Annotated in this window: 56 protein-coding genes and 1 pseudogene (1 of these 57 running past the window's edge); 34 read left to right on the top strand and 23 right to left on the bottom strand. The window is 68.6% G+C overall.

Annotated elements, in window-relative coordinates; genetic code table 11:
* The 3 genes and pseudogenes from sod to IEV64_RS00015 all read right to left on the bottom strand — a co-directional run.
* Positions 1-221, bottom strand: a pseudogene (gene sod, locus IEV64_RS00005) (superoxide dismutase [Mn]); the annotation flags it as partial.
* Positions 222-358: 137 nt separating this feature from the next.
* Entirely contained in the window at positions 359-964 is a 606-nt protein-coding gene (locus IEV64_RS00010; protein ID WP_007273333.1) for a DJ-1/PfpI family protein, read from the bottom strand.
* 102 nt (positions 965-1066) lie between these two features.
* The gene (locus IEV64_RS00015) at positions 1067-2521 is read right to left on the bottom strand and encodes a cryptochrome/photolyase family protein (protein WP_188422847.1); all 1455 of its coding nucleotides are present in this window, start codon (positions 2519-2521) and stop codon (positions 1067-1069) included.
* 387 nt (positions 2522-2908) lie between these two features.
* Here IEV64_RS00015 and IEV64_RS00020 point away from each other — a divergent pair, with 387 nt between their 5' ends.
* A complete protein-coding gene (locus IEV64_RS00020) occupies positions 2909-3676 on the top strand; it encodes a DUF8054 domain-containing protein (RefSeq protein ID WP_083874826.1) in 768 nt (255 codons plus the stop codon).
* Positions 3677-3729: 53 nt separating this feature from the next.
* Here IEV64_RS00020 and IEV64_RS00025 read toward each other — a convergent pair whose 3' ends face one another.
* Both IEV64_RS00025 and IEV64_RS00030 read right to left on the bottom strand, forming a co-directional pair.
* Positions 3730-4413 (bottom strand): 6-hydroxymethylpterin diphosphokinase MptE-like protein, encoded by a 684-nt coding sequence (locus IEV64_RS00025; protein WP_007273330.1) that lies wholly within the window; start codon positions 4411-4413, stop codon positions 3730-3732.
* Positions 4414-4601: 188 nt separating this feature from the next.
* Positions 4602-5741: a dihydropteroate synthase gene (locus IEV64_RS00030; RefSeq protein WP_007273329.1), complete on the bottom strand. Its 1140-nt coding sequence runs from the start codon at positions 5739-5741 to the stop codon at positions 4602-4604.
* Between the two features lie 180 nt (positions 5742-5921).
* On the opposite strand from IEV64_RS00030, the gene IEV64_RS00035 reads away from it, so the two are divergent.
* The 5 genes from IEV64_RS00035 to IEV64_RS00055 are packed head-to-tail and all read left to right on the top strand — an operon-like array spanning position 5922 to position 11039.
* Positions 5922-6491, top strand: coding sequence for a response regulator (locus IEV64_RS00035; RefSeq protein WP_007273328.1), 570 nt, complete (start codon positions 5922-5924; stop codon positions 6489-6491).
* 22 nt (positions 6492-6513) lie between these two features.
* Positions 6514-8523: a HAMP domain-containing sensor histidine kinase gene (locus IEV64_RS00040; RefSeq protein WP_188422848.1), complete on the top strand. Its 2010-nt coding sequence runs from the start codon at positions 6514-6516 to the stop codon at positions 8521-8523.
* A 52-nt stretch (positions 8524-8575) separates the two neighbouring features.
* Complete coding sequence (locus IEV64_RS00045) at positions 8576-9583, top strand: PstS family phosphate ABC transporter substrate-binding protein (RefSeq protein WP_229722439.1); 1008 nt, start codon at positions 8576-8578, stop codon at positions 9581-9583.
* A 44-nt stretch (positions 9584-9627) separates the two neighbouring features.
* Entirely contained in the window at positions 9628-10218 is a 591-nt protein-coding gene (locus IEV64_RS00050; RefSeq protein WP_007273325.1) for a DUF8114 family protein, read from the top strand.
* Complete coding sequence (locus IEV64_RS00055; RefSeq protein WP_188422849.1) at positions 10215-11039, top strand: RNA methyltransferase; 825 nt, start codon at positions 10215-10217, stop codon at positions 11037-11039. Before IEV64_RS00050 ends, IEV64_RS00055 begins: the two co-directional genes overlap by 4 nt.
* Positions 11040-11043: 4 nt before the next feature.
* On the opposite strand, the gene IEV64_RS00060 is transcribed toward IEV64_RS00055, so the two are convergent.
* Positions 11044-11511: a MaoC family dehydratase gene (locus IEV64_RS00060; RefSeq protein WP_188422850.1), complete on the bottom strand. Its 468-nt coding sequence runs from the start codon at positions 11509-11511 to the stop codon at positions 11044-11046.
* A 171-nt stretch (positions 11512-11682) separates the two neighbouring features.
* On the opposite strand from IEV64_RS00060, the gene IEV64_RS00065 reads away from it, so the two are divergent.
* Positions 11683-12603, top strand: coding sequence for a M48 family metallopeptidase (locus tag IEV64_RS00065; protein WP_188423247.1), 921 nt, complete (start codon positions 11683-11685; stop codon positions 12601-12603).
* 1 nt (position 12604) lies between these two features.
* Positions 12605-13132: a hypothetical protein gene (locus tag IEV64_RS00070; RefSeq protein WP_188422851.1), complete on the top strand. Its 528-nt coding sequence runs from the start codon at positions 12605-12607 to the stop codon at positions 13130-13132.
* A 39-nt stretch (positions 13133-13171) separates the two neighbouring features.
* Here IEV64_RS00070 and gatE read toward each other — a convergent pair whose 3' ends face one another.
* The 6 genes from gatE to IEV64_RS00095 form a co-directional block, all read right to left on the bottom strand.
* Positions 13172-15046 carry a Glu-tRNA(Gln) amidotransferase subunit GatE gene (gene gatE / locus IEV64_RS00075; protein ID WP_188422852.1) on the bottom strand — a complete coding sequence of 625 codons (1875 nt, stop codon included), beginning with the start codon at positions 15044-15046 and terminating at the stop codon, positions 13172-13174.
* A 47-nt stretch (positions 15047-15093) separates the two neighbouring features.
* Positions 15094-15258 (bottom strand): HVO_2901 family zinc finger protein, encoded by a 165-nt coding sequence (locus tag IEV64_RS20030; protein WP_013035362.1) that lies wholly within the window; start codon positions 15256-15258, stop codon positions 15094-15096.
* A 235-nt stretch (positions 15259-15493) separates the two neighbouring features.
* Entirely contained in the window at positions 15494-16903 is a 1410-nt protein-coding gene (locus IEV64_RS00080) for a class II fumarate hydratase (protein ID WP_188422853.1), read from the bottom strand.
* A gap of 151 nt (positions 16904-17054) precedes the next feature.
* Positions 17055-17318: a BolA family protein gene (locus IEV64_RS00085; RefSeq protein WP_089777582.1), complete on the bottom strand. Its 264-nt coding sequence runs from the start codon at positions 17316-17318 to the stop codon at positions 17055-17057.
* Positions 17319-17396: 78 nt separating this feature from the next.
* A complete protein-coding gene (locus IEV64_RS00090; RefSeq protein ID WP_188422854.1) occupies positions 17397-18452 on the bottom strand; it encodes a dipeptide epimerase in 1056 nt (351 codons plus the stop codon).
* Positions 18449-19489 carry an N-acetyltransferase DgcN family protein gene (locus IEV64_RS00095; protein WP_188422855.1) on the bottom strand — a complete coding sequence of 347 codons (1041 nt, stop codon included), beginning with the start codon at positions 19487-19489 and terminating at the stop codon, positions 18449-18451. The genes IEV64_RS00090 and IEV64_RS00095 overlap by 4 nt, the downstream gene beginning before the upstream one ends.
* Before the next feature lie 106 nt (positions 19490-19595).
* On the opposite strand from IEV64_RS00095, the gene IEV64_RS00100 reads away from it, so the two are divergent.
* From IEV64_RS00100 to IEV64_RS00115, 4 genes are all read left to right on the top strand, one after another.
* Complete coding sequence (locus IEV64_RS00100) at positions 19596-19760, top strand: hypothetical protein (protein WP_161618808.1); 165 nt, start codon at positions 19596-19598, stop codon at positions 19758-19760.
* Positions 19757-20560 (top strand): IclR family transcriptional regulator, encoded by an 804-nt coding sequence (locus IEV64_RS00105; RefSeq protein ID WP_188422856.1) that lies wholly within the window; start codon positions 19757-19759, stop codon positions 20558-20560. Before IEV64_RS00100 ends, IEV64_RS00105 begins: the two co-directional genes overlap by 4 nt.
* A 274-nt stretch (positions 20561-20834) precedes the next feature.
* Entirely contained in the window at positions 20835-22154 is a 1320-nt protein-coding gene (locus IEV64_RS00110) for a class-III pyridoxal-phosphate-dependent aminotransferase (RefSeq protein WP_007273316.1), read from the top strand.
* A 68-nt stretch (positions 22155-22222) separates the two neighbouring features.
* Positions 22223-22660, top strand: a complete 438-nt coding sequence (locus IEV64_RS00115) for a DUF7988 family protein (protein ID WP_007273315.1) — start codon at positions 22223-22225, stop codon at positions 22658-22660.
* A gap of 26 nt (positions 22661-22686) precedes the next feature.
* Here the strand turns inward: IEV64_RS00115 and IEV64_RS00120 are convergent, their stop codons facing one another.
* Positions 22687-23010, bottom strand: coding sequence for a ribbon-helix-helix protein (locus tag IEV64_RS00120; RefSeq protein WP_004969267.1), 324 nt, complete (start codon positions 23008-23010; stop codon positions 22687-22689).
* A gap of 126 nt (positions 23011-23136) precedes the next feature.
* On the opposite strand from IEV64_RS00120, the gene IEV64_RS00125 reads away from it, so the two are divergent.
* The 4 genes from IEV64_RS00125 to IEV64_RS00140 all read left to right on the top strand — a co-directional run bounded on the left by IEV64_RS00125 (position 23137) and on the right by IEV64_RS00140 (position 26824).
* On the top strand, positions 23137-24063 hold the full coding sequence (locus IEV64_RS00125) for a DUF7979 domain-containing protein (RefSeq protein WP_188422857.1): 927 nt from the start codon (positions 23137-23139) through the stop codon (positions 24061-24063).
* A gap of 51 nt (positions 24064-24114) precedes the next feature.
* Positions 24115-25032: an A/G-specific adenine glycosylase gene (locus IEV64_RS00130; protein WP_188422858.1), complete on the top strand. Its 918-nt coding sequence runs from the start codon at positions 24115-24117 to the stop codon at positions 25030-25032.
* A 108-nt stretch (positions 25033-25140) separates the two neighbouring features.
* Positions 25141-26145, top strand: coding sequence for an alpha/beta fold hydrolase (locus IEV64_RS00135; protein WP_188422859.1), 1005 nt, complete (start codon positions 25141-25143; stop codon positions 26143-26145).
* A 34-nt stretch (positions 26146-26179) separates the two neighbouring features.
* Positions 26180-26824, top strand: coding sequence for a helix-turn-helix domain-containing protein (locus tag IEV64_RS00140; protein ID WP_004969270.1), 645 nt, complete (start codon positions 26180-26182; stop codon positions 26822-26824).
* 13 nt (positions 26825-26837) lie between these two features.
* Here IEV64_RS00140 and IEV64_RS00145 read toward each other — a convergent pair whose 3' ends face one another.
* Positions 26838-27179 (bottom strand): DsrE family protein, encoded by a 342-nt coding sequence (locus IEV64_RS00145; RefSeq protein WP_188422860.1) that lies wholly within the window; start codon positions 27177-27179, stop codon positions 26838-26840.
* Between the two features lie 97 nt (positions 27180-27276).
* Between IEV64_RS00145 and IEV64_RS00150 the strand changes: the two genes are divergently transcribed.
* The 6 genes from IEV64_RS00150 to IEV64_RS00175 all read left to right on the top strand — a co-directional run bounded on the left by IEV64_RS00150 (position 27277) and on the right by IEV64_RS00175 (position 34876).
* Positions 27277-27855: an NADPH-dependent FMN reductase gene (locus tag IEV64_RS00150; RefSeq protein WP_089777571.1), complete on the top strand. Its 579-nt coding sequence runs from the start codon at positions 27277-27279 to the stop codon at positions 27853-27855.
* Between the two features lie 118 nt (positions 27856-27973).
* On the top strand, positions 27974-28561 hold the full coding sequence (locus IEV64_RS00155) for a thymidine kinase (RefSeq protein WP_007273309.1): 588 nt from the start codon (positions 27974-27976) through the stop codon (positions 28559-28561).
* A gap of 83 nt (positions 28562-28644) precedes the next feature.
* The gene (locus IEV64_RS00160; RefSeq protein WP_188423248.1) at positions 28645-29172 is read left to right on the top strand and encodes a YIP1 family protein; all 528 of its coding nucleotides are present in this window, start codon (positions 28645-28647) and stop codon (positions 29170-29172) included.
* Between the two features lie 125 nt (positions 29173-29297).
* Positions 29298-31550 carry an exonuclease RecJ4 gene (recJ4, locus tag IEV64_RS00165; protein ID WP_188422861.1) on the top strand — a complete coding sequence of 751 codons (2253 nt, stop codon included), beginning with the start codon at positions 29298-29300 and terminating at the stop codon, positions 31548-31550.
* 129 nt (positions 31551-31679) lie between these two features.
* The gene (locus IEV64_RS00170; RefSeq protein WP_188422862.1) at positions 31680-33338 is read left to right on the top strand and encodes a tRNA uridine(34) 5-carboxymethylaminomethyl modification radical SAM/GNAT enzyme Elp3; all 1659 of its coding nucleotides are present in this window, start codon (positions 31680-31682) and stop codon (positions 33336-33338) included.
* Positions 33339-33652: 314 nt separating this feature from the next.
* Positions 33653-34876: a mechanosensitive ion channel family protein gene (locus tag IEV64_RS00175; RefSeq protein ID WP_188422863.1), complete on the top strand. Its 1224-nt coding sequence runs from the start codon at positions 33653-33655 to the stop codon at positions 34874-34876.
* Positions 34877-34889: 13 nt separating this feature from the next.
* Here the strand turns inward: IEV64_RS00175 and IEV64_RS00180 are convergent, their stop codons facing one another.
* Positions 34890-35333, bottom strand: coding sequence for a GNAT family N-acetyltransferase (locus tag IEV64_RS00180; RefSeq protein ID WP_004969277.1), 444 nt, complete (start codon positions 35331-35333; stop codon positions 34890-34892).
* Positions 35334-35430: 97 nt separating this feature from the next.
* Positions 35431-36780, bottom strand: coding sequence for a DUF2339 domain-containing protein (locus tag IEV64_RS00185; RefSeq protein WP_188422864.1), 1350 nt, complete (start codon positions 36778-36780; stop codon positions 35431-35433).
* 108 nt (positions 36781-36888) lie between these two features.
* On the opposite strand from IEV64_RS00185, the gene rqcH reads away from it, so the two are divergent.
* The 6 genes from rqcH to IEV64_RS00215 all read left to right on the top strand — a co-directional run bounded on the left by rqcH (position 36889) and on the right by IEV64_RS00215 (position 43028).
* Positions 36889-38997, top strand: a complete 2109-nt coding sequence (gene rqcH, locus IEV64_RS00190) for a ribosome rescue protein RqcH (RefSeq protein WP_188422865.1) — start codon at positions 36889-36891, stop codon at positions 38995-38997.
* 180 nt (positions 38998-39177) lie between these two features.
* On the top strand, positions 39178-39885 hold the full coding sequence (locus IEV64_RS00195; protein ID WP_188422866.1) for a DUF4013 domain-containing protein: 708 nt from the start codon (positions 39178-39180) through the stop codon (positions 39883-39885).
* Between the two features lie 64 nt (positions 39886-39949).
* A complete protein-coding gene (locus tag IEV64_RS00200; RefSeq protein ID WP_007273301.1) occupies positions 39950-40645 on the top strand; it encodes a DUF4013 domain-containing protein in 696 nt (231 codons plus the stop codon).
* 107 nt (positions 40646-40752) lie between these two features.
* Entirely contained in the window at positions 40753-41823 is a 1071-nt protein-coding gene (locus tag IEV64_RS00205; protein WP_004969282.1) for an mRNA surveillance protein pelota, read from the top strand.
* A gap of 51 nt (positions 41824-41874) precedes the next feature.
* Entirely contained in the window at positions 41875-42309 is a 435-nt protein-coding gene (locus IEV64_RS00210) for a DUF8215 family protein (protein WP_188422867.1), read from the top strand.
* Positions 42310-42476: 167 nt separating this feature from the next.
* Entirely contained in the window at positions 42477-43028 is a 552-nt protein-coding gene (locus tag IEV64_RS00215) for a hypothetical protein (RefSeq protein ID WP_188422868.1), read from the top strand.
* Positions 43029-43130: 102 nt separating this feature from the next.
* Here IEV64_RS00215 and IEV64_RS00220 read toward each other — a convergent pair whose 3' ends face one another.
* Both IEV64_RS00220 and IEV64_RS00225 read right to left on the bottom strand, forming a co-directional pair.
* Complete coding sequence (locus tag IEV64_RS00220) at positions 43131-44129, bottom strand: ornithine cyclodeaminase family protein (protein ID WP_188422869.1); 999 nt, start codon at positions 44127-44129, stop codon at positions 43131-43133.
* A gap of 72 nt (positions 44130-44201) precedes the next feature.
* Complete coding sequence (locus IEV64_RS00225; protein ID WP_188422870.1) at positions 44202-44450, bottom strand: DUF8015 family protein; 249 nt, start codon at positions 44448-44450, stop codon at positions 44202-44204.
* 228 nt (positions 44451-44678) lie between these two features.
* Between IEV64_RS00225 and IEV64_RS00230 the strand changes: the two genes are divergently transcribed.
* Positions 44679-46049: an MFS transporter gene (locus tag IEV64_RS00230; protein ID WP_188422871.1), complete on the top strand. Its 1371-nt coding sequence runs from the start codon at positions 44679-44681 to the stop codon at positions 46047-46049.
* Between the two features lie 96 nt (positions 46050-46145).
* Here IEV64_RS00230 and IEV64_RS00235 read toward each other — a convergent pair whose 3' ends face one another.
* Complete coding sequence (locus tag IEV64_RS00235) at positions 46146-46562, bottom strand: DUF3054 domain-containing protein (protein ID WP_007273296.1); 417 nt, start codon at positions 46560-46562, stop codon at positions 46146-46148.
* A 21-nt stretch (positions 46563-46583) separates the two neighbouring features.
* Entirely contained in the window at positions 46584-47165 is a 582-nt protein-coding gene (locus IEV64_RS00240; protein ID WP_188422872.1) for a class I SAM-dependent methyltransferase, read from the bottom strand.
* A 58-nt stretch (positions 47166-47223) separates the two neighbouring features.
* Here IEV64_RS00240 and IEV64_RS00245 point away from each other — a divergent pair, with 58 nt between their 5' ends.
* The 3 genes from IEV64_RS00245 to IEV64_RS00255 all read left to right on the top strand — a co-directional run bounded on the left by IEV64_RS00245 (position 47224) and on the right by IEV64_RS00255 (position 50331).
* Entirely contained in the window at positions 47224-47844 is a 621-nt protein-coding gene (locus IEV64_RS00245) for a GNAT family N-acetyltransferase (protein WP_188423249.1), read from the top strand.
* A gap of 27 nt (positions 47845-47871) precedes the next feature.
* A complete protein-coding gene (gene fen / locus IEV64_RS00250) occupies positions 47872-48852 on the top strand; it encodes a flap endonuclease-1 (protein WP_188422873.1) in 981 nt (326 codons plus the stop codon).
* Between the two features lie 66 nt (positions 48853-48918).
* Positions 48919-50331, top strand: a complete 1413-nt coding sequence (locus IEV64_RS00255; RefSeq protein WP_188422874.1) for a transcriptional initiation protein Tat — start codon at positions 48919-48921, stop codon at positions 50329-50331.
* 60 nt (positions 50332-50391) lie between these two features.
* On the opposite strand, the gene IEV64_RS00260 is transcribed toward IEV64_RS00255, so the two are convergent.
* Positions 50392-51744 (bottom strand): class-III pyridoxal-phosphate-dependent aminotransferase, encoded by a 1353-nt coding sequence (locus tag IEV64_RS00260; RefSeq protein WP_188422875.1) that lies wholly within the window; start codon positions 51742-51744, stop codon positions 50392-50394.
* A gap of 221 nt (positions 51745-51965) precedes the next feature.
* Between IEV64_RS00260 and IEV64_RS00265 the strand changes: the two genes are divergently transcribed.
* Entirely contained in the window at positions 51966-53234 is a 1269-nt protein-coding gene (locus IEV64_RS00265) for an AI-2E family transporter (protein WP_188423250.1), read from the top strand.
* 15 nt (positions 53235-53249) lie between these two features.
* Here the strand turns inward: IEV64_RS00265 and IEV64_RS00270 are convergent, their stop codons facing one another.
* Both IEV64_RS00270 and IEV64_RS00275 read right to left on the bottom strand, forming a co-directional pair.
* Positions 53250-53537 carry a PadR family transcriptional regulator gene (locus IEV64_RS00270; RefSeq protein ID WP_004044685.1) on the bottom strand — a complete coding sequence of 96 codons (288 nt, stop codon included), beginning with the start codon at positions 53535-53537 and terminating at the stop codon, positions 53250-53252.
* Positions 53538-54148: 611 nt separating this feature from the next.
* Entirely contained in the window at positions 54149-54295 is a 147-nt protein-coding gene (locus IEV64_RS00275; RefSeq protein ID WP_004969297.1) for a hypothetical protein, read from the bottom strand.
* Between the two features lie 125 nt (positions 54296-54420).
* Between IEV64_RS00275 and IEV64_RS00280 the strand changes: the two genes are divergently transcribed.
* Positions 54421-54656 carry the 5' end (the start) of a DUF7117 family protein gene (locus IEV64_RS00280; protein ID WP_007273289.1) on the top strand. Its footprint extends 475 nt past the window's final position, so only the first 236 of its 711 coding nucleotides appear in the window; the start codon lies at positions 54421-54423; the stop codon falls past the right edge of the window.

Raw genomic sequence — 54656 nt, forward strand, 5'->3', positions numbered from 1 at the left:
AGAATGTGACCGGAGCCGTTGTGCGTGACGTTGCGGAGCGCGCCGGCGGACGAGCCGAACTCGCCTGCTTCGCGGTTGTCGGCGAGGGTCTCCTCGGCCGCGTTCCAGCCGTTGACGTAGCCCTGGTGGTGGGTGTCGTGATGCCACGTCAGCACCTGCTCGGAGATGTGCGGTTCGAGGGCGTCGTACTCGTACGGAAGCGGGTCGAGTTCGTAGCTCATAATGTGTAACCTCCGTATCACGGGTGGGGCGGAATCCTGTTAAAACTTGAGGAGAGGTATGCTAGCACAAACCACAGTCTGCGGGTCGCTATCGGTCGATTTCTCCGCTTCGAGAAACTCCGGTTCGCGCGAGCGTATCAGCCGTCGAACGGGTCGGTCCGGCGCTCGTACTCGATTTCCGTCGAGACGGCGTCGGCGACTTCGGCTCCGAACTCGCGTTCGACGACGTGCAACGAGAGGTCGAGACCGGAGGTGACGCCGCCCGCGGTGAGCACGTCGCCGTCGTCGACGACGCGCGCTTCGACGACTTCGGCGGCCGTCTGTCGGAGGTCGGAAAGCGCGCCGCCGTGGGTGACCGCGGGGCGGCCGTCGAGGATGCCGGCGCGGGCGAGGAGCATCCCGCCGGTACAGACGCCGGCGACGGTCGTTCCGGCCTCGTGGAGTACCGCGATTGCATCCGGAATCTCGCCTTTCTCGGCCTCCGCCCACGCGCTCTGTTCGGCGCGGGAGTTCCAGCCGCCGCCGGGGACGACGAGGAGGTCCGGGCGGTCGGTTTCCGGGTCGAGGACGCCGTCGACGCCGACGCGCATGCCGTGGCTCGCGGTCACGAACTCGCGGTCGTCGAGCGCGACGAGTTCGGCCTCGCAGTCGGCCCCGGCCGCGCCGGCGTTCTGGAACACCTCGAACGGGGCGACGGCGTCGAGTTCGTCGAAGCCGTCGTAGAGGATGATAGCGACGTGCATGGATTCGGAGTCGGGTTCCGAGGAGAAAGTCGTTCGTGCCGCGGCGACCGGGGGTGGAGGGCGGGCGCGGCGGCTCGCGACCCCCGTCTGCGCGCCCGTCGCTCAGTCGTCGCCGCGGGCGGCCTCGAACATCGAAATCGCCCGCTCGCGGCGCTCGGAGTGGTCCACGATTGGTTCCGGGTAGTCCGGCGCGAGGCGCTCGCGTTCGAGGTCGGTCAGGTCGTGCCACTCGTGGATGGTGTTTGCCGTCACGTCCGAGAGTTCGGGGATGTATCGCTTGATGTACTCCCCGTCTGGGTCGTAGCGCTCGCCCTGCGTCATCGGGTTGAAGATGCGGAAGTACGGCTGGGCGTCGGTCCCGGTCGAGGCGGCCCACTGCCAGCCGCCGTTGTCGTTCGCGGTGTCGTGGTCCGCGAGGTGCTCCCGGAAGTGCGCGTAGCCGTGTCGCCAGTCGCACAGGAGGTCCTTCGTGAGGAACGACGCGACTATCATCCGGACGCGGTTGTGCATGTACGTCTCCTCGCGGAGCTGTCGCATCCCGGCGTCGACGATTGGATAGCCGGTTTTGCCCTCTTTCCACGCCGCGAGTTCCTCGGAATCGTCGCGCCACGCGATGTCATTTTCGTACTCCTTGTAGTTCTCCGTGACGACGTTCGGGTGTTCTCGAAGGACGTGCGCGTAGAACTCCCGCCACGCCAACTGCGACTGGAACTCCTCGACCGACTCGTCTCGCTCGCCGCCGACGCCCTCGCGGGCCGCCGCGGTCGCCGCGTACACCTCGCGGATGCCAATGGTCCCGAACTTGAGGTCCGTCGAGAGCCGGGACGTGGCGTCCCGCGTCGGGTAGTCGCGGTCGTCGGCGTAGCGGTAGATGGCGTCCGCGCAGAACGCCGACAGGCGCTCGCGGGCCGCCTCGGTCCCCGCCGACTGGACCGCCGCCGTCGGCTCCTCGAACCCGAGGTCCGAGATGGTCGGGAGGTCGCCGACGGCGATGTCGAAGTCGGCGTCGGCGTCGGAGAGGCACTCTGCGGCGGTTTCGAGTGCCGCGGCGTCGGCGAGGTCGTCGGCGTCCGGTTCCGGGTACGGGTCGGGTTTGTCGCGATCGCGCCACTTCTTCCAGAAGTAGGTGTAGACCGAGTACGTGTCGCCCGCGTTGGTCGTGATGCTCCCCGGCGGGTGGAAGATGGCGTCGTGGACCGGCTCGCGGGCGACGTCGGCGTCGTCGAGGGCGAGTCGCACGTCGGCGTCGCGCTCGCGGGCCAGCCCGGAGTAGTCGATGCCCCACACGGCCCGTTCCGCGTCGAGCGCCGCCGCGACCGCCGGCACGACCGTCCGCGGGTCGCCGCGGGCGACGAGCAGGTCGCTCCCGCGCTCGCGGTACGCCTCGCGGAGTTCGGCGAGCGCGTCGAGCAGGTACCTGACGCGGGGCGCGCCGGCGTGGTCGAGCACGTCCCGGTCGAAGACGAAAAGCGGGGCGACGGGGCCCGCCTCCGCGGCCGCCGCGAGCCCGCGGTTGTCCGCGACGCGCAGGTCCCGGCGGTGCCAGTGCAGTTGCATAGCCGCGCCTCAGGACGGCGTCCATGTCAATGTAGCGGCAGACGACACCGAAACGCGGGAAAACCCGGCCGACCAGTCTGTTCGACTGAACTTAATCTGCTCGCGGCGCGGGAAACGATGTCCTACCACGTCTCGCGGCGGCAGTCGCTCGTTTTCGGACACCAGTTGGCATGAATGTGGTACGGTAGTCGACACTCGCGGCGGCGCGACTGTCGCGGGTAATGTGATGTTATCGACCGAATTCCGGGACGGGAGCACGTTTACGTTCTTGCTATCTGGTGTACCCAGTCCATACCTATACGGCGTCGTGCCCACGGTTCTGGTATGTCCGGGCATCGCTTCCTTCCCGATTCCGCGGTCCGACAGCCGCCTCTCCGGTCCCCGCTCGTGTTTCCGCTCCTCCTCTTGACGTTCGTCTGCGGAACGCTCGGGTGGCTCGTCTGGGTGCCGTACGGCGCGTTCCTCGGCGCTCTGCCGCCGGTCGTCGTCTTCGGTTTCGCGCTCGTCGAACTCTCGTCGGTCTCGCCGCCGCCCCCGCAACTCCCGTCGGCGCGCCCGTCGCCGCCGCTCTCGCTCGACGGCCGGGTCGACCTCGCGGCCGCGCTACACGCCGCGGGCGTCCTTTCGGCCGGCGCGGACGGCACGCTCTCTCTGTCGCCGCAGTTCGCCGAGGAGTGGCGCGCCCGCGTGCTCGACACCGAGGGGCGGGACCGCGACCGCGAGGCGCTCGCGGCGCTCCTCGGCGTCGCCCCGGATAGAATCGAACTGGGCTGGGACGAACGGGGGCTGTTCGCGCGCCTCGACCGCGGGACGGTGGGCCGGTGGGCCTCTCGCGCCGCGTTCGTCGCCGACCTCACGGCGGTGGCGACGTTCCGGCGGTACTACCCCGAGTGGTGGCGGCTCTCGACCGCGGACCGGAACCGCGTCCTCGGTGCCCTCCGGCTGTGTCTCCGGACCTGCCCGACCTGCGACGGCGCGGTCACGGTCGAGACGAAGCGGGTGGCGGCTCCCGAAGGCGACGGGACGAAGCGGCGCGTCTCGGCGACCTGCCGCGGCTGTGACGCGTCCCTGTTCGACGGCGTGGTCGAGCAGTCGGCGGCCGAACCGACCGGGACCGAGGAGGGAGCCGACGTGCACCCGCAGAACACGCGGTAACCGGGGCGCGAGCGCGAGGGACGCCGCGCCAACGAATCGGTGTGAGCGGGCCCTCAGGGGAGCGGGTCGATGCCGTCGCGTCGCCCATCGAGTACCGAAAACCGCTCTCCGCGGCGTCGTTCGAGCCACCGGAGCAGGCGCTCGGCCCACCTGAGTTTCTGCGCTTTCATCGCGTCCACGGTCGGGTCGTCGAAGTCCCAGCCGGCGAAGACGAGCCGGTCCGCCCCGAGTTCGTCGGCGATGAAGGCCGCCCGGTCGCCGTCGGTGAAACCGCCCCAGTTGACGACGGGACCGACCGGGGCCGCCTGCGTCGTCCCGAGGACGTGATCGGTATCGAACCGCGGCACCCACTCGCGGACCGCGGGGCGGTTGTCACCGTGGGCGTGGGCCGCGACCGGCACGCCCGATTCGGTCAGTTCGACCGCCGTCTCGGGGTTTTTATCGAGGTCAGTCACCATTAAATCGAGGTCGAAGCCGGCGTCTCGAACCGCATCGGCGGCGGTGGAGGCGGCGACGACGACGTCAACGTCCGGGGCGTCGAGCCGGTCGAGTTCGTCGTCGAGCGTCGGGGCCGCCCCGCAGACGGCGACGGTCGCGCCATCCCAGTCCAGCCGGTCCCGGTCGAACGGCGTGACGAGGTCCGCGAGCGCGTCTCTGGCCCGCTCGTCGCCGGTTCGGTCGAAGCCGAAGTCGTCGAGAATCCGCCCGTAGACGGGTTCCCACGTGGTGAAATCCATGGTGTAGCTGTCGCTCAGAATGTAACTGTATGGGCCGGAACGGCACTCGTGTACCCCTACCCGCGTGCCCTTCCGGCGTCCACAGGACCGTTTTAGAGTCGGATGGTATAAGTTTTCTCTTAGTAGAACGGTCAACGTCTGCCGAACGTCAGACGGCGAGACGGGTTCGTGAGGGGTTCTCGGGCCGGCTAGCGCGTCGCCCGCTCGACCGTTTCGAGGGCGGCTTCGAGGGCGTCGGACGCGTCCGTGACGAGCGCCGAAAGCCGGGCGAGCGCGGCGGGCGTCCCGACCAGAAGCGCGCCGGTGTCGCCGCCGGCCAAGACGGCTCCCGCGTCGCCGGCGGCGGCGGCGAGGGCCTCCCGGTCGTCGGCCCCGAGCCCCTCCAGTTCGAAGACGCGCGTGACGCTCTCGGCGGCGACCTCGCGGTTCGCGCCGACGCGGTCGAGGTGTCTCGCGGCCTCGCCGGGCGTCGTCACGTCGAGTTCCTCGACCGACACGTCGCCGGGTTCGCGGACGCGGCGGCGCTTGAACTCGTGGCCGATGAGGGCGGCGTCGCGGGTCTCTTTCACGTCGTGGGTCCGGACGACGTGTGCGCCGCGCTCGACCGCCATCGACGTGGCGGCGAGGCTGACGGGCAGGGCCTCCTCGGTCGGGCGGCCGGCCACGTCGCGGAGGAAGTTCTTGCGGTTGATGGAGACCAAGATGGGGTGGCCGTAGCCGCGGAACTCCCGCAGGCGGTCGAACGTCTCGCGGTCGTGTTCGAGCGTCTTCGCCTCCGACCAGCCGCCGAAGGCGGGGTCGACGATGGTCTTGTCGGTGAAGCCGTTCAGTTCGAGGGCGTCGTAGATGTCGTCGACCTCCTCTATCGCACCGGGGCGAGTGAGGTCCGGGGGGCTGGCCATCTTGGCGACCGCGGCGTCGAACTCCTCGCAGACGCGGGGCATCTCCGGGTCGGCGAAGCCGCAGATGTCGTTGACCATGTCGAAGCCGCCGTCGAGCGCCGCCTCGGCGACCTCGTGGTAGCGCGTCTCGATGGAGAAGACGGCGTCGCCGGAGACGCTGTCGAGGACCGAAAGCGCCGTGTCGAGGCGGTCGAGTTCGTCTTCGGCCGACAGCACGTCGAGGCGCTTGTTCGCCGATTCGAGGCCGACGTCGACGATGTCGGCCCCCTCGTCGATGAGCTCGCGGTCGACGTATTCGGCGGCCTCGCTCGGGTCGTTGAACACGCTCGGCTTGTACGGGGACTCCTTGGAGACGTTCAGCACACCCATGATTCGGGGCGGGTGGTCGTCGCCGATTTCGAGTCCTGCCGCATCGACGGTTCGCATACCCGTCGGTTGGACCACACGATTATATGCCGACCGGTCGCGGAAGGCGGGCGAGTTCGTCGAGTACGAAGCCGCATGCGACGGAATTGAGGGCTATTGAGTCCTCATAGCAACCGCTTAATAGCGCTCTCTGGACTACACAGCCAACCGGGTGCCTTCCGGGCGCACCCACACAGGATTATGACTGGCGACGGACCACCGACGATACTCGCCGTTGACGACGAACCGTCCCTGACGACGCTGTACGAGGCGTGGCTCGCGGACGACTACCGCGTCGAGACGGCTTCGAGCGCGGAGGAGGCGCTCGGACTCGTCGCCGACGAGTCGTTCGACGCCGCGATGCTCGACAGGCAGATGCCCGGCGGCACCGGGGACGAGGTGCTGTCCGAACTCCGGGCGCGCGACCACGACTTCCCGGTCGTGATGGTGACCGGCGTCGACCCCGACACCGACATCGTCGAGATGCCGTTCGACGACTACCTCGTCAAGCCGGTCGGAAAACTGGAGGTCCGCCGCGCCGTCCGCTCGCTCGTGGTCCGCGGGTCGTACAACGACCTGCTCCGCGAGTACTTCGCGCTCGCCCGCAAGCGGGCCGTGTTGGAGTCCACCTACGACCGCGAGACGCTCGAAGAGTCGGCGTCGTACCGCGAACTCACCGCCTCGGTCGATGACGCGGCGGCCCGCGCCGACGACGCCCGCGCGGAACTGCTCGACGACGCGTTCGAGGAGGCGGCGCTCGACTTCGGATGACTGACCGGAGGCTCGACCGGCCGTGACGCGACGCCTCCTGCCGCGGTTCGTCAGGAAGCGGTACGCGGTGCAGTTCGCGCTCGCGGTCGGCCTCGTCACGCTCGCCATCGCGGCCGTCGGCGGCTACTCGTATCTCCACGCCAACGAGGTCATCGGCGACGAGACGCGCGACGACCTCGTGACGAACGCCGAGATTCAGGCGCAGAACCTCGACGAGTGGCTCACGCGGATGGAGGTGCAGATGCGGTCGATATCTGAGTCCGCGGCGTTCCAGTCCGGCGACGACCGCGACATCAACCTCTATCTGTGGTCGGTGGTCGAACGCGACCGCGACATCGACGCCGCGTACTACATCGACACGAGAAACGAGACGGTTCTCACGAGCACGGGGAGCGCCAGCGTCGCCTCGGCCGAGTCGGTGACGACGTACTACGGCCGCCGGGAGTTCACCGCGCTCGCCCAGCAGTCCCACGGCGACGTGGTCGTCTCGGACCCGTTCCGCCCCTCCGAGGGGGCCGCGCCCGTCGTCCTCTTCGCGACGACGATTCCCGACCGCCCGAACCGGGCCGTCATCGCCGTGGCGAACCTCCGAGACATCTCCGAGACGCATCTCCACGACATCGACGCCGGCCGGTTCGTCGTCGTCGACGGGGCGGGGACGGTCGTCCTCGCGGAGGACGAGTCGCGGCTGTTGGAGACCGACGCGCTCGACACGACCCGATACGACGCCGCGTCGGGGTTCGTCCCCGGGCAGTCGCTCGCCGGCTCGTCGACCGAGGTCGGGTTCGCCCGGATGGAGACCCACGACTGGGTCGTCACCTCCCGCGTCCCCACGGGCGAGGCGTACGCCCTGCGGACGGACATCCTCACGCAGATACTCGCGACCCTGTTCGTCGTCGGCGCGGGCGCGGCCCTGCTGGCGGTCACCATCGGTCGGGACACCGTGGACGCGGTTCGGACCCTCGGGTCGAACGCGCGGGAACTCACCGACGGCAACCTCGACGTCTCAATCGACCGCGACCGCGAGGACGAGTTCGGCGACCTCTACGAGGCGTTCGACGTGATGCGGGTTTCCCTGCGCGACCAGATTCTCGAAGCCGAGCGCGCCCGCGAGGAGGCCGAGGCGGCGAGAGGGGTGGCGTGGGCCGAAAAGGAGGCCTCCGAGCGCCGCCGCCGCCACCTCGAACGGACCGCGGAGGCCTACGGCGAGGTGATGCGGGCCTGCGCCGACGGCGACCTCGCGGAGCGAATCGAGCCCGACGAGGAGAGCGAGGCGATGGCCGAGGTCGCCCGCTCGTTCAACGAGATGATGGCCGACGTACAGGAGCGAAACGAACAGCTCCGAACCGTCTCGAACGTGCTCTCGCACGACCTGCGAAACCCACTCAACGTCGCGGTCGGCCGGGCCGAACTCCTCGCCGACGAGACCGAAAGCGACCACGTCGAACCGCTCGTCGAGTCGCTCGACCGCATCGACGCCATCATCGACGACGCGCTCGTGTTGGCGCTCCAGCGGCGGGTCGAAGACACGCTCCCGGTCGCGCTGTCGGACGCGGCCCGGCGGGCGTGGGGGCACGTGGAGACGGGGGACGCGACGCTCGTCGTCGAGGAGAACGCCCGGTTCGCCGCCGACCCCGACCTCGCGGCCCACGTCTTCGAGAACCTGTTTCGGAACGCCGTGGAACACGGTTCCACGGGCAACCAGACTGCGTCTGGTGACGCCGTCGAGCACGGCGACCCCGACGGGGTGACCGTCACCGTCGGCGCGCTCTGCGACGCCCCCGGCTTCTACGTCGAAGACGACGGCCCCGGCATCCCGGAGGCCGACCGGGCGAGCGTGCTCGAACCGGGCTACACGACGAACCGCGCCGGCGGCGGGACCGGCTTCGGCCTCCCAATCGTCCTGCAGGTCGCCGACGCCCACGGCTGGGACCTCGCGCTCTGCGAGTCGTCGACCGGCGGCGCGCGGTTCGAACTCAGCGGCGTCGAGCATGTCGGCGGCGGTGCCGACGACGCCGTCTCCCTCGTGTGACTATATACCCCACTTAGCAACCACCATGACCGGACGCGAGAAACGACCGACCGTGAAGCCACCTTGTCGGGGCGGAGACGGAGCGAGTCGGCGCGGGTTCCTCGGCGCGCTCGGGGCGGCCGGGGCAGTCGGGCTCGCGGGCTGTCTCGGGAGCGTCGGGTCGGTGCCGGGGCCGACCGCGAGTCGGACCGCGACCGCGACGACCGACGACGCGCTCTCGGGGCGTATCGCTATCGCCGGAAGTAGTACGGTCTACCCGCTGACGCTCTCGCTCGGCAAGTCGTTCTCGGAGGCGCACCCGGACGTGACGGTGTCCGTCGCCTCGACCGGGACCGGCGGGGGGTTCGCCGACTTCTTCTGTGCGGGCCGGACCGTCGTGAACGACGCGAGCAGGGCCATCGAGGCGGACGAGCGCGACGCGTGTGCGGCCGCCGGCATCGGCCCCGTGGAGTTCCGCATCGCCACCGACGCCGTCTCGGTCGTCGTCAACCCCGACGCCGACTGGGTGGACTGCCTCACGCTCTCCGAACTCGCCGCGATATGGCGCGTCGGCGGGGCCTCGTCGTGGAGCGACGTCCGACCCGAGTGGCCCGACGAGCCGATTCGCCTCGCCGGCCCGACGACCGCCTCGGGCACGTTCGACTACTTCTCCGACGCCGTCCTCCCGAGCGCGGTCCAGCGGACCGACCACCTCACGACCGAACAGGACACGGTCATCGCCAAGACCGTCGGCGACTCCCCGCACGCGATGGGCTACTTCGGCCTCGCGTACTACCTCCAGAACCGCGACACCGTCCGCGCGGTCCCGATTTCCGAGCCCGACGGATGCGCCCTCCCGTCGCCCGCGAACGCGAAGAACGGGACCTACGACACGCTCTCGCGACCCCTGTACGTCTACGTCGCCCGCGAGGCGCTGTCGCGTCCGGAGGTCGCCGCGTTCGTCCGCTACTACCTCGAACGGTCCACGTCGGAGCCGGCGGTCGTCGGCTACGTGCCCGTCACGGAGGAGGCGGCCGCCGACAACCTCGACCGGCTGGACGCGCTCCTCGCGGACGGCTGACCGGCATCACGCCATTTTTATCCGCCGCTCGGCTATCTCGGCCCATGGCGAAGGTCAGCGTCGGACTCCGCGGATGGCGGTTCGAGGAGGCCGAGATATTCACCGACGAGGGCGAGTTCAAACCGCTCGACGAGATTCCCGAGGACCCGCGGGAGCGACTCGTGCGCCTCGTCTCGCTCGTCGAGGAGCCGTGCGACGCCTGCTATCTGATTCACGGCGACGAGGAGATACAGCAGTGCCGACAGGCGTCCATCGTCTACGGCGAGCCCCGCGAGGAGGTGCTCCTCTGCGAACACCACGAGCCGGACTTCCTCTACTGGTTCCGCGAGGAGGACGGCCGCGACCTCGTCGGCGACGCGGTGTTCGCCGACGCCTTCCACGAGTGGTTCGCCGACGGCGGCCGCGCTCCCGAGGGGTACGGCGGACTGGAGTACGTCGACACCGAACCCGACGAACTGCCGTCGCCGCCGGACGCAAACGAGATACAGCGCCGGCTGGAGGAGAACTTCGTCGAGGGCGAGCGCATCGACCTCCGCGATTACGGTCCCGACGCGGACGACGACGAGGACGCGACGCCCCTGACCGAAGACGACCTCGACGGCGTCGACCTCGACACGGACTACCCGACGAGATGAGCGGCGACCGAGACGCCGGTGCCGACGGGGGCCGCGAGTTCGTCGTCGTCGTCGTCGAACCCGAGACGCCCGGCAACGTCGGGACCATCGCGCGGGCGATGAAGAACTTCGGCATCTACGACCTCCGCCTCGTCAACCCGCCGCCGCTCGACCCCGACGGCGAGGCGTACGGCTTCGCCGGCCACGCCCGCGAGGACGTGCTCCCGAACGCCACCGAGACGACCTTAGAGGAGGTCGTCGAGGAGTTCCACACCATCGGGACGACCGCGGTCTCCCACGAGGACTCCACCCGGCACGTCCGCTATCCGTTCAAGACGCCGGTCGAAATCGCCGACTCGCTGGAGTCGGTGGAGACGAAGACCGCGCTCGTGTTCGGCCGCGAGGGCACCGGCCTCGACAACGAGGAGCTGGCGATGCTCGACGAGGTCTGTTGCATCCCCGCCGACGACCGATACCCCGTGCTCAACCTCGGGCAGGCGGCGACGATTCTCATGTACGAGCTTCGCCGCTTCACGGTCGAGGAGACGCAACTGCCGGACGTGGAGCGCGAGCGCGCCTCCGAAGACGAAATCGAGGTCGTCTACCGCTTTTTCGACGAACTGCTCGACGCCGTGGACTACCGCGAGCACAAGCGCACCAAGACCTCGCGGATGATGCGCCGACTGCTCGGCCGCGCCCACCCGACCGAGCGCGAGGCCGCGACGCTGACGGGCGTGTTCCGCCGCGCCGCCGAGGCCGTCCGCGACCCCGACCGCTTCCGCGACGCCGGCGACGGACTGGGCGACCGCGGCGACGACACCGACGGCGACGCCGAACCCTGACGCCCTACGGGCTTCCCCACGTACCGTTCCGCCGGGCGACCATCACGTCGCTCACGAACGAACAGACCAGTTCGACCTCGCCCGACTCGCGCTCCGCGAAGGTCCGCGTCCGAATCTCGACGAGCCCGCGGTCGTCGGTCTCGACGGTCGTCTCCAGCACTTCGCTTTCGACGACGAGCGTGTCGCCCGGGTACACCGGCTTCCACCACCGAAGCTCCTCGACGCCCTTCGCGCCGAGCGAGGCGGCGTCGCTGAGGACGCCGTCGACGAAAAGGCGCATCGTCATCGACGCGGTGTGCCAGCCGCTGGCGATGACGCCGCCGTACATCGACTCGGCTTCCGCCCGCTCCGGGTCGGTGTGGAACCACTGGGGGTCGTACCGCTCGGCGAATTCGAGAACCTCCGACAGCGTCACGTCGTACTCGCCGAACTCGTGGGTGTCGCCGACCGCGAAATCCTCGAAAAACTGCATATCCCCTTTTTGCCCACCCCCGTTGAGAATGTAGCGATGCCGGCGGTCCGGGCGGGCGCTCACGGCCGCGTGCCCGCGCGGTCGTTCCCCCGGCGCGCCAGACAGCTTTTGCGGTCCGACGCCCTATCGGCACGCGAGATGGCATCGCCCCCGCGCCGCTCTCGCCTCCCGATGGTCGCCGTCGGCGTCGTCGTCCTCGCCTTTTACCTCTCGCTCAGCGCGCTCAGCGCGTTCGCGGTGGTGACGCTCTGGCGGCTCCGCCCCGACCCCCTGACCGCCGCCGTCGTCGGCGTCGGCGTCGCCGTCGTCCTCGGCTATCTGAGCTTCCGCTTCGGCACGGTGCGCCTGCTCAGCCGACTCGACGCGCGGGACATGTCGCCCGCGGAGTCGCCGTCGGTTCACCGCCTGCGCGACCGCCTCGCCGAGCGGATGGACCTCGACCCGCCGACGCTGAAGCTCGCGCGCTTTTCGGCGCCGAACGCGCTGGCGCTCGACCCGATGGGCCGCGACGTGGTCGTCCTCGACGCCGCGCTGTTCCGCCTCCTCGACGCCGACGAGTTCGAGGCCCTGCTGGCGCACGAACTCGCCCACCTCGAACGGAAAGACGGGCTGGTCCAGTCGCTCGTGGCGAGCGTCCTCCAGACGGTCGTCGGCGTCGGCTACCTGTTCGTCTCGCCGGTGACGTTCCTGACGACGGGCGTCGCCCTCGGCTCGGCGTGGATGCGCGGCCGGCCGGGGTCGTGGCCCGAGACGCTCGCCGGGCGGGTTCGCCTCCGACTGGACGAGTTCGTCGGCCTGTTCGGCTTCGGCCTCACCGTGTTCGTCCGGTCGCAGTCGCGAAAGCGGGAGTTCGCCGCCGACGCGCGGGCCGCCGAGGTGACGGGCAAGCCGATGGCGCTCGCGTCGGCCCTGCGGAAGTTAGAGCGGGCCGCTCGGCCGGAGTTCGGCCTGTCGCCGCTGTGGGTGTACGGCGAGGTCGAGGTCGAAGACCCGGTGTCGGACCTGCTTTCGACCCACCCCTCGACCGACGAGCGCGTCGAGCGACTGGCCGCGATGGCCGACGAGTCGATGACGCGAATCGAGGTGCGGTGAGATGCCCGGCTCGCCCGACCCGGTGCTCGGTGATTGGCTTCTCACCCACGTCGTCGCCGTCGCCGCCGCGCTCGGCACCGTCGGCGCCGTCTACGCGACCCGCACGCGGGGCGACCGCGAGTCTCTGACGCCCGCGCTCCTCGGCGGCGGCTACGCCCTCGCCACGCTCGCCGTCTGGGCCGCGGCGCGACTCGTCACCGACGCCTTTCCCTCGGGCTTCGTCGAGGACCCGCTGACTTCGGCGGGTTTCCTCGGGTTCTCGTTCCTCTTGCTCGCCGGGTTCGTCGCCGTCTCGGCCCTGCTTTTCGCCCGTCGGGGGCTGGTCGCGCCGCTCGTCGGCCTGTTCGGCGTCACGGAACTCGTCTGGTGGGCGTTCCTCCACGTCCGCGGCGAGACGGACGCGCTCGGGATGTTCCTCATCTTCGGACCGGCGCTGTTGGTGCTTCTCCTCGTCGCGGCCGGCGTCGAGTTCGCGGGTCGGTGGGGCTGGCGGCGGTTCGTCCGCGGTGGCGGGCGCTCGCCGACGTGAGAACGAAAAAGACGGTCGGAGAGAGCAGTTAGAGTTGGCTCAGGCGCGCTTTTGAATCTCCTCGCGGAGCACGTCGCTGACGACGCCGCCGTCGGCCTTGCCGCGGAGCGCGCCCATCGCCTCGCCCATGAGCGCCGAGAACGCGCCCATGCCCTGCTGTTCGACCTGGTCGGCGTTGCGCTCGACGACCTCGGCGATGGCCTCGCGGACCTCGTCTTCGGAGACGCCGGAGAGGCCGGCCTCCTCGACGGCCTCCTCGGCCGTGAGGCTCGGGTCCTCGGCGATAGTCGAGAGCACGTCGTTGACGCCCTCCTTGGCGAGGTCGCCGTCCTCGACGAGATGCATGACCGCGAGCAGGTGGTCGTCGGTGAGTTCGGAGACGGCCACGTCGTCGCGGCGGAGTTCGGTCAGCGTCGATTCGAGCAGGCCCGCCGCGAACGTCGCGTCGATGCCGGCGTCCACGGCCTCCTCGAACAGCGGCATCGTCCGCCCGTAGGCGACCTGTTCCGCGAGGCCGGCGTCGAGGCCGAACTCGGCCTGATAGCGGTCGACCTTCTCGGTCAGGAGTTCGGGGGTCTCCACGTCGCTCGGGTCGAGGTCGACGGGGAGCACGTCCGTCTCGGGGTACATCCGGGCCGCGCCGGGGAGCGGGCGGAGGTAGCGGGTCGTGCCGTCGTCGTTGGCACCGCGGGTCTCCTCGGGGACTTCCTCGATGGCGACCGCGGCGCGTTCTGCGACCGCGTCGATGGCGAGGTCGGCCGTCTCGGGGTCGTCGGCGACGATGGCGACCGCGTCCTCGGGACCGGCGTCGACGGCGTCGCGGAGCGCCTCCACTTCGGCCTCGGTGACGCCGTAGGCCGGGAGTTCGTCGGTGTGGAAGATGCCGCCCGCGCCGTGGCGCTTGGCGTGGTCGGACAGTTCCGTGCCGAGGCGGCGGTCGGGCTGGAGTTCGCGGCCGACGAGGCCGTCGAAGCCGTACAGGGGAACGGCCGTGACCTTCCCGCCGGCGTCGAGCGCGCCGCGGATGACGCCGGAGTCCGAGTCTTCGAACACGCTGGTCACGTCGGCCACGTCGCCGACGGAGGCGTCACGCGACTGGAGTTCGTCGCGAATCTCGACGAGTTCCGCCTGTCGGCCGACTTCGAAGCGGACGATTTCGTCGATTTGGTCGAGCGCCTGCACGCCCTTGATTTCGACGCGCGCGCCGTCGGCGATGGAGACGTTCACGTCCTGTCGGATGGTGCCGAGGCCGCGTTTGACCTTACCCGTCGAACGCAGGAGCATGCCGATGGTCTGGGCCGCCTCGCGCGCCTGCTCGGGCGAGGAGATGTCCGGGCCGGTGCCGATTTCGACCAGCGGGATGCCGAGGCGGTCGAGGCTGTAGAGGACGCCGTCGTCGCGCTCTTCGACGCGCTGGGCGGACTCCTCTTCGAGCATGAGGTCGACGACGGAGACGGGCCCGTCGCTGGTCCCAATCTCGCCTTCCTGCGCGATGAGCGACGAGCGCTGGAACCCCGAGGTGTTCGACCCGTCGATGACGAGCTTGCGCATGACGTGCGCCTCGTCGACGACGTTCATGTCGAGCAGTTCGGCGATCTGCATGGCGACCGTGCGCGCCTCGTGGTCGAGGCGGTGCGGCGGCTCGTCGTCCTCTTCGACCAGACAGGTCGAGTCGTAGGCGAGGTACTCGAACTCGCGTTCGACGCGGCTCTCTTCGAGCGCGGCGTCGTCGAGTTCGCCCAGTTCGCTCTTTGTCGGATGGAGGAACCGCGAGAACGTGCGCGCCGCCTCGTCTGGTTCGCGGAGGTCGGTCGGACACCCGCAGAACAGCTTCGTCTCGGTGTCGAGTTGCTGGTGAATCTCCAGCCCAGCCACGAGGCCGAGGTCCTCGTAGTCGTAGTCGTACTCGGTCATTGGTACTCCCTGCGTTCGGGGGGAGTAAAAAAGGATTCAGTCTGCCGTCAGAGGCGACGAAGCCCCTCGCCGATGCCTTCGACCTGTTCACACTCGGGACAGACGTACGTCCACCCGTCGTTCGTCGCTCGTCCCTCCGGGAATACGGCCCCACAACCTCGACACTCCAACATGTCTCGCCCGCGGGCCCGCTGCTGTTGCAGTCCGGCCATACTGGTATAATCGTCAAAATCAAGCTTCAAAATACCGATTTTCGAGATTTCGTGACAGTTCTTCACTCGGGAGAGACTGTCACGGCGACGCGGGGATGCGATTGCTACCGCGAGCCGAGTAAATATAACCGTCTCCGCGGCTGAACGGACCGAAACCGACGCGAACGCGACTCGGACCGAGCGGTTCGCCCGCTCGCCCCGACGTATCAAAAAGCGGACTGCTTTTCCGGCCTGCTCAGTCGTCGCCGAGGATGCCGCGATGGGTCATCTTCTCGGGGTCGAGCACCTCGTCGGCTTCCGCCTCGGTGAGGTAGCCCTCGTCGACGGCGACCTGCCGGACGCTTTTGTCCTCAGCGAGCGCCTGCTTTGCGACCTTCGAGGCCTTGTCGTAGCCGATTGCGGGGTTGAGCGCCGTCGCCAGCGCCATCGACTGTTCGACCCGCGTCTCGCAGTGTTCCTCGTTGGCTTCGAGCTTGGCGACGAACCGCTCGGCGAACACCTCGGAGGAGTTCGCCAGCAGTTTCGCCGATTCGAGGAAGTTGTGCGCGAGGACGGGCTTGTAGAGGTTGAGGTCGATTTGGCCCTCCGCCGCGCCGGCGGAGACGGCGGCGTCGTTGCCGACGACCTGCTTGTGGACCTGATTGACCGCCTCGGCGACGACCGGGTTGATTTTCCCGGGCATGATGGACGAGCCGGGCTGGTTCTCGGGCTGTTCGAGTTCGCCGAGGCCGTTGCGCGGGCCGGACGCGAGCAGGCGGAGGTCGTTGGCGATTTTGTTGAGGGAGCCGGCGACCGTGCGGAGCGCGCCGTGGGCCTCGCTCATCGCGTCGTGGGCCGCCTGCGCCTCGAAGTGATTGTCGGCCTCGCGGAACTCGACGCCGGTCTCCTCGGACATGTACTCGGCGGCCTTCGCCGGGAACTCGGGGTGGGTGTTGAGTCCCGTGCCGACCGCGGTGCCGCCGAGCGCGAGCTCGCCGAGGTGCTCGCGGACGTTCTCGACGCGGCGGATGCCCTTTTCGACCTGCGTGCGGTAGCCGCCGAACTCCTGTCCGAGACGGACGGGCGTGGCGTCCTGCAGGTGGGTGCGGCCGGTCTTGACGACGCCGTCGAACTCGTCTTCCTTGTCGCCGAGCGCCTCGGCGAGCGTCTCCAGCGCGGGAAGCAGGTCCTTCTCGACGGCTTCGAGGGAGGCGACGTGCATAGCGGTCGGAATCACGTCGTTCGAGGACTGGCCGAAGTTGACGTGGTCGTTCGGGTGGACGACGCGGTCGCCGATGCCCTCGCCCATGATCTCCGCGGCGCGGTTGGCGATGACCTCGTTGGCGTTCATGTTCGAGGAGGTGCCCGAGCCGGTCTGGAACACGTCGACGGGGAACTGGTCGTCGAGCTCGCCGGCGATGACCTCGTCGGCGGCCTCGACGATGGCGGCCGCGACGTCCTCGTCAATCATGCCGAGGTCGCGGTTGGCCTGCGCGGCGGCCTTCTTCACCACGCCGAGCGCGCGGACGAACCGCCGCCCGAAGGTGATACCGGAGATGGGGAAGTTCTCGACCGCCCGCTGGGTCTGTGCGCCCCAGTAGGCGTCGACAGGCACTTCCATCTCGCCGAGACTGTCCCGCTCGATTCGATAATCATCGTCGCCCATGATTCGGGGGTCGTTTTGGCAGGAGGTAAAATCCATTGGTCCGTGCGCCTCACTGACAGCCGCGACCGTCGGCGCTCGTCGGAATCAGTCGGAATCCGTCGGCGGCCGTTAGTGCGGCGACCGCCGCGGTGCGTCGGCCGCGACGGCTCGCTCACTCCTCTCGCGCCGCGTACTCCTCGGGCGTGTACGTCTTCAGCTCCATCGCGTGGATGTCGGTCGTCATGTGGTCGCCGAGGGCGTCGTAGACGAGTTGGTGCTGTTGGACGAGCGACTTCCCCTCGAAGGCGGGCGAGACGACGACGGCGGCGTAGTGGTCGTCCTCGTGGTCTTGGTCGACCGTCCGCGGGCGCGAGACCGTCGCGTCGGCGTCCTCGATGTGCGATTCGATGAGGTCCTCGATTGCGGAGAGTTCCATGTCCCAACTGGCGGCCCGCGCCGGCAAAAAGCGTCCGGGAAGCGGTCGGTGCATCGGTCGCGGGCGAACGAGCGGTTCTCAGACGTTCGGCGTGATGCCGTGGCCGGGGCCGTCGAGCGCGTGGACGGGGCCGGTCTCCTTCGGGACCACGTCCTCGGCGAGGAGCCGCGTCGCGTCCAAATCGACGTGCGAGAAGCCGCCGACGCCGGAGACGAGGTGGGCGCTGGTGTGGATGCCGATAGAGCTCTCCAGCATACAGCCGACCATCAGGTCGCGGCCCGCCGCGCGGGCGATGGCGGCGATGTCAGCCGCCCCGAGGAGCCCAGATTTCCCGAGTTTGACGTTGATGACGTCGGCGGCGTCCTCGCGGACCACGCGCACGGCGTCTTCGGGCGTGAACACGGTTTCGTCGGCCGCGACGGGCGTCTTCGTCCGGTCGCGGACGCTCGCGAGTCCGGCGACGTCCGTCTTGGCGACGGGCTGTTCGAGCAGGGAAAGCGGGATGCCGGCGTCGTGGACGGCGTCGTCGAATCGGACGGCCTCCGAGACGGACCAGCCCTGATTCGCGTCGACGGTGAGCGTCGCGTCCGGCGCGGCCTCGGCGACGGCGCGGAGCCGTTCGAGGTCGGTCTCGACGCGCTGTCCGACTTTCACCTTGATGGTCTCGAAGCCCGCGTTGGCGGCGGCCGCCGCGCGGTCGGCGGCGACTTCCGGCGGGTGAATCGGTATCGACATGTCGGTCCGCACCGGTTCGGGCGTCCCGCCGAAGAACTCCGACATCGGTAGCTCGCGCTCCCGACAGTAGGCGTCGATAATCGCGGTTTCGAGGGCGAACAGCGCCGACACCGCGCCGGGGTACGTCGCGTGCAACGACTCGATGACGGCGCGGTAGTCCGCCACGTCGCGGCCGACCAGGAGGTCGCGGGCGTGCCTCGCCGTGTCGAGCGTCGCGCCCTGCGTCTCGCCGGTGACGTAGTGGTCGGGCGACCCCTCGCCGTAGCCGACGACGCCGGACTCGGTCTCGACGGTCACGAGGACGTTCGGCGCTTCGTACTGGGTTCCGAGGGCGATTTCGAACGGTTCGACGAGCGGCAGGTCGAGCGCCTCGACGCCGACCGAGACGATGTCGCTCACAGCGCCTCCAACACGGCGTCGAGGAGCGCCTCCGTCCCGCCGTCCGCGTACACGTTGCCTGCGGGGAGGCCGGTTTCGGCGGTCACCGCCTCGGCGTCGCCCCACGTCGAAACCGCGGCCACCGTCGCCGGAGACAGGTGTTCGATGAGCGAGATTTCGTCCGCGAGCGGTTCGACCTCGAAGCGGTCGAAGTCGTCGCGGGAGTCCCGGCCCGGTTCGTCGGAGACGACGACCGCGTCGGGGTTCGACCCGTGGAGGAGTCCGAGCGTCACCGCCGAGTAGGCGCGGTGGGAGAGCGCGGCCTGCCCCTCGACGAAGACGAGGTCTCGGTCCTCAGCTACTGTGCAGACGAGGTCTTCGACCACGCCCGCGACGAAGTCGGCGGGGACGCGGTCGATGACGACGCCGGCGTCGGCACCGATCATCACGCCGGTCTGGCCGGTGGCGACCCAGCCGGCGTCGAGGCCCGCCTCGCGGGCGGCGCGATACAGTTCGAACGTGGTCGTCCGCTTGCCGACGGCGCAGTCGGTTCCCATGGTCAACACCACGTCGGCGTCGCAGTCGTCGACGCGCCCGTCGGCCACGCGGAGGGCGTCTTCGGGGGGCTTCCGAACGTCGACGAGGGAGACCCCGGCGTTCTCGGCGCGGTCGCGCCACTCGGGGTCGTCGCTGAGAAACTCGTGGAGGCCGGAGACCACGTCACAGCCGGCGTTCATGGCGGCCTCGATGCCCGGAACCCAGTCTCGCGGGAGGCTCCCGCCGACGGGCGCGACGCCGAGCACGAGCGCCTCGGCGTCGGGGGCCTCCTCCAACGCGGCCGCGACGGAGGGGACGACCGCGGGCGGCTCAGCGAGGTCGGTTCCGAGCACGTCGGCGGCGTCGCGGCCGGCCTTCTCGGAGTCGACGACGGCGCGAACGTCGAACAGCGTGCCGTGGGCGACGACGCCGTTTGCGGTCTTCCCCGCCGTCTCACCGAAGGCCCCCTCCGCGAAGACAATCGCCTCGACGGGGCCCTCGTAGCGTTCGGTCAGATGCATACTGTAGCTGGGTCAGCTTTCGGGCAAAAGTCAGCCCCCTCGTATGAGAGGGTCCGGCGTCGGGGTTCGGACAGCTATAACTCGGCGCGCCTCGACGGGTCGTCTCATGAGTCCGGACGACACAGCGAGTCGGGGCGGGGCGGCCGCGGAGGGGTCCGAGGCCACGGACCTCGTCGCACCGTACCTCTCCGGCGCGAACGCCCGGTTGGTCGCCGACGCGGAACCGAAGGGGCTGACAGACAGCGTGACGTTCCACGTCGAAGGGCGATGAGCGAGGGAGACGCCGGAGACGAGCCGCGGCGAATCAAGTCGGTCCAGACCGCGAGCCGAATCGTCTCCGTGGTCCAGCGGCTTTCGAACCCGACGCTCGGCGAGGTCTGCGCGGAACTCGACGCGTCGAAGGGGACGGTACACACCTACCTCGCCACGCTCGAAGACGAGGGGTTCCTCACGCGAACGGGGCGAACCTACCGGCTCGGCCTCCGCTTTGTCACCCTCGGCGAGAGCGTCAGAAACGAGACGCCGCTGTACCGCGCGGGCAAAGAGGAAGTCGACGCGCTCGCCGCCACCACGCACGAATACGCCCATCTCACGGTCGAACACCGGGGCCGCGAGGTGACGATTTACGAGAGCCGCGGCGACGACGCCGTCGCCACCGACTACCACCTCAGGATGCGGGAGACGCCCCAACACCTCCACTACAGCGCCAGCGGGAAGGCGCTCCTCTCGCAGTTCGACGACGACCGGGTCCGGTCGATACTCGACAGCGAGGGCCTCGACGGACAGACCGCGAACACGATTACGGACCGCGACGAACTGTTCGCAGTGCTCGAACGGGTCCGCGAACGCGGCTACGCCGTCAACGACGAGGAGGAAATCCGCGGGATGCGCTCGGTCGGCGCGCCGGTTCGAGGCGTCGACGGCGCGGTCTGCGGCGCGGTCAGCGTGACCGCGCCGACCAGTCGACTCAGCGGCGAACGGTTCGAGACCGAGGTTCCCGAACTCGTGACCGAGACGGCGAACCTCATCGAACTGAACCTCGAAACCGCGGTTTTCGAGCGAAATCGGTGAACTCGGCGTTCGAGCTCGCCGCGTCTGGATATATCAAACGAGCGAGCGGCCCCGCCCGTCGTGTCGTGTGACACCGTCTCTCTTGATTCGGCGCTGTTCGACCGGAACCACGACCGAACGTCGAGCGAACGCGCCGGACTGCGCCCGATAACCCGTCTGCATATATCAAATACAGCCGTCCAATTTAGAAACAAACAACTCGTATTTGGGGATTTGTCTGGCCCAATCGACTCACTTAGCAAAATTTTATGTATGTATGTCCAATCTGTGGCGTATGAACCGAGACACGGTCGAGCCGAGCGTCGGTGAGTTCCCCGGCCCGAAGGCGGAGCAGTGGGTCTCGTACCACCAGCGGTCCGCCGCGCCGAGCACGTACGTCTACGACTTCGTCTGGGACGTGACCAAAGACGCGGTCGGGCCGTTCTGTACCGACCCCGACGGCAACGTTCTCCTCGATTTCACGAGCCACGTCGCGGCCGCGCCGCTCGGCTACAACAACCCGGACCTCATCGACCGACTGCGGGAGTTCGACCTCGTCGACCCGATGAAAATCGCCGGTCAGGACTTCTACGTCAGCACGGGCGGCACGCCCGACGACGCGTCGCTTCCGGGTCCGGCGCACCTGATGGACCTCCTGACCGAGGTCACGGGCCAGTACGACATGGACACGGTGTTCCTGTCGAACTCCGGGGCCGAGGCCGTCGAGAACGCCATCAAAATCGCCTACGACAACTGCGAGACGCCGAAGTACGGCATCACCTTCGAGGGCGCGTTCCACGGCCGCACCCTCGGCGCGCTCTCGCTCAACCGCTCGAAGTCGGTCCACCGCCGGAAGTTCCCGGAGGTGTCGGGCATCGTCGACGTGCCGTACTCCATGGAGGGCGTCGAGCGACTGCGCGCCAAACTCGACGGGGCGAACGGGCATCTCCCCGCCGACCAAGTTGCGTTTCTCATCCTCGAACCCGTGCAGGGCGAAGGCGGCTACCGCGTCCCGAGCGACGAGTTCATGCGCGAGGTGAACGCGCTCTGCGACGCCCACGACATCACGATAATCGCCGACGAGATTCAGTCGGGCGTCGCGCGGACCGGCGAGATGTGGGCCTCAGACCACTACGCGCTCGAACCCGACGTCATCACCAGCGCCAAGGCGCTCCGGGTCGGCGCGACCATCTCGCGGAGCGACGTCTTCCCCGAAGAAGAGGCTCGGCTCTCGTCGACGTGGGGCGCGGGCGACGTCCTCGCGGCGATGCAGGGGGCGCTCACGCTCGAACTCATCGAGGAACAGAACCTCGCGGCCAACGCGGCTGAAAAGGGCGCGTCCCTCCGGGCGCGCCTCGAATCGGCGACCGAGTCGCTCGCGGAGGTCGTCGACGTGCGCGGCCTCGGGCTGATGGTCGCCGTCGAGTTCGACACCAAAGAACGCCGTGACGCGGTCGTCGACGCCGCCTTCGAGCGCGGCCTGCTCACCCTCGGATGCGGCGCGCGGTCGCTCCGCCTCCTGCCGCCGCTCGACGTGACCGAGCGCGAACTCGACCTCGCGGTCGACCTCCTCGACGCCGCGCTGTCGGACGTGGTCGGCGTGGCCGCACCCTAGCGCCGCCGTCGCCGCCCGACCCGACGACTCGACGGAGGTTTTTATCCGGGGACGACGCACCTCGGGTCGTGACTGACGTGACACCCGCCACCGGGGCCGCCGAGGAGGCCGTCCGCGTGCTCCGCGACGACCACGAGCGACTGCTGACCGTCGTCGGCCAGTGCGCAATCGCCGTCGCCGCCGAGTGGGACGGCGACTCGGTGACCGACCGCGAGCGCGTCGTACCCCCGTTCAGGCGCGCCCTCGACGGCTCCGGCGCGCTGTCTCGCCTGCCGCGGGCGCTCGCCGACGCGGTGACTGCCACCGGCCGGCCGATGGCCGCGCCGCCCGTCGCGGCCCCGCCCTACGTGGTCGTCACCGGCGAGGGCGTCGTCCTCCGCGCCAACCTCGGCGACGGCCGACTGGTGGTGCTCCTCCGGGCGTTCGAAGTCGTCCGCGACGGCGACGACGGAGCCCACCGCTACCGCCGCATCGACGGCGTCGAAATCGAGGCCGAAATCGTCTGAGTCGGTTCGCCCTGTCTCGGCCGCGGTTACATCTGGTAGCGGCGCACGTCGTCCCGCGGCGGGGCCTGCGACTGCCCGGTCATCTCCTCGTAGGTCATCCCCGCGAGGTACTCGTCGTAGGTCACGTCGTAGCCCTGCCGGAGGTGGAAGTCGAGCTGGCCGCGGTCGAGTTCCGACTGGAACAGCGCGTGGACCGCCCGGCGGACGAGTTCGTCCGCGTCGTCGGGGTCGAACAGGGCGACGAGCATGGCCAGTTCGTGTCGCGTCTCGCGGTCGAGCGACACGTCGAGGCTGTCGCCGAGGTCTCCGTAGGCCGCGTCAACGTCGTCTGTGAGTTCGTCGAGCGTCATCGCCCGGCGATGGGGCCGTCACGGGGATACGCGTTTCGACCGCGGTAGCTGTTCGCTGTGCGTCCCGCCGGTCGGTCGGCGGTCCCCGACAGAAGACACTTACTGGTGATTCGGCAATTTCCGCGCATGTCCCCGGAACTCTCTCGCCGCTCCCTCCTCGGCGGCCTCGCGGTCGGTTCGGCCCTTCTCTCGGGCTGTCTCGGCGGTGGATTAGCCGGCAGTAGCTGTCCCTCCAGTTACTCGCTCGAAGCGACGGCACTCTCCGACCCCGAACTGGTCGATACCGTGACGCAGGACTTCCACGAGCACGCAGACACGGTGTCGAATCTCGTCGCAACTGCGGCCAACGAGGGGGAGGCTACGTACAGTACGTACCGCCATCTCCCGCTCGATTCGGGCGACTACGTCGAACACGACGGCGCGTACTACCGCGTCGAACGCGAGCGAACCGAGACGCGAGAACGCACCGCCCGCGAGGTCGGAATCGAATACGACCGAAACGAGTCGCCGCCGACGATTGGAGCGACCGTCTTCGACTTCGCCGAACTCCCGAAGGCCGACCGCGAGGCGTTCCTCGCCGCGTATCCGAGCGAGAATTTCGAGAACGGCGACGGCCCGCGAGGATTCTCGGTCGGCGGATACGCGTACGTCTATCCCGACGGTGCCGACTCTCGACTCATCGACGCCGGAACCGTCTGGGTACGCTACGGTGGGCGACCGTTCGAGGTGACCGTCGGCGAGACGCGAACCGTCGAAGAGGAGACCTTCAGATACACGCTCGAACAGGTCGGCGAAGACCGGGCGGCGTTCGCCGCCTTCGTTCACGAGGAACTCGTCGTTCCGCTCGACGACCTCTCCGACGCCGAGCGCGCGGTGTTCGAACGCGCAATCGAGGGAGAGGTAGACGAGTGCGAACCGCTCTCCGACGACTTCGCCGCGCTCAAAGACCGGCTATACGAGATATCGGAGAATCGGGCGACCGGCCACGGTCCCCCGCTCGTCGAGTACGAGGGAACCACGTACGAACTGGACCTCGTAAACGCGGTCGTCTGATAACCGTTCGGCATCGCCACGGCTAAACGCGGGCCGTCCCAAGCCGGGGCGATGAGCGACGCGCCGTCCGAACTCCCCGCCGACCTCGACCGCGAAGCAGTCCAGTCCGCGCTCACCGAGTGGTACGAGGCCGACCACCGGGACTTCCCGTGGCGGCGCACCGACGACCCCTACGAGATTCTCGTCTCCGAGGTGATGAGCCAGCAGACCCAACTCGGCCGCGTGGTCGAGGCGTGGGAGGCGTTCCTCGACGAGTGGCCGACGGCGGCCGACCTCGCGGCGGCCGACCGCGCCGACGTGGTCGGCTTCTGGACGGACCATCGACTGGGCTACAACAACCGCGCGAAGTACCTCCACGAGGCCGCCCGGCAGGTCGAAGAAGACCACGGCGGCGAGTTCCCTCGGACGCCCGACGGCCTCTCGGAACTGATGGGCGTCGGCCCATACACCGCCAACGCGGTCGCTTCCTTCGCGTTCAACAACGGCGACGCGGTGGTCGACACCAACGTCAAGCGGGTCCTCCACCGCGCCTTCGCGGTCCCCGACGACGACGTGGCCTTCGAGGCCGCCGCCTCGGAACTCATGCCCGACGGCGAGTCCCGCGTCTGGAACAACGCCATCATGGAACTCGGCGGCGTCGCCTGCGGGAAGACGCCCACCTGCGACGAGTCCGGCTGTCCGTGGCGGCGGTTCTGCCACGCCTACGAGACGGGCGACTTCACCGCGCCCGACGTGCCGACGCAACCGAGTTTCGAGGGAAGCCGCCGGCAGTTCCGCGGGCGGGTCGTCAGGGTGCTCGGCGAGTACGACGAACTCGGCCTCTCGGAGTTGGGGCCGCGGGTCCGCGTCGATTACGGCGGCGACACGGGCGCGGAGTGGCTCCGCGGCCTCGTGGATGACCTCGAATCCGACGGCTTGGTCGACGTCGCGGAGGGCGACGACGGCGTCCGCGTCTCGCTGGCGAAGTAGTTCGCGCTCCGCCGGTGGTTCTCGCCGCGCTCGCCTCGCCGCTCGTATTTATCCCACCGCACTAGTCCGGCACCACTCGCACCCCTCGGTTCCGACTACGTACACTCGATGGCAACACGCGACGCGTCGCCGTCCGACCCTCGCGAAGCCGCCGAGTCCGCCGAAGCGAAGACCCTCGCGCTGGAGGGTGGGAGGCGACTCACGTACGCCGAGTACGGCGATTCCGACGGCATCCCGGTCGTCTTTCTCCACGGCGCGCCGGGGTCGCGTCTGCTCGGGGCACTGTTCGACGCGGCGGCCGAGGAACGCGGAATCAGAGTGCTCGCCCCCGATAGACCCGGCTACGGTCGTTCGTCGCCGCGACCGACACCCGAGGGACCGGGCGAGCCGAGCCGGCAACCCACGACACCTGCGCCCGCGGGCTTCTTCGACGCGCTTCTCGACGACATCGGCGCGCAGTCGGCGGGGTTGGTCGCGTTCTCCGGCGGGAGCCGCGACGCGCTGGCTGTCGCGGCGGCGCGGGCGGACAGGGTTCGGCACGTGAGCGTCATCGCGGGGGCGGTTCCACCGGAAGCGAGCGAGGAGACGCCCCGAACGCAACGGCTCCTGTCGTGGCTGGCGACGAACGCGCCGGCGGTCCTCGGCGGTCTCTTCCGCGGACAGGCGCGGCTCGCCGGGAGACTCGACCCCTCGCTTGTCGTCGCGCAGTACACGGCCGGCGACGCGACTGGAGAGATTCCAGACGGAGTCGCCGCGGTGGTTCGAGACGACTTCGTGGCGGCGGTCAGCCGGTCGCGCCGGGGCGTCCTCGACGATTTCCGAAGCGCGGCCGCGCCGTGGGACATCTCCTTCGACGACATCGAGGCCGACGTGTCCCTGTGGCACGGCGACGCCGACACGAACGTCCCGATAGCCGGCGCGAAACGCCTCGAATCGGAGGTTCCCGCGGCTCGGATTCGAGAGGTGCGCGGCGCAGACCACCTCCGGACGCTCCTTTGGAGCGTTCCCGGCGTGCTGGACGAACAGCGCCGCGCCGCGCGGTCGCTCGACCCGGATGCTTCGAGGGACTTCTCGGGGTCGACCGCCGCCGCCGAATCGCACCACTGCGTTTGATATACCGGACCGAAAAACGGTCGGTCGAGACGGAATGAAACACGCCCAGTTCTCGGTCGACTACCCGGACCGACTGGTCCACCCGCTCCAGCGCGGGATGATGCGCGACTCGCCGGTCGACCGGGCGGAGCTGTTGATGTGGAGTCCGACGGCCGACGCGACGACGCTGTTCTGGTTCGACGGCGACCGAGACGCGGCCGACGCGCTCGTCTCGGGCGTCGATTCGCTCGTTCGGGCGCACTTCGTCGAGGGCGCGGAGGGGACCTACGGTTTCCTCCACCAGCGCGACTACGAGTTCGCGGACCCGCTTCTCGGAGTCATCGCCGACTCGCGGGTGATATTCCTCCCGCCGGTGGTGTTCCACGCCACCGGCTCCGTCCGGTTCGAGGCGGTCGGCGAGGTATCGGCGCTTAGCGCGTTTCACGACGACATCGCGGCGCTCGGCGACGTCACGGTCGAACGCGTGCGGCCCTTCGACCGGCGGCGGTCCCCCTCACAGCTCACCGACCGACAGCGGGCCGCGCTGGAGACCGCGGTCTCGACCGGCTACTACGAAATCCCTCGCGAGGGGTCGGTCGCGGACGTGGCTGACGCACTCGACTGCTCGACGAGTACGGCCGGCGAGCTACTCCGAAAGGCCGAGGCGACGGTGCTCCGGGAGTTCGCCGGTTCGGGGTGACGCGCGCCGACGCCTACGGCACCTTCAGATACGCGTCGCCCGCCGCCTGCCGTTTCACGAGTTCGCCGACGCCCGAAGGAACGACTTCGACGCCGTCGGCCAGCTGGTCAGCGTCGAACCCGCGGCCGTCGAGCGAGTTCCGACAGGCGAAACAGCGAACGCCGGCCTCGAACAGCGGGTCGAGGCGGTCGCGGACCGGAGAGTCTGCGAGGAACAGAAGCGCCGCGTCGCCGTTGGCGAGGAGCGTGATGTTCCCCGTCTCGACCGTCTCGTCGTCGAGCAGGTTTCGGACGTTGCGGATGGCGTGTCGCCAGTCGCCGAGGTCGGCGCTGGAGACGTGGAAGACGACGTTCATATCCGGCTTTCGTCCCCCGGCTCCCTGTGTGTTGCGCCCGTCCGACACGACCGGGTGCGGCCGACGAGGTTTTCACGCAGTCACGGAGACACAGGGTATGACGCAACCACACGTGGTCGCCGTCTGCGGCAGTCTCCGCGACCACAGCTACACCCGATTGGCACTCGAACACGTCCTCGCCGGCGCGTCGGCCGCCGGCGGCACGACGGAGCTCGTGGACCTCCGCGAGTACGACCTCCCGCCGCTCGACGCCGACTTCGACGAGCAGGGCGATTCGGCCGAACTCGTCCGCGTCGTCGACGGCGCGGACGCGGTCATCCTCGGCACGCCGGTCTACCACGGCTCGTACTCCGGCGTCCTCAAGAACGCGCTGGACTACTGCGGCTTCGACGAGTTCGGCGAGAAGACCGTGGGCCTCCTCGCCGTCGCCGGCGGCTCGTTCCCCGTGACGGCCCTCGAACACCTCCGGTCTGTCTGTCGGTCGCTGAACTCGTGGGTGCTCCCCCATCAGGTCGCCATCCCCCGCGTCTCCTCGTCGTTCGACGGCGACGACCTCGCGAGCGAGGACCTGCGCGAGCGGGTCGAGCGACTCGGCCGCGACGCGGTCGTCTACGCCAACATCGAGCCCGAGCCCCCGACGTTCGAAAGCGGCGAGAACGTCGGCGCGGACGACTGAGCAGTCGCCACGCGCCGTTTCGAACGCGGCGCGGGTTCGGTGGACCGACCCGTCTTGACTCCCGACCGTCGCGGCAGATGAACAATCGTTTTGACTCTCCTCGTCCCCCAGTCAGGATATGCACGCCATCACGCAGAGCGGATGGATAGAGGTCATCTCCGGCTCTATGTTCTCGGGGAAGACGGAGGAACTCCTCCGACGCCTCCGCCGGGCCGAAATCGCGGGACAGGAGATTTCGGTGTTCAAGCCCCAGCTCGACGACCGCTACGGCGAGACGACGGTCGGCTCTCACGCCGGTCGTTCGTGGGAGGCGAGCGTCGTCCCCTCCGAGGGAGAGGGCGTCTGGCAAATCGCCGAGGAACTCAACGGCGAGGACGTGGTCGCCATCGACGAGGCGAACTTCTTTTCCGCCGAACTGGTCGACGTCTGCGAGGCGCTGGCCGCCGACGGCAAGCGCGTCGTCGTCTCGGGGACCGACCAGACGTTCCGCGCCGAACCGTTCGACCCGGTTCCGCAACTGATGGCGCTCGCCGAGTACGTCGATAAGCTTCAGGCAATCTGCACCGTCTGCGGCGAGCCGGCGACCCGGAACCAGCGGCTCATCGACGGCGAGCCGGCCCACGTGGACGACCCGACCATCCTCGTCGGCGCGGAGGAGTCCTACGAGGCGCGGTGCCGGAACTGTCATACCCTTCGGCGGGACTAGAGGCTATCGTGACTACTTGGGTCGAAACCCCACGGGAGGGCCGCGACCGCGGGCTGACAGGGCTCCTCCGCGCGTGGGTCGCCGTGGTCGTTCGTCCCCGCCAGTTCTTCCGCGACGGGGTCGCCCCCGGCGACCAAGCGCCCGGCCTCGTGTTCGCCATCGCGGTGGCGCTCGTCTACCAGGGCCTCGGGTTCGCCCTCGCGCCGGCGACGATTCCGGCCATCGAAGGCGGCCCGGTCGTGTCGGCGCTCGTCGCCCTGCTCGTCGTCGCGCTGTTCGTCGCGCCGGCGTTGCTCCACCTGACGGCGGCCATCCAGACGGCGCTTCTCATCCCGCTTCTGTCCCGTCGCGCGGGAGTGAGCGAGACGGTGCAGGTCATCGCCTACGCCGCCGCGCCCTGTGCCTTCGCCAGCCTCCCGATTCCCGGCGTCCGCGCGCTCTGTGCCGTCTACGGGGCGGTACTCCTCGTCGTCGGCATCAGCGAGGTCCACCGGACGACGGTGCCGAAGGCCGCGGTCGCGGCGGCCGTCCCCGCCGGCGTGGTGTTCGGGTACGCCTTCGGGGGCTTCCGCGCCCTCGGTGAACTCGCCGCCGCGCTCGCGCTCGTCTGAGTCGACCCGGCCCGTATTTCACCCGTTTCGACCGACCGAGCGCCGATTTCTCGCCCGCGAACGCGCGAATCTCTCCTGAGCGTTTTTCGACAATCGTTTTAGTTAGGGGTTGTTTGCTCAACGCAATGGATTGGATTACGCACGAGGAGGACGTCTGGTTCGAATTCCGGGGCAATAGCCCCCACCAGCTCGTCCCCGGCCGATTTTACAAAGGCACCGTCGACGGCTACGCCGACTTCGGTGTCTTCGTCGACCTCGCTTCGAACGTGACCGGATTACTGCACCGTAGCGAACTCGACCGCCGCCTCGAATCCCTCGACTGGGAGCCGGGCGACGAGGTGTTCGTCCAGGTCAAGAACGTCCGCGACAACGGCAACATCGACCTCGGCTGGTCGATTCGTCAGTCCGACTCGGAGTTCCGCGGCGCTCGCATCCACGACCCCGACGGCGACGCCGACGGCCAGCCCGTCGAAACGGAGTCCGAAAGTAGCGGTCCGTCGACCGTCAAGACGCGACCGAAGACGGGCAAGACGACGAAGCCCGCCGGCGCGAGCACGTCGTCCGAGACCGCCGACTCCGAGTCCGACGCCGACTCGCAGTCCGAGCAGGACGCCGAACCCGAAGCCGAACCCGAGCAGGACGCCGCGTCCGAATCCGAGTCCGAGTCCGACGCCGGAGACGAGGACCGCGCGCCGACCGCCGGCGACGTCGTCGACGACATCGCCGCCAACGGCGAGTCCGAGCAGGACGCCGAACCGGAACCGGAGAGCGATTCGGAACCCGAGCAGGAAGCAGAATCCGACGCCGAGCAGGAAGTCGAATCCGAGTCCGACGCTGACGCCGAGTCCGACGCTGACGCCGAGTCCGACGACGCCGGGGTCGAGCGCGTGACGCTCGACAGCATCGACGACCGCGTCGGCGACGTGATTCGCGTCGAGGGCGAAATCGCCAGCGTCCGCCAGACCGGCGGCCCGACGGTGTTCGAACTCCGCGACGAGACGGCCATCGCCGACTGCGCGGCCTTCGTCGAGGCCGGCGTCCGCGCGTACCCCGAAGTCGAAGTGGGCGACTACGTCCGCATCGACGGCGAGGTCGAGCGCCGCCGCGGCGAGCTCCAGATAGAGACCGAGGAGCTGACGATTCTCGACGGCGACGAGGCCGACACCGTGAGCCAGCGCCTCGCGGACGCCCTCTCCAACGAGGCCCGCCCGGACGCCGTCGCGCCCCTCGCGGCCCACGAGCCGGTCGCCGCCGTCGGCAAGTCGCTTCTCGACGCCGCGGAGGCCATCCGCCGCGCCGTCCTCGAATCGCGCCCCATCGTCGTCCGCCACACGGCCACCGCCGACGGCTACGTCGCCGGCGCGGCCGTCGAGCGCGCCGTGCTCCCGCTCATCCGCGAGGAGCACCCCCGCGACGACGCCGAGTACCACTACTTCACCCGCCGCCCGCTCGAAGAGGCCGTCTACGGCATGGACGCCGCCACGAACGACGTGACGCGGATGCTCGAAGACCGCGACCGCCACGACGAGAAGCTCCCGCTCGTGCTCCTCCTCGGTGCCGGTTCGACCGCCGAGTCCCTCGACGGCCTCGGCCTGCTCGGCGTCTACGGCTCCGAGCGCGTCGTCGTCGACGCCGCGCCCGCCGACGACGAGGTCGCCGAGGAAGTCGACGTGCTCGTCAACCCCGCCCGCGAGGGAGCCGACGCCCGCGACCTCTCGGTCGGCGCGCTCGCCTCGACGCTTTCGGTCGCCGTCAACGACGACGTGCGCGACGACGTGTCGCACCTCCCCGCCGTCAGCTACTGGGAGAACTGCCCACAGCAGTACCTCGACCTCTCCGAGTCCCACGGCTTCGACGCCGACCGCGTCCGCGAGCTCCGAGAGGCCGTCGCGCTGGAGGCCTACTACCAGTCGTATCAGGACAAGCGCGAACTCATCGCCGACCTGCTTTTCGACGCCGACGAGGGCCTCGCCGGCCACGTCTCCGAGCAGTTCCGCATCAAGCTCGAAGCCGAAATCGAGACGGCGCAGGCGAACCTCGAACGCCGCGAGGTCGGCGCCATCTCCGCGGCCGTCCTCGACTCCGACGCCTACAGTCACCGCTTCGACTTCCCGCCGACGGGCCTGCTCGTGGACGAACTCCACCGCCGCACCCGCGAGGGCGACGCCTTCGTGACCGTCGCGCTCGGCATGGACGAACTCTACCTCCGCGCCACGGGCGACCTCGACTTCCGCGCTGTCGTCGAGTCGGCCGCCGAGAAAGCGCCCGCCGCCGGCCTCGCCGCCGCGGGCATCCGCGAGGGTCGCATCGAGTTCCTGACCGGCGCGCGCGACGAGGCGCTCGAAGCCGTCCTCGACGCCGCCGCCGAGCAGTTCTAAGCCGCAATCCAGACTCCTCCTCGCGCGGTTCGACGGAGGTCCCTGTTCCAGCCTCCCGAGCGACACGCTTATCCACGAAACGACCCGATTCGCGCCCATGAACCGCCACCGCGTCGCCGAACGGGAGGTGTGTCCGTGAGCGCCGAGACCGAGACGGAGTCCGAGGCGTTCGAGCGGACCTGCGAGGCGCTCGTCGAGCGCATCCTCGCGGGCGACGTCGACCGCGACGACCTCGAATCCGCAAAGCTCGACGCCTGTTCGGAACACTCCTCGCCGAAGGTCCCGAAGAACGCCGAGATTCTGCAGTACGCCCCGGAAGACCGCCGCGAGGAGGTCAAAGAGGTCGTCCAGCGCAAGCCCGTCCGCACCGCCTCCGGCGTCTCGCCGGTCGCCATCATGACCTCGCCGCACATGTGCCCCCACGGGAAGTGCCTCTACTGTCCCGGCGGGCCCGCGAGCGAGTTCTCCTCGTCGCAGTCGTACACGGGCCACGAGCCCGCGGCCGCCCGCGGCGTCCAGAACGACTACGACCCCTACGGGCAGGTCACGCTCCGCCTCGAACAGCTTCGACACATCGGCCACCCCGTGGACAAGGTCGAACTCATCCTGATGGGCGGGACGATGACCGCCCGGAGCCACGACTACCAGGAGTGGTTCGTCAAGCGGGCGCTCGAAGCCATGAACGACTACGACCTCGACAAGGAGCCGGAACCGGCCGAAGACCGGTCGTTCAAGCCCGACCCCGAGGATGTCGAGTTCGAGTACATCGAGGACGTCATCGCGGAAAACGAGACGAACGACATCCGCAACATCGGGACGACGTTCGAGACGAAGCCCGACTGGTGCGACCCGGAGCAGATAGACCGGATGCTCGATTTGGGCGCGACGAAGGTCGAAGTCGGCGTCCAGACGACTTACGAGCGCATCAACCGCGAGATGCACCGCGGCCACGGCGTGCAGGCGTCCATCGACGCCAACCGCCGCCTCCGCGACTCGGCGTTCAAGGTCGGCTTCCACATGATGCCCGGCCAGCCGGGGATGACCAAGGAGATGTGTCTGGAGGACTTCCGCCAGCTGTTCGAAAACAGCGACTGGCGGCCCGACTACCTCAAAATCTACCCGACGCTCATCGTCCGCGACACCATTACCTACGACATGTGGCGGCGCGACGAGTACGAGCCGCTGAACAACGAGGAGGCCGCCGACATCGTCGCGGAGGTCATGGGCATGATTCCGAAGTACACCCGCCTCCAGCGCGTCCAGCGCGACATCCCCGCGGACTTCATCGACGCCGGCGTCTGGAAGTCCAACCTCCGGCAACTGGCCGCCCAGCGCGCCGAGGAGCGCGGCATCGTCCAGCGGGACATCCGCGCCCGCGAGGTCGGCATGAACGAGGCCGACCCCGACCCCGAGCGCATCGAACTCGACGTGATGACCTACGAGGTCGCCGGCGGCACGGAGCACTTCATCTCGTTCGAGGACCCCGTCGAGGACCTGCTCGTCGGCTTCTGTCGGCTCCGGTTCCCCGGCAACCCGGTCCGTCGCGAGCTTCAGGACGCCGCGCTCGTCCGCGAACTCCACGTGTACGGCTCCGAGGCGGGCATCGGTGCCGACGGCGACTGGCAACACAAGGGCTACGGGAAGAAGCTCCTCGCCCACGCCGAGGCACTGTCCCGCGACGCCGGCTACGACAAGATTTCGGTCATCTCCGGCATCGGCGTCCGGCAGTACTACAAGGAGAAGCTCGGCTACCATCAGGACGGCCCGTACGTGTCGAAGCGGTTGTAGGCTAGTTCGGCTGTTTTTTGGTCCAGGTTTTTGCGAGGCGAGCGAAGCGAGCCTCGGAAAAAGGTGGGCGTTACGTGTCGAAGCGGCTGTAGGGAATACCTGGATTTTTGGTCCGCCGTGAGGCTGAGCCTCACGAGCCTTCGGTCGCAGTCGCTCCCGAAGACAGATTTTTGCGAGACGAGCGAAGCGAGTCTCGGAAAAAGGTGGGCGTTACGTGTCGAAGCGGCCGTAGCCGACGAACCACGGCCCCCGATTCTCACGCCTGAGTGTCGCTCCGTCACGCTTTTACTGCCTGACCCACCGAACACGGTAGAATGGCACCGCAGGGGGGTGCGGCGGGTTCGGGACAGGCGGCGACGTGGCTTCAGGACCTCCGCTCGACGCTCGCACAGTTCGTTTCGACCGAAGAGCGACTCGGCATCTCGGCGGCGCTCGTGGCGCTCGCGCTCGGCATCGCGGTCTTTCTCGCGCCGCGGCTCGTCTCGCGGGCGACCGCCGAAATCCGAACGCGGGTGTTGGCCCACCCGCGGGTACCGGACGCCGTCACCGACGCCGCGTGGCTGTTCCCCGCGACGGTCGTCGTCCGGACGCTCCAACTCGCGGTGTTCGTCGGCGCGGCCCTGTCGCTGTTGCTCCTCTGGGGGTACACCGGCGTCGCCGCGGACCTCGCCGAAGTGCTCGCCGTCGCGGTGCCGAACGCCGCCAAACTCGGGCTGACGGTCGCGCTGTTCGCCGGGGCGCTCGTCGGGACGAACGTCCTCGAAGAGAAACTGGACTCGTACGCGACGGCCTCCGACAACATCAACGCCCACCAGCAGGGCATCGTCTTCCGCGTCCTCCAGCTGGTCGTCCTCCTCGCGGTCGGGATGGCGGCGCTCACGGTCTGGCAGGTCAGAATCGGCGGCCTGCTCGTCGGCGCGGGCTTCCTCGGCATCGTGGTCGGGATGGCGGCGAGACAGACCCTCGGGTCGCTCATCGCAGGCTTCGTGTTGATGTTCTCCCGACCGTTCGAACTCGGCGACTGGGTCGAAATCGACGACGCCGAGGGCATCGTCACCGACATCACCATCATCAACACCCGGCTGAGCAACGCCGACGGCGAGACGGTCGTCTTCCCCAACGACCGCGTGACCAACGCGAAGATAACGAACCGGACGAAGCGCAACCGCCTCCGGCTCCGCCTCGACGTGGGCATCGACTACGAGGCCAGCGTCGAACACGCCGAGTCGGTGGCGGAGGAGGCGCTCACGGACCTCAAGTTCGTCGAGGAGGTGCCGAAGCCGCAGGTGATGCCGACGACGTTCGGCGACTCCGCGATTGGGCTCCAACTCCGGTTTTGGATTACGAACCCCTCGGCCCCGCGCCGGGCGCAGGCGAAAGCGGAGGTCCTGCGGAGCGTGAAACTCGCGTTCGACCGCGAGGGCATCAAGATTCCCTACCCACAGCGCGAACTGCTCGCCCGCGAGGAGGCCGACGGCTTCCAGCTACGGGAGGACCGCCGGAGTCGGCCGGTCGAGAGGTCGGTCTCGGAGGATTAGGCGACGGCGTCGGCTACAGCGACTTCCGCATCTCGACGTGCGGGATGCCGGCCTCGTCGAACTCGTCGCTCGTCGTCTCGTAGCCGAGACCGTGATAGAAGCCCTCCGCGGTCGTCTGGCCGTGGAGGACGAGCGAGTCGAACCCGCGCTCGCGCGCCTCGGCTTCGAGCGCCTCCATGAGCCGCCGTCCCCAGCCCTCGCCGCGGGCCGATTCGAGGACGGCGACGCGCTCGACTTTGCCGACGCCGGGTTCGTACTCGCGCAGGCGGGCCGCGCCGACCGGGTCGCCGCCGCGGGAGGCGACGAAGTGGACGGCCTCGGCGTCGGGGTCGTCGTGTTCGTCCCACTCCAGTTCCTCGTCGACGCCCTGTTCGTCCACGAAGACGGCCTTGCGGACGGCGAAGGCGTCGTCGCGCTCGCCCTCGGTGACCGCGACGCGGACATCGGGTTCGCTCATGGAGGCAGTTCCGCGGGGGTCTACCTGACGATTGCGGAGCGAGGTTTATCATGTCGGACCCGCGAGCTTCCGGGTTCGCGCTCGGTTTCGGCGGTCGCTACGCCGTCGCTCGCGTGCTGTCGTCGGCCTGACCCCGAGCCGACTCGCCGCCGAGCGCCCAGCCGAGTCGGTAGACGAGCGACCCGGTTGCGAGCGTCACCAGCACCCAGACGACGAGCAGAATCCCGACGAACAAGACGCCGTAGCCGCCGAAGGGGACCAGCGGAAGCGCGAAGACCACGGGCGCGGCGACGATGGCGAGCGACAGGGGGCGCGTGCCTCCGTCGCGCCGGGCCGCGTAGCCGAGAGGCAGAAACAACACGACGGCGGCCTCTAACGCGAGCGCGCTGAGCGAGAACCACGGGTTCGGACCCGGCATCGTAATCGCGGTAGCGACCGCGAGCGCGACCTGCGGCCCGACGGTCGCGGCGACGAGGCGACGGAATCCGAGCGCCTCGGGCCGGACCGCCGAGACGACGCCGAGCGCGACGAGTTGGACGGCGAGGAGCCACGCCATCGCGGCGACGCTCCCGGAGAACGCCCGGACGACGAGGAGACAGAGGCCCCACAGAACGCCGAGTCCCGCGACGACGGGTCCGAAGCGCCGCGCCCCCCGGTCGCCGTCGAACCGGCGGTCGAAGTGCCGGACGAGGAGCACGCCGATGGCGAGCGCGAGCGTCGGGACGAACGCGACCCACGCGAGGTTCGTGAGGATACCGGGGCCCGAGTCGGCGGCGAGGTTGGCGTAGGCCGCGGCCGTAGTCGCCAGTCCAGCGTCGGGGCCGAACGTGAGGTACGTCTGGCTCCCGACGCTGGACGCGTCCCCGTCGTCGGCGCTCCAGACGGCGGCCGTCTCGTTGGCCCGCGTCCCGGGGGGCGCGGTGAGGAGCGCCGATCCCTCGGGGCCGGTCACGACGAACCGGTCGGCATCGACGTAGACGGTACCCCTGACCCCGTCGTCGTGGAAGTAGTCCACGACCAGCACGTCCCCGTAGCCGCGGGACGCCATCTCGGGGACCTCGAACGTCACGACCGCGGTGTCGCCGTCCATCCGGGTTTCGAGGCGTCGGCGGTCGTCGGTGAACACGCGGTGGTCTTCGAAGGTCCGGCGGACGACGCTGTCGAGCCGTTCGGGGTTTTCGCGGAACGTCGCGGCCGACCGGTCGTCGAGTTCGACGCGGGCGGTCCACGTGCCGACGCCGTCGTCGCCGACGCGGACCCGGAGCGTGCTCGATTCGACGGTGAGCGGGACGCCGGCGTCGTTGCCTGCTTCTTCGAACGTCTCACCGCAGACGCCGCAGACGGCCTCGGGCGGGGGTCGCCCTTCGGCGGGAACGCTTCCGATGGGGAGCGCGGCCAGCGCGACGAGGAGGGCGACGGTGGCGAGAACGAGGGTACGAGAACGCATTCACCGAATACATTCGGACTGGTTGACAAGTGTCTTCTCCCCGATTCGGACGGGCGTCGCATCCGCGGAAACGACACCCCTTTTCGTTCGCCGACAAAAAGCGAGTCCATGGACCCGAAGCGGGAACTCACGAGCGTCGACCTCGCGGCCCTCGTCACCGAGTTGAACCGGTACGAGAGCGCGAAGGCCGACAAGGCGTACCTCTACGGCGACGACCTGCTTCGCCTCAAGATGCGGGACTTCGACCGCGGTCGGCTCGAACTCCTCCTCGAAGTGGGCGAGATAAAGCGCGCGCACCTCGCCGCACAGGAGCACGTGCCGGACGCCCCCGGTCGGCCGCCGAACTTCGCGATGATGCTCAGAAACCGGCTCAACGGGGCCGACTTCGCGGGCGTCGAGCAGTACGAGTTCGACCGCATCCTCACGTTCACGTTCGAGCGGGGCGACGAGAACACGAAAATCGTCGTCGAACTGTTCGGGCAGGGCAACATCGCCGTGCTCGACGAGACGGGCGAAGTCGTCCGCAGTCTGGAGACGGTGCGGCTCAAGTCGCGGACGGTCGCGCCGGGGTCGCAGTACGAGTACCCCGCCTCGCGGCTCGACCCCCTCACCGTCAGCCGCGACGCCCTCGGCCGGAACATGGAGCAGTCCGACACCGACGTGGTGCGGACGCTCGCCACCCAGTTGAACCTCGGCGGCCTCTACGCCGAGGAGCTGTGTACCCGCGCCGGCGTGGAGAAGACCCTCGACATCGCCGACGCCACCGACGACGACTACGACGCCATCTACGACGCCATCGTCGACCTCCGCGAGCAAGTGCGCTCCGGGGAGTTCGACCCGCGGCTCTACCTCGACGACGACGGCGAAGTCGTGGACGTGACGCCCTTCCCCCTGTGCGAACACCAGAACGCCGGGCTCGACGAGGAGGCCTACGACACGTTTAACGACGCGCTCGACGAGTACTTCTTCCGGCTCGACCTGACCGCCGACGAGCAGGAGGCGACCTCGGACCGCCCGAACTTCGAGGAGCAAATCGCCAAGCAACAGCGCATCATCGACCAGCAGGAGGGCGCAATCGAGGGCTTCGAGAAGCAGGCCCAAGACGAGCGCGAGCGCGCCGAACTGCTGTACGCCAACTACGACCTCGTCGACGACGTGCTGTCGACCGTCCGCGGCGCGCGCGAGGGGGGCGTCCCGTGGGACGACATCGGCGAGACGCTCGCGGAGGGTGCCGAACAGGGCATCCCCGAGGCCGAGGCCGTCACGAACGTCGACGGCGCGAACGGCACGGTCACCGTCGACCTCGACGACGCGACGGTCACCCTCGAGGTGTCGATGGGCGTCGAGAAGAACGCCGACCGCCTCTACACCGAGGCAAAGCGCATCGAGGAGAAAAAGGAGGGCGCGCTGGCGGCCATCGAGGACACCCGCGAGGAGTTGGCGGCCGTGAAGAAGCGCCGCGACGAGTGGGAGGCCGACGACGACGACGAGGACGAAGACGACGAGGACGAAGAGCCGGAGGAGACCGACTGGCTGGCGCTCGATTCGGTGCCCGTCAAGTCCACGGAACACTGGTTCGAGCGGTTCCGCTGGTTCCACACCTCCACCGGCTACCTCGTCGTCGGCGGCCGCAACGCCGACCAAAACGAGGAGTTGGTGAAGAAGTACATGAGCAAGCACGACCGCTTTTTCCACACGCAGGCCCACGGGGGGCCGGTCACGCTCCTGAAGGCGACGGGGCCGAGCGAGCCCGCGCAGGCGGTCGACTTCTCCGAGGAGACACTCCGGGAGGCCGCGCAGTTCGCCGTCTCGTACTCCTCCATCTGGAAGGAGGGCCGCTTCGCCGACGACGCCTACATGGTCGAACCCTCGCAGGTGTCGAAGACGCCCGAATCCGGCGAGTACATCGAAAAGGGGAGCTTCGTCATCCGCGGCGACCGCGAGTACTTCGAGGACGTGCCCGCGAAGGTCGCGGTCGGCATCCAGTGCGAAGACGAGACGCGCGTCATCGGCGGCCCGCCGTCGGCAATCGAGGCGCGCGCGGAGACGACGCTGACGCTCACGCCGGGGCAGTACGCCCAGAACGACGCCGCGAAGCTGTGCTACCGCCGGCTCCGCGAGCGGTTCGCCGACAAGTCGTTCGTCAGAAAAATCGCATCACCCGACCAGATTCAGGAGTTCCTCCCGCCGGGCGGGAGCGATATCGTCGACGAGTGAGCATCGCCGTCGTCGTCCGGTAGTCTGGCGTTAGAAAGCTTAATATTCAATTATTCGGGCGCGTCGGGTACAAGATTATATACTTTCTCGTCGTAATGTTGAATCGAGCGTGCGTGTCAACCCGCGGTTCTCACGCGGCCGAACGGCCGGTGGGTGGGTGGTGGCGCTCGGTGAAACATCATGATTTCAGAATCACTCAATTACCTTCGAAACGGCGAGGACTGGGTAAAGACGGTCCTCATCGGCGGCGTCCTCGGCCTGCTGAGCATCCTCATCGTCCCGACGTTCCTCGTCATCGGCTATCTCCTTCGGGTCGTCCGCGCGACGATGAAGGGCGACGAGCAACCGCCGGTGTTCGACGACTGGGGCGACATGGCGATAGACGGCGTGAAAGGCTTCGCCATCGCGTTCGTCTACGCGGTCGTCCCGGCCATCATCGCGGGCGTGTTCGGCTTCGCCGGCATCGTCGGCGCGGCGGCCGGCGGCTCCGACGCCGCGGGCGCGGTCGGCGGCATCGTGGCGCTCGTGGGCCTCCTGCTCGCGTTCGTCCTCGGCCTGTTCGCCGCGTACCTCATTCCGGCGGCGCTGTCGAACTACGCCGAGACCGACCGCATGGGCTCGGCGTTCGACTTCGGCACGCTCCGGCCCATCCTGACCTCGGGCAAGTACGCCACCGCGTGGCTCATGTCCTTCGCGGTGCTGTTCGCGTCGTCCATCGTGGTCGGCGTCCTGAACGTCATCCCGCTTCTCGGCTTCGTCGTCGGGGCGTTCGTGACGTTCTACGCGGCCGTCGCCGCCTACTACATCATCGGCAAGACGTGGGGCGAACTCCACGAGGTCGAAATGATGGACGAAGGCGAGACGCCGGGCGAACAGCCCGCCGTCTGAACTGTCAGCGAGAATTCGACTTTTCGACGGAATATCTAAGCCGATAGCGACGCGACACCACGGCATGCTCTCCGACGCGCTGTGGTTTCTCAAGCGAAGCGACGACTGGTTCGCAACGACGATTATCGGCGGGGTTCTCTCGTTGCTCTCCGTGCTGATACTCCCGGGGATTATCCTGCAGGGCTACTTCGTCAGGGCGATGCGGGCGGCCGCGAACGGCGAGCAGGCCGCTCCCTCGTTCACCGACTGGGGCGGGCTGTTCGTCGACGGCCTGAAACTGTTCGTGGTGACGTTCGTCTGGGCGTTAGTGGCCATCGTCCCGGCGATACTCCTCTCTGTCGTCATCGGTATCGGCACGTTCACCGTCTCCGAGGCGGCGACGGGGAGCGCGGCGGCTTCGTCCGCGGGCGGTCTCGGGCTCGGTATCGTCTCGCTCGTGCTCGGCCTCCTCGTGTTCGCGCTCGGTCTTCTCGCGGCCTACCTCGTTCCGGCCGCCGGGGCGAACTTCGCCATCGAGGGGACCCTTAGCGCCGGCTTCGACGTGCGCACCATCGTCTCGGGCGCGCTCACCGGCGAGTACGCCGTCGCGTGGTTGCTCGCGCTCGTCGTCGCGGTCGTGCTCGGCTTCATCGGCGGTCTTCTCTCGGCCATCGTCGTCGGTTTCTTCGTCCTGTTCTACGTGCAGGTGATGACGTACTACCTGTGGGCCCGCGGCTTCGCCGACGCCACCGGCAAGGGCCGGCAGTCGACCGGGTGGTGAGCGAAGCGAGACGCCGGGCGACGGCCGCGTTGCCACCGGCGACGCCGACCGCCGCCGGGTGACCGCGATAGCAGGACTCTTTTCCGTTCCCCGACGACCGGACGTGTATGCGCATTTCGAGCCGCGGTCGCGGCGAGGAGGGGCGCGAGCGAATCACGCTCGTCCCCGAGAACGTCGACGACCTCTGGCACCTCTCGTACGTCCTCGAACCGGGTGACCTCGTCTCCGGCGACACCACCCGCCGCATCCAGCGCGACGACGAGCAGATGCGGGACACCGGCGGCGAGCGCGAGCACCTCAACGTCACCATCGAGGTCGACGACGTGGAGTTCGCGCGGTTCGCCAACCGCCTCCGCGTCGGCGGCGTCATCGTCTCCTGTTCCCGCGAGGACCAACTCGGCCACCACCACACGCTCAACGTCGAGGAGCGCGCCGAGATAACCATCGAGAAGCACTTCAAGGCCGACCAGATAGACCGCATCGAGACGGCCGAACAGGCCGCAGAAAACCCCGACGTGGCCATCGCGACCGTCGAGGAGGGCGCGGCCTACATCCACACCGTCGCCCAGTACGGCACCGACGAGTACGCCTCGCTCACGAAGCCGACGGGGAAAGGCGAGTACGCCCGCCCGCGCTCGGAACTGTTCGACGAGCTCGGCTCCGCGCTGTCGCATCTCGACGTGGACGCCATCATCCTCGCCGGGCCGGGCTTCACGAAGAACGACGCGATGGACTACTTCGAGGACAACTTCCCCGCGGTCGCAGAGACCATCGTCACGACCGTCGACACCGCCGGCGTCGGCGACCGCGGCGTCCACGAGGTGCTGAAGCGCGGCGCGGTCGACGACGTGCAGAAACAGACCCGTATCGCCGAGGAGGCCAACCTCATCGACGAGCTGATGGAGAACATCTCGACGGGCGCGAAGGCGGCCTACGGCGTCGAACAGGTCGCGGAGGCCGCGGACTTCGGCGCGGTCGAGCACCTGCTTCTCCTCGACTCGCGGCTCCGCGCGGAGCGACAGGGCGACGGCGACTGGGACGTTGACGTGAACGACATCATCGACTCGGTCGAACAGAAGGGCGGTGAGGTCACCGTGTTCTCCGCGGAGTTCCAGCCCGGCGAGCAGTTGAAGAACCTCGGCGGCATCGCGGCGGTCCTCCGGTACCGCCTGCAGTAGCCGCGCCGCCGGAGAAACCGTTTAGCCGCCCGAAACCCACCTTTAGTCGTGATGCGGAGTGGGATTTCGGAGGCGACGAGGCGGGTCGACCGCTGGCTCGACCAGGTGTTTTTCGCCGCCTGGGAGGTGTCGGTACTGGCGATTCCGACGCTCTGGTTCCTGCTCGCCGCGACCCCCAGAGCCGAAGTGTCGCTGTCCGGCCTCACCGCGCTCGCGGCGAGCGCCGTCGCCGTCGGCACGTTCCGCGGCGGCTACGTCCGAACCGGATCGTGGCCGCGGCCCGGCCACCTGCCGACGCTCCCGATTCGGTCGGCCTACTACAGCCTCGTCGTCGGCGGGACGGCCCTGCTCGGCGCGTTCGCGCAGACCGAACTGGGGACGTTCTGGCCGGGCGTCGTCGTCCCGGCGGTCGTCGGCGTCGGGGCGCTGGCGTTCGTCCCGGTCGTCCTCGTCGGGACCGAGCGGGTCGCGCGAGCGACGCTGTGACGCGATATCGGCAGTGGGGCGACATTCACACCAGATTTGGAAGAGACCCGGTACGGAGTGGTGTGAGATATCGAAAAACCGCTATCTGTTCTCTCGCCCCTCGTTCAGTCGAATCGCCGAACCGGGTGGAACCGCCCCCGACTCGCCGATTTCGAAGGAGAACGACTATGACAAAGACAGCAACTCGCGACGGCCCGACCCGTCGCCGGTTCCTCCGAACGACCGGACTGTTCGCGGGCGGCCTCGCCCTCGGCGTCGGCGCGACTGGAACCGTCGCGGCGGGGGTCTCGGTCGCAAACGGGTGGTACGAAGAAGAAGAGATATACTACGTCGCTCACGGGGTGGAGGAGGGAGTGACGGAACGCGGAGAAAACGACATCTACCTCATCGGCGGCGACAGGACGTTACAGGCACAGGTCGTCGAGTTCGTCCCCGGAGAGTCCGGGTACTCGCCCCACTGGAACGTCAACCTCGTCAACACGGCGGCGGGGAAGACGGTGGCCGACATCGTCGCCTCGCCGCACGTCTCGGACCACTATCCCGAGGCGCTGTTCGACGACGTCGAAGACGTTCGGGCGGCGGCAGACGCTGGGCTGGTCACGATATCGAAACCCGGTGTCGTCGTCCTGTGCCCAATCGTTCCGGAACGCGTCGCAGACGCACCCGGAAACACCGAACTGCCGGAGGCGTTCCCCCGTCCGTGGCCGACGACGTTCTGAGCGAGCACGAACGCCGGTTACCGGCGGTTTTTCCGCGGCCGCGAAGCCGTGACGACCGCGTCGGCGAGCCGTCGCTCGCCAATCGAGACACCTCCGTCCGTTCTACTCCCCCGTGAGCGACTCGCTCGCCGGCGAGAAGTCGACGGTCGTCCCGAGTCCCTCGTCGCGCGCCTTCTCGTAGAGCATGTGCGCCGCCGCGACCGTCTCGATGCCCGTGCCGCCGCTGTCGAAGACGGTTATCTCCTCGTCGTCCTCGCGGCCGGCGGCGACGCCCGCGACGACCTCGCCGAGTTCGGCGTGGATGTGGTCTTCGTCCACGACGCCGGCCTCGACGGCGGCGAGGAACGACCCGGCGTCCATCGTGGCGCGCTCGCGGAGGTCGGGGACGTACGTCGCGCGCTCGATGGTCGTCTCGTCGAGTTCGCGCTTTTCGGGGTGGTACTGCCCCATCGCGGTGACGTGCGTGCCGGGTTCGAGCAGGTCGCCGTCGAACACCGGGTCCGTGGCGGTCGTGGCCGTGACGACGATGTCCGCGCCCTCGACGGCCGCGGCGCTGGAGGCGACGGCCGCGACGCTGGCGTCGAGCGTGCGGTCCAGCTCGCCCGCGAACGACTCGCGGCTCTCCTTCGTCGGCGAGTAGACCCAGACGGTGTCGAGGTCGCGGACGGTCGCGACCGAGCGGAGCTGGCCGCGGGCCTGCGCGCCGCTCCCGATGAGCGCGAGCGTCGAGGCGTCCTCGCGGGCGAGCGCGTCGACCGCGACGCCGCCCGCCGCCCCGGTCTTGAACGGGTTCATGCTCGCGCCGTCGAGGAGCGCCAGCGGTTCGCCGCTCTCGGCGTCGAAAAGCGGGGTCATGAACCACGCGTCCTCCGCGCCGAAGCCGGCGGAGTACATGTAGCCGCCCATCGCGCCCGTCTCGGGCAACACGGCCGCGTAGGAGGTGAGCATCCCCGGCGGCTCGCGGTTGAACAGCTTCGTTCGCGGCTCGGCCGGCGCGCCCTCGCCGCGCTGTCTGTAGCCCTCGCGGACGGCCTCGACGTACTCGGCCGGCGTCGCCAGTCCGCTAACCTCGTCGCTCGTGAGGAACAGCGTCGCTGTCATGGTCGGAAAAACGAGACCTGCGGTCAAAACCCTGCGGGCCGGCGAACCGGCCGGGCGGGCGTGCGATGGGGATTAGTCGGCGTCGAGGACCGACGGAGAAGGGGCGTCAGCGGCGTTGGGACCGGCGTGTTCGTCGAAGGGGGACGGGGACGGCGACGAGGGCCCGTTCACGAAGAGCGCGTGGCCGGTGAGGAGCGCGGCCACGCCCGCGGCCATCGGCACTGCCGTGGTCAACTGCAACCCGGCGACGGTAAGCGTGCCGGTGATGCCGAGGAGTGCGAGCGGGATGAGTCCAAGAATGTAGTCGTAATATCCGGTCATAATATGTACCATACTACGGACGTAAGTGGTATAGTTCTTTCCCATAGATGACTGATATTCTCTTCGTGACCTTCCGATAACGTTCTCATAACTTATGAGTGAATAATCGACAGACTGCGTCGGGTTGACCGCCGACAGAGAACATCACAAATCCGATACTGTGGGTTGTGCCTCGGCTTCGAACAGTCGGCTCGGCGCGCGCGTCGCCTGCCGGAACTCCACACCGTTATGGGAGTCGGTACCGTGGCCGGAGACGTGAACCGCAACGACCGCTCCATCGTCGCGTTGGTGATGCTCGCCCACGGGATGGTCCACACGTACGAACTGTCCATCCCAATCTTCGTGGCCATCTGGCTCGGCGAGTTCGCCAGCATCGACCTCGGTCTCGCGTCGGTTCCCGTCACGACCGCCTCGCTGGGCGTGATGACCGGCCTCGGCTTCGCGCTGTTCGGACTCGGGGCGCTCCCCGGCGGCATCCTCGTCGACCGCGTCGGCTCCAAGCGCCTCATCGTGGCCTGTCTGCTCGGGATGGCCGGGTCGTTCGTCCTGCTCGCGCTGTCGCCGAACCTCGTCGTCGTCGCCCTCGCGCTCGTCGTCTGGGGTGCCGCGGCAAGCGTCTACCACCCCGCCGGACTCCGCCTCATCAGCACCGGCGTCGAGGAGCGCGGAACCGGCTTCGCCTACCACGGCATCGCCGGGAACCTCGGCATCGGCTTCGGTCCCTTCGTCACCGCGCTCCTCTTGCTGTTTTTCGACTGGCACCTCGTCGCCGGCGTGCTCGCGCTCCCGGCGCTCGTGGCCGCCGCGCTCGCCACCCGCGCCAACTTCGAAGAACAGGCCGCGGTCGCCGCGGCCGACGGCGGTGAGGGGGCCGACACCGGCGACGACGGCGACACCGGCGGCGACGACAAGGCCGGCGCGGGCGTCTCCTCGTTCGCCGAGTTCGTCTCGCAGTCGAAGCACCTCTTCGCCGGCGGATTCGCGCTCGTCTTCGCGCTCGTGATGTTCTCGGGGCTCTACTACCGCGGCGTCACGACGTTCCTGCCGGACCTCCTCGGCACCGTCATCGGCATCGAGCCGATTCCGGTCTCCGAACTCCTGCCCGCCGCCCTCGCGTCCGGGTCGGCCGGGGGCGCGCCGACGCTCGACGTGGAGCTGTTCGTCTACGCCGGCCTCCTGACGGTCGGCGTCTTCGGACAGTACGTCGGCGGCAAACTCACCGACCGAATCAGGACTGAACGCGGCATCGTCGCCGGCTTCGGCGCGCTCGCCGTCATCGCCGTCGCCTTTCTCCCCGTGGCGAGTCTCGGCGTCGGCCCGCTCCTCGCCATCTGTGCGCTCCTCGGCTTCTTCCTGTTCATGGTTCAGCCGTTCTACCAAGCCACCGTCGCGGAGTACACGCCCGCCGGTCTGCGGGGCCTCTCGTACGGCTTTACCTACCTCGGCGTGTTCGGCGTCGGCGCGCTCGGCGGTGCCATCGCCGGCTACATCCTCACGGTCGCCGACTCGACGGCGCTGTTTTTCGTCCTCGCCGGGTTCGCGACGGCGGCGACGCTCCTCGGCGTGACGCTGTTGCGGCGGCGGCCGACGCCCGCCTGACTCCGGGACGGGCGGGGACGGCCGGCAGAAAATGCGGGTTCGGTTGATTCTTCGGTGCGGTTCGGGGGCCGGAACTCGGTGGTCGGCGTTCGACGCTCAGACGAGTTTGAAGTACAGCGTCCGCCAGACGCCGAGGACGACGGAGCCGAGCACCAGCATGACCGCGACGAACGTGAGTTCGACGCCGCCTTCGAAAAGCGGCGTCCAGCGAATCGCCATGCCGACGACGGTCGCCGCGAGCCACGAGCGAACGCCGAGCGGGACGGCCGACTTCGCCGACTCGGCCGCGCCCGGCGAGTACGCGCCCAAAAGCGGGGCGGTGACGAGCCATCCGATGAGGAACGGGACCGCGGTGAGCACCCAGCCGACCGGGTCGGCCGAGAGGTACGACACTCCGTTGTGCTGAATCACGCCGACGGTGACGAGGAGGAAGATGGCGAGCACGTCGCCCACGGCGATGGGTAACGCCCCGGCATCGAGTCGCTCCTCTAAGAACGACGTCGAGGTTGCCATAGGCGTGGATTCGTCGCCCCCCTAATGGCTCTCCCGCTTTTTTCCGACCACCGTGTACTCGAAGCCGCGTTCGACCACCCCGGCGTCGAACCCGACGCGTTCGAGAAAGCGCACGAGTTCGTCGGGCGTGGCGAACGCCGACCCGAAGCCGACGACGCGCTCGGCGGCGACCAACCCCCGCCCGAGGAGCGTGTCGGGGTCGAACTCGTTGACGGCGAACACCCCGCCGGGCGCGAGGACGCGGAAGACCTCCTCGGCGACGCCCCGCTGGTTGGGCATGTGGTGGAAGGCGTCCACGACGGTCACGACGTCGAGGGAGTCGTCGGCGAAGGGGAGTTCTCGGGCGTCGCCGCGGACGCAGTCGAGGCCCCGCTGGCGCGCCCGGCGGAGCATCCCGGCCGAGCGGTCGAGGACGATTCGCTCGGGAACGTCGAGCGCGAGCGTCGCCCGCCCGGAGCCGCCGCCGATGTCGACGACGCGCTCGACCGGGCGGTCGGCGCGGCCGAGGGCGTCGGCGAGCGCGCCGGGGTCGGCGGGCGGCATCACGAGGTCGTAGACGGGTGCAAAGCGGTCGAAGAACCGAACGTCGCCTGCGCCGTGCATGGTCGAGTTCACGGCTCCGCCGGGGAAGGTTCTTGCGCGCGGCGGCCCCATCTCGGCCATGGTGTTCGACCTGCTCGGGTGGCCCGAAGACGGCCCGCGACTCCGCCTCGACTACCGGCGGTTCGCCTACGCGGGGAAGTTCGTCACCGCGGCGACGGGCAAGACGGTGCTCCGCGACCCAGACGCGCCCCTCCCGCCCCTCGACGACGACCGCCCCGCGCCGACCGGCGGCCCCGACTCTTTGCCGCCCTTGGCCGAGGACGTGGTCGCCGCGGTCGCGTTCAACGAGGACCGGACCGACCCGACGACGCTCTGGCTTCGGTACGTCACGGTTCGGCGGGACCGCCGGGGCGACGGACTCGGTCCGGACCTGCTCCGCCGGACCTGCGAGGCCGCCGCCGACCGCGGCTACGAGACGGTCCGCATCGCCGCGAACAACCCCTTCGCCTACGAGGCGTGCCACAAGGCCGGATTCGGCTTCACGGGCCGCGAGACGGGCGTCGCCGAGTTGGTGTTGGAGCGCCCCGCCGACGCGCCCGCCGCGGTCTCCCGCGAGGCGTATCAGTCCGGCCTCGACCGCTACCGCGCCCGCGACCTCGACGACCCGGAGCGGTCGTTTCTCGCGGCGCGCGAGGGCGTGAGTCCCCCGGAAATCGACGGCGTTCACTCGGACGATTGAAACCCTCGGCCCCCGAAGGCCGAGCAAATGGGAAACGCAGACCTGCGGACGCTCGCCGCGCTCTCCGAGGTGTCGTTCGACGAGGTGGCCGGGAGCGTCGTCGCCGTCGACGCCCACAACTGGCTGTACCGCTATCTCACGACGACGGTCAAGTGGACGAGTTCGGAGAAGTACACGACGACCGAGGGCGAGGAGGTCGCCAACCTCGTCGGCATCGTCCAGGGACTCCCCAAGTTCTTCGAACACGACCTGACGCCCGTCTTCGTCTTCGACGGCGGCGTCACCGAGATGAAAGACGACGAGGTGGCCAAGCGCCGCGAACAGCGCGAGAAGGCCGAAGAACGCCTCGAAGCGGCTCGTGAGGCCGGCGACGCGGTCGAGGCCGCCCGGATGGAAGCGCGCACCCAGCGGCTCACCGAGACGATTCAGGACACCAGCCGCGAACTCCTCTCGCTTCTCGACGTGCCGGTGGTCGAAGCGCCCGCCGAGGGCGAGGCGCAGGCATCCTACATGGCCCGCAAGGGCGACGCCGACTACGTGGGAAGCGAGGACTACGACACGCTCCTGTTCGGCGCGCCCTACACGCTCCGACAGCTCACGAGCAAGGGGAACCCCGAGCTGATGGACCTCGACGCGACGCTCGACAGCCACGACATCACCTACGAGCAACTCGTCGACATCGCCATGCTCTGCGGGACCGACTTCAACGAGGGCATCACGGGAATCGGCCCGAAGACGGCCGTGAAGGTGGTCAAGGAACACGGCGACCTCTGGTCGGTCCTCGAAGCCCGCGGCGACACCATCCCCAACGCCGACCGGGTGCGCGAGTTCTTCTTGGACCCGCCGGTCACCGACGACTACGACTACGACACCGACATCGACCCCGACGTGGCCGCCGCCCGCGAGTTCGTCACCGAGACGTGGGAGGTCGACCCCGAGGAGGTCCGCCGCGGCTTCGAGCGCATCGAGGAGTCGGTCACGCAGACCGGCCTCGACCGCTGGACGTAGGCCGCGTTCGCCCCGAGCAGACAGTCCGCCGACACGTTTACACGGGCCGGTTCGGAACTCCGGCGTGTGTCCCCCGACGACGCTCCTCCCGTCGACGACGATTCCGGGGTCGCCCGCGCCCACGGCGACGCCGATGCCGACGCGCCCCGCTCTGACGACCGCTCTTCGCTCTCGCGTCGCCAACTGCTCGGCCTCGTCGGCGGCGCGGGCGCGGTCGGCGGTATCGGTTGGGTCAGGCCGACGTGGCTCCCCGACCCGATTACGGACTGGCTGACGACGGTGTATCCCAATCCGCCGGCACACGTATGGCGACCGGCGGTCTCCGACGCGCACGCCGACGAGGCGGTCGCCCGACTCGAACGGACCGTCGAGCGGGCGCAGACGCTCAAAAAGCGGGTCGACGTCGACTCGGTGCCGAGGGAACTGGAGTTCTCGCTCGACCACGGCGACCCCTCCGGCGGGTGGCTGGAGTCGGCCCGGTCGGCGTCCGACGCGCACGAGCGACTGCGGTACGCCACGGTCGGACTGTCCTTCGCGGGCGAAGCCGTCGGTGCCGCGAAGTTCGTCCTCGACGAGGCCGATCCGGAGCGACTGGCCGACCGCGGGAGGGCCATCCAGTCGAGCGCCGAAGCCGTCCTCGACTCCGTCGGCGACTACGCCGTCTCGGACCCCTCGCGAGACCTCGCGTATCTGTATTTCGTCGAGCGCGACCTCGCGTTCGCCCGGTTCGAGTCCCGGTACCGAAAGCGGTTCGACGGCGAGACGACGACCGCCGGCGACGACTTCACGGGCGGCGCGGTCGCGGACGCGCACGCGACCTACCTGCAGGCCGAACAGCGCCTCGCCAACGCGCGGTACTACCGCGACCGCTATCGCGCGGGCCTCGGCGACGAGGCGCGCTCGTACGCGGACGCGCTCGACTCGGCGCTGACGACGCTAACCGAGTCGATAGCGACGTTTCCAACGGCGAGCGAGGTGCGGGACCGACTCAGCGACGAGCACGACTCCGACCGACAGACGCCGTACGGCGCGGCGCGCTGGGAACTCCTCTCGATATGTTTCGACAGCGACTACCGGCTCAACTACGGCCCCGAGGGTCACCGACACGGCCACACCGTCCAGCGGGTCGTCGAGGCGGCCGTCGCCCTCCTCGGGCGGCGCGGCCGCGAGTTCGCCCTCGACGAACTCGGCGTCTCACCCGGCGACACCGGCTACGACTCGGGTCGGACGTTCCGAGCGAAGCGACGCGCAGTCCGTCGGTTCCGGTCGGTCAGAGACGAATACGACTCGCCGTTCGCGGGCGTGCTCGCGCAGGACGCGGCGAACCTGATTCACGCCGGCGAAGTCGCCATCGAGTTTGCCGACGGGACGTTCCCGATGTGGCGAAACCGCGTGGACGCGACGACGTACTACCTCGTCGGCGAGAGCGAGATGCGCGAACTCGGCGAGGTGTACGGGACGATTGTCGACGGCTCCTGACGGCGACGCGCGCAGTCGGTGAACGCGACGCCGAGACGACCGCTCGCGGCGGCTCCGCGACTACGACACGTCCCCGATGGCGTCCAATAGCATCGTCGCGCCGAGGTCGATTTCGCGGTCGGTCACGTCGAGCGGCGGGAGGATTCGAAGCACCTTGTAGCCGCACGAGAGGGTGAGGAGTCCGCGCTTGAGGGCGGCTTCCTGCACGGCGTCGCGGCGTGCTTTGGTGTCGAACTCGACGGCGAGAAGCAGGCCCTTGCCGCGCACGTCGACGACGGTGTCGGGCGCGTCGTCGCGCAGGCGCTCGATGAACTGCCGGCCGCGGGCGACGGCGTTATCGAGCAGGTCGTACTCCTCGATTGCGTCGAGGGTGAACACGCCCTGCATCGAGGAGACGATGTCGCCCGCGCCCCACGTCGAGGAGAGCCGCGAGGGCTCGTCGGGGAATATCTCGTCGTTCGAGATGGTCGCGCCGACGCGGAGGCCCTTCGCGCCGGTGATGATGTCGGGTTCGATTGGGTAGTGGTCGGAGCCCCACAGCTCGCCGGTGCGGCCGACGCCGGTCTGAATCTCGTCGGCGATGAGCGTCAGGTCGTAGTCGTCGACGACGGCGGCGAGCTCCTCGGCGAAGGCGTCGGAGGGGAAGCGGTAGCCGCCCTCGCCCTGTATCGGTTCGACGATGACGTAGGCGACCTCGTCGGCGTCGATGTGGCCCTTTTTCGGGTGGAGCTTCTGTCGGAGTTTGGAGACGGCGGAGTCGGCGTCGGGGAAGAAGCCGCAGGAACACGTCGCGGGCGAGCAGGTCCGGTCGTCGCAGAACGGCACGTCGAGGACGCCCGAAATCTCGGGGAACTTGCGGCGGTAGACGGACTTCGAGCGGTTGAGCGAGAGCGCGCCGAGAGTGCGGCCGTGGAACGCGCCCTCGAAAGTGACGCCGTACTTCGCGCCGTCGGCGTGGTCGTAGGCGATTTTGATGGCGTTCTCGACGGCCTCGGCGCCGGAGTTCGACAGGAACACCGTGTCCATCCCGTAGTGGCTCGTGAGGTCGGTCAGCCTGTCCATGAGCGCGGCGGGGCCGGGGAGCCGCTCCTCGCCGGGCGCGGAGCCGTCGCTGACGTAGAAGTCCTGTCCGGCGATTTTCGTCGGGTCGACGAGGTCGAACTCGGCCATGCGGTCCACGAGCTTCGGGTTGTTGTAGCCGAGCGGCGCGGCCGCGACGTGGCTCGTGAAATCGAGGAGGACGTTGCCGTCGACGTCGGTGCAGAAGGGGCCTTCCGACTCCGCGGTGATGTCCCAGACGAAGTCGTAGACGTACGTGCTCGGCGCGGCGTGCTCGTGGTGGTACGAAACCCACTCGCGCGCTTTCTCGCCGGGCATCGAATCGACGCGTGGCACCGCCGTCTCTCGGTCCATGCGACTCGGTACGGCGACACGTGAGTTAAGACGTTCGTTATTATTGATGTAATATCGGTCGCGGCGCGGCCGAGTCGGTCGGTTTCGTCGCGCGAAACGACGGCTTCGGCGGCGGGTCGTGACGGCGTCCCGTCGTGACCTGTCGCCCCCGCGATAGGCTTTTGACGCCTCCGCGTGCGTGATTGGGTATGGCTCTCCCTGACATTCAGCGCTCCCGCGCGATGTGGTGGTCGCTCGCGTTGGTCCTCGCGGGCGCGCTCACCTACGTCGTCTACTCTTTTATCGGGACGTTCGTCTTCGGTCTCTTCATCTACTACGCCACGCGGCCCATCTACCGGCGGATTCGTCGACGGGTGAGGCCTCCGAGCCTCGCGGCCGCCGTGGCGCTTTTCGCCCTCGCGCTCCCCGTGCTCGGACTCGTCGTCTACGCCGCGACTATCGCGCTCCGCGAGTTCCTGCGCTACGCCGACCGGCTCTCGACCGACGAGGTGCCTATCGACCTCGAAGCCTACGGCATCGACCCGACGCTGTTGGAGGGAATCGCCAGCCCACAGGCGCTGTTGGAGTACGACTTCCGGTCGGTGTTGACGCCCAAGGCGGTCGGCTCGGTGTTCGACTCGCTGAGCGTCGCCGCCAACACCTTCGCCTTCCTCGGCGTCGGGGCGATTCACCTGTTCGTCATGATTGCGTTCGCGTTCTACCTCCTCCGCGACGGCCACCGCCTGCGGCGGTGGGGCCAGTCAATGTTCGCTGACGACCACGGCATCCTCGAAGCCTACATGCGCGGCGTGGACCGCGACTTCAACAACATCTTCTTCGGCAACATCCTGAACGCCATCCTCACGGGCACCATCGGCGTCATCGCGTACTCGCTTTTGAACGTCCTCGCGCCGACGGGCGTCCGCATCCCCGCCCCGGCGCTCATCGGTCTGCTCGCGGGCGTGGCGAGCCTCATCCCCGTCGTCGGCATGAAGCTCGTCTACGTCCCCGTCGCGGGCTACATGGGAATCGAAGCGGCGATTGCGAACCCGCCCGGACTCTGGTTCGTCCTGCTTTTCGCCGCCGTCTCGTTCGTTATCGTGGACACGATTCCCGACCTCGTGCTCCGGCCGTACGTCTCCGGTCGGAGCCTCCACGTCGGGGCCGTGATGCTCGCGTACACGTTCGGTCCGCTACTTTTCGGCTGGTACGGCATCTTCCTCATGCCGATGATACTCGTGTTGTTCGTGAACTTCGCCCGACTCGTCCTGCCGGAGCTCCTGGCTGGAAAGCCGATTCGGCCGTACATGGTGGACCCGGCGCACTTGATCGACGGCCCGCCGGTCGAGGAGCTAACCGCTGACGAGGCGGACGACGCGACGCGAGAAACAGCCGAAACCGAACGGCCGTCGGAGGGCGAGTCGGACGCTTCGGAGACGTTTACCGACCGAGACGAGACCGGGTCAGGTCGAGACCCACGGTCGTCGTCCGACGCCGGCGTGGACGGGTAGCCCGAGTCGCCCCGGTCACGCCTCGAAGTCTTCGGGGACGTACTCCGCTTCCCACTCGTCGCGGGCCTTGATTTCGCGGCGACCGCGGCGGGTGAGCGTGTAGTAGTTGGTCCGGCGGTCGCGCTGTCCCTTGTCGACGAGGCCCTTCTCGACGAGCGTGTCGAGGTTGGGGTAGAGCCGCCCGTGGTGAATCTCCTTTTCGTAGTAGGCTTCGAGTTCTTCTTTGATAGCGAGTCCGTGCGGCTCTTCGAGACCAGCGATGACGTACAGCAGGTCTCGCTGGAATCCTGTCAGGTCGTACATCGGTAAATTCGACTCGTATGTTACTGTCTAATTCAGATAAACATATCGACCTCGGTCGACGATTTACCCTCGAAAACGCGCCAGTCCCCGGAATCTTCCGGCCGCAGTTATGTTGACCAATTTACTAATTCATCGAACTGTCCGTTTCGAGGACTGGATATGTCCACGGCTGGACGACTCGAACGAATTACGGCAACTATGTTGTTAATTGTCATCTATGAACATGGTGCGGCTGTCGGAACCGGAACTCCGTGGGCGTCGAAGTAGCTCACAGCCCTCCTGTGTTGTTTTCGACAGATTCGGAGCGACGGGGCACCGCGCACGGACGGCGAGAGACGGACCGCTCGGTCTCGGGTCGTAGTTTCGCACAGAAGGAAAGCAAGCCGTGCCGGAAATCTCCGGCACGGCATGCCGCCCTGAATTGGTCCCCGCTGACGCTTCGGCCCTCCAAAGCGAAGCGTCACTATCGGCTACTGTTCGGTTTCACTTAAAGATAACGACGCGTGCCAAGCATTGACAACGCGGCTAACTGTCCGTCTGCGTGGCACGTACGGGTCGAATTCCGGATGCTCCCCGGATTCCGGTCCGCTGGGATATTTATATTGGATGACTCACATGTGTTCTTCTTCCAGTACCCAGCCGAGCGCCCGCTTGTAGTGCGTCATGAGCTTTCTGACGCCCTCGTGTCGCATCTCCTCGGAGTCGAGTTCGTCTCTCAGGAACTCGTACTGCTCTCGGACCTCGGATTCGCTTCGCATGCGTCGATGGTGGGTCGCCGGACGTATGTAGCCCGGCGGTCGCCTCGGGGGCACCGCTCTCTCCGGCGTCGGGCCTGCCGCTCCGGGTCGCCGTGCTTTTGCGCCGTCGGGACGAACCGCACAGCATGGAGATACGCGGCGAGCGCGAGTGCAAGGAGTGCGACCACCGATGGTCGTACTACGAGACGGGAAGCGTGTCGTGCCCGCAGTGCGGGAGCCTCCGGAGCGTCGGCGTCGGCGACAGGGAGCGCCACACCGCCATGCAGACCGACCTCGACCTCTCGGCGCACCGCGCCGCCGTCGGCGACGGGTCGATTCGGGACGCCGCGCCGGCGTTGAAATCCGACCTCCGCGACTACGT

It is taken from the genome of Haloferax sulfurifontis, assembly GCF_014635105.1.
In the GTDB taxonomy this organism is placed as follows: domain Archaea; phylum Halobacteriota; class Halobacteria; order Halobacteriales; family Haloferacaceae; genus Haloferax; species Haloferax denitrificans.

Bases quoted from the DNA above. Each gene is read 5' to 3' on its own strand.
- IEV64_RS00215 (WP_188422868.1), top strand. From the start codon at position 42,477: ATGACAAAGACAGCAACTCGCGACGGCCCGACCCGTCGCCGGTTCCTC.
- IEV64_RS00135 (WP_188422859.1), top strand. From the start codon at position 25,141: ATGGCAACACGCGACGCGTCGCCGTCCGACCCTCGCGAAGCCGCCGAG.
- IEV64_RS00105 (WP_188422856.1), top strand. From the start codon at position 19,757: ATGAGCGAGGGAGACGCCGGAGACGAGCCGCGGCGAATCAAGTCGGTC.
- IEV64_RS00035 (WP_007273328.1), top strand. From the start codon at position 5,922: ATGACTGGCGACGGACCACCGACGATACTCGCCGTTGACGACGAACCG.
- IEV64_RS00125 (WP_188422857.1), top strand. From the start codon at position 23,137: ATGTCCCCGGAACTCTCTCGCCGCTCCCTCCTCGGCGGCCTCGCGGTC.
- IEV64_RS00085 (WP_089777582.1), bottom strand. From the start codon at position 17,318: ATGGAACTCTCCGCAATCGAGGACCTCATCGAATCGCACATCGAGGAC.
- IEV64_RS00240 (WP_188422872.1), bottom strand. From the start codon at position 47,165: ATGCACGGCGCAGGCGACGTTCGGTTCTTCGACCGCTTTGCACCCGTC.
- IEV64_RS00235 (WP_007273296.1), bottom strand. From the start codon at position 46,562: ATGGCAACCTCGACGTCGTTCTTAGAGGAGCGACTCGATGCCGGGGCG.
- IEV64_RS00195 (WP_188422866.1), top strand. From the start codon at position 39,178: ATGATTTCAGAATCACTCAATTACCTTCGAAACGGCGAGGACTGGGTA.
- IEV64_RS00030 (WP_007273329.1), bottom strand. From the start codon at position 5,741: ATGCGAACCGTCGATGCGGCAGGACTCGAAATCGGCGACGACCACCCG.
- IEV64_RS00260 (WP_188422875.1), bottom strand. From the start codon at position 51,744: ATGGACCGAGAGACGGCGGTGCCACGCGTCGATTCGATGCCCGGCGAG.
- IEV64_RS00015 (WP_188422847.1), bottom strand. From the start codon at position 2,521: ATGCAACTGCACTGGCACCGCCGGGACCTGCGCGTCGCGGACAACCGC.
- fen (WP_188422873.1), top strand. From the start codon at position 47,872: ATGGGAAACGCAGACCTGCGGACGCTCGCCGCGCTCTCCGAGGTGTCG.
- rqcH (WP_188422865.1), top strand. From the start codon at position 36,889: ATGGACCCGAAGCGGGAACTCACGAGCGTCGACCTCGCGGCCCTCGTC.
- IEV64_RS00150 (WP_089777571.1), top strand. From the start codon at position 27,277: ATGACGCAACCACACGTGGTCGCCGTCTGCGGCAGTCTCCGCGACCAC.
- IEV64_RS00050 (WP_007273325.1), top strand. From the start codon at position 9,628: ATGGCGAAGGTCAGCGTCGGACTCCGCGGATGGCGGTTCGAGGAGGCC.
- IEV64_RS00265 (WP_188423250.1), top strand. From the start codon at position 51,966: ATGTGGTGGTCGCTCGCGTTGGTCCTCGCGGGCGCGCTCACCTACGTC.
- IEV64_RS00145 (WP_188422860.1), bottom strand. From the start codon at position 27,179: ATGAACGTCGTCTTCCACGTCTCCAGCGCCGACCTCGGCGACTGGCGA.
- IEV64_RS00230 (WP_188422871.1), top strand. From the start codon at position 44,679: ATGGGAGTCGGTACCGTGGCCGGAGACGTGAACCGCAACGACCGCTCC.
- IEV64_RS00055 (WP_188422849.1), top strand. From the start codon at position 10,215: ATGAGCGGCGACCGAGACGCCGGTGCCGACGGGGGCCGCGAGTTCGTC.
- IEV64_RS00155 (WP_007273309.1), top strand. From the start codon at position 27,974: ATGCACGCCATCACGCAGAGCGGATGGATAGAGGTCATCTCCGGCTCT.
- IEV64_RS00095 (WP_188422855.1), bottom strand. From the start codon at position 19,489: ATGCATCTGACCGAACGCTACGAGGGCCCCGTCGAGGCGATTGTCTTC.
- IEV64_RS00200 (WP_007273301.1), top strand. From the start codon at position 39,950: ATGCTCTCCGACGCGCTGTGGTTTCTCAAGCGAAGCGACGACTGGTTC.
- IEV64_RS20030 (WP_013035362.1), bottom strand. From the start codon at position 15,258: ATGGCCGGACTGCAACAGCAGCGGGCCCGCGGGCGAGACATGTTGGAG.
- IEV64_RS00180 (WP_004969277.1), bottom strand. From the start codon at position 35,333: ATGAGCGAACCCGATGTCCGCGTCGCGGTCACCGAGGGCGAGCGCGAC.
- IEV64_RS00120 (WP_004969267.1), bottom strand. From the start codon at position 23,010: ATGACGCTCGACGAACTCACAGACGACGTTGACGCGGCCTACGGAGAC.
- IEV64_RS00025 (WP_007273330.1), bottom strand. From the start codon at position 4,413: ATGGATTTCACCACGTGGGAACCCGTCTACGGGCGGATTCTCGACGAC.
- IEV64_RS00245 (WP_188423249.1), top strand. From the start codon at position 47,224: ATGGTGTTCGACCTGCTCGGGTGGCCCGAAGACGGCCCGCGACTCCGC.
- IEV64_RS00130 (WP_188422858.1), top strand. From the start codon at position 24,115: ATGAGCGACGCGCCGTCCGAACTCCCCGCCGACCTCGACCGCGAAGCA.
- IEV64_RS00070 (WP_188422851.1), top strand. From the start codon at position 12,605: ATGCCCGGCTCGCCCGACCCGGTGCTCGGTGATTGGCTTCTCACCCAC.
- IEV64_RS00140 (WP_004969270.1), top strand. From the start codon at position 26,180: ATGAAACACGCCCAGTTCTCGGTCGACTACCCGGACCGACTGGTCCAC.
- IEV64_RS00205 (WP_004969282.1), top strand. From the start codon at position 40,753: ATGCGCATTTCGAGCCGCGGTCGCGGCGAGGAGGGGCGCGAGCGAATC.
- IEV64_RS00210 (WP_188422867.1), top strand. From the start codon at position 41,875: ATGCGGAGTGGGATTTCGGAGGCGACGAGGCGGGTCGACCGCTGGCTC.
- IEV64_RS00065 (WP_188423247.1), top strand. From the start codon at position 11,683: ATGGTCGCCGTCGGCGTCGTCGTCCTCGCCTTTTACCTCTCGCTCAGC.
- IEV64_RS00175 (WP_188422863.1), top strand. From the start codon at position 33,653: ATGGCACCGCAGGGGGGTGCGGCGGGTTCGGGACAGGCGGCGACGTGG.
- IEV64_RS00185 (WP_188422864.1), bottom strand. From the start codon at position 36,780: ATGCGTTCTCGTACCCTCGTTCTCGCCACCGTCGCCCTCCTCGTCGCG.
- IEV64_RS00060 (WP_188422850.1), bottom strand. From the start codon at position 11,511: ATGCAGTTTTTCGAGGATTTCGCGGTCGGCGACACCCACGAGTTCGGC.
- IEV64_RS00220 (WP_188422869.1), bottom strand. From the start codon at position 44,129: ATGACAGCGACGCTGTTCCTCACGAGCGACGAGGTTAGCGGACTGGCG.
- IEV64_RS00275 (WP_004969297.1), bottom strand. From the start codon at position 54,295: ATGCGAAGCGAATCCGAGGTCCGAGAGCAGTACGAGTTCCTGAGAGAC.
- recJ4 (WP_188422861.1), top strand. From the start codon at position 29,298: ATGGATTGGATTACGCACGAGGAGGACGTCTGGTTCGAATTCCGGGGC.
- IEV64_RS00100 (WP_161618808.1), top strand. From the start codon at position 19,596: ATGAGTCCGGACGACACAGCGAGTCGGGGCGGGGCGGCCGCGGAGGGG.
- IEV64_RS00225 (WP_188422870.1), bottom strand. From the start codon at position 44,450: ATGACCGGATATTACGACTACATTCTTGGACTCATCCCGCTCGCACTC.
- IEV64_RS00110 (WP_007273316.1), top strand. From the start codon at position 20,835: ATGAACCGAGACACGGTCGAGCCGAGCGTCGGTGAGTTCCCCGGCCCG.
- gatE (WP_188422852.1), bottom strand. From the start codon at position 15,046: ATGACCGAGTACGACTACGACTACGAGGACCTCGGCCTCGTGGCTGGG.
- IEV64_RS00010 (WP_007273333.1), bottom strand. From the start codon at position 964: ATGCACGTCGCTATCATCCTCTACGACGGCTTCGACGAACTCGACGCC.
- IEV64_RS00080 (WP_188422853.1), bottom strand. From the start codon at position 16,903: ATGGGCGACGATGATTATCGAATCGAGCGGGACAGTCTCGGCGAGATG.
- IEV64_RS00270 (WP_004044685.1), bottom strand. From the start codon at position 53,537: ATGTACGACCTGACAGGATTCCAGCGAGACCTGCTGTACGTCATCGCT.